The following is a 57,671-nucleotide window of genomic DNA, read 5'->3' as shown; positions in this document are numbered from 1 at the left end:
TGGGCTATACGCATGGTGTTGCTGATCGCCGTGCCATCGGCGGTAGCCTTATTGATTTTGGCTGAGCCCATACTCATCACCTTGTTCCAGCGCGGTGAAATGACCCCCGCCGATGTGGCCATGGCTACCCTAAGCCTGCGCGCTTATAGCTTGGGTTTGTTGGCTTTTATGATGATTAAGGTGTTGGCGCCGGGTTATTACTCGCGGCAGGATACCAAAACCCCAGTGGCCATAGGTATTAAGGCCATGGTGGCCAATATGCTGCTGAATATCGCCTTTGTGGTGCCACTGCATATGTACTGGCAGTTGGGTCATGTGGGCCTAGCCTTGGCCACCTCGTTAGCGGCTTTTTTAAACGCGGCTCTGTTGTATCGCGGCCTGCGTAAAGCGGGTGTGTACCAGCCTTTAGCGGGCATGGTGGCTACGGTGTTACGTATCAGCATAGCGGCGCTGGTAATGGCGGCGGCGCTGTATTATTTATTACCCGCAACCAGCCAGTGGCTGGCTTGGGATTGGTGGCAGCGCACGCTAAACATATTGCCGCTGTGTGCCGCCGGTGCCGCCGCTTACTTTGTCGCCTTGCTATTGATGGGCGCACGCCCCCAGCATTTTAAGGTGCAGCACTAGCGCTAGCTGATTACTTGTAGCTTACCACTTGCGGCTTGCAGCTGCGCTAACCCTAAGCGCTATGCCCTGCGCCCTATGCGTAGGGCGTTCCCTGCTATATAATCTGCCGTTTATTTTATCCAGCTAAGGTCTACCCCCTACAGTAATGGAGCTAATTCGCGGCATACATAATTTGCGCCCTCGACACCGAGCTTGCGTCGCCACGATAGGGGCTTTTGATGGCGTACATCGCGGCCATCAGGCGGTGTTAAATGCGCTGATTGCCAAGGGCCGGGATATGGGTTTGCCCACTACGGTGGTGGTATTTGAGCCTTTGCCCCGCGAGTTTTTTGCCCCCAGACAGGCGCCGCCGCGCTTAATGAGTTTTAGGGAGAAGTTTTTAGCTCTAAAGCAGTTAGGCATAGATAGAATATTACGGGTGCGCTTTGATGCCCATTGTCGCGATATGGATGCTGGCGAGTTTGTACAGCAAGTCTTTGTCGATGGCTTGGCGGTTAAGTACATAGTGGTAGGCGATGATTTACATTTTGGCCATAACCGTGAAGGCGATTTTGCTTTTTTAAAGGAGTATGGCGAGCGCGTAGGTTTTAAGGTGAGTGATACGCAAACCTTGGTGGCCGATGCGCAGCGTATTAGCAGCTCCCGTATACGGGAGGCACTGCAAGCCTCCGACTTTGCTCTAGCAGAACAGTTACTGAGCCGGCCTTATAGCATTACTGGCCGGGTAATTTTGGGCCAGCAATTGGGCCGCACCTTGGGCTCGCCCACGGCCAATGTGCAGCTGCGCCGTATACAAACCGCCATGAGTGGTGTTTATGCTGCGCAGGTGCGCTTGCGCGATGGCCGTTTATGCAATGCGGTGGCCAATGTAGGCACTAGGCCCACGGTAGGCGATTTAATTAAGGCTATATTAGAAGTGCATCTATTAGCATTTGATGAACTTTTATACGGCCAAAACATAGAAGTTATATTTCGTCATAAAATCCGTGATGAGCAAAAGTTTGCCTCATTGGAGGCGTTAAAAACGCAAATACATAGCGATATACACGCTGCGCAGGCCTTTTTTGATAAGGCATAAACGCTGTACATTTTTAGCACTAATAGACAGAAGTCGAGTGACCCCAACGCCATGAGCGATTACAAACAAACCTTAAACCTACCCAAAACAAAGTTTGCCATGAAGGCTAACTTGGCTCAGCGTGAGCCGCAAATGTTAAAAGCTTGGCAAGAGAAAAATCTCTACCAAAAAATTCGCGAGGCGCGGGCGGGTAAGCCGCAATTTATTTTGCATGACGGCCCTCCGTACGCGAACGGCAATATACACATAGGCCACGCGGTTAATAAAATCCTTAAAGATATTATTGTTAAGTCTAAAACCCTTAGCGGTTTTGATGCCCCCTATGTGCCAGGTTGGGATTGTCACGGCCTGCCTATAGAGCTAAACGTAGAGAAAAAAGTCGGCAAGGCTGGGGTTAAGGTTGATGCTTCAGTATTTCGCAAAAAATGCCGTGAGTACGCGCAAAAACAAGTCGAAGGGCAAAAGAAAGACTTTATACGCCTAGGTGTTTTTGGCGAATGGGATAACCCCTACCTCACCATGAACTTTACTAACGAGGCCGATATTATTCGCGCCTTGGGAAAAATCGCCAACAACGGCCATTTGCAAAAAGGCTTTAAGCCCGTGCACTGGTGCATGGACTGTGGCTCGGCGCTGGCCGAAGCGGAAGTGGAGTATAAAGATAAGCAGTCACCGGCTATCGATGTCGCCTATGAAGTGGTGGATAAAGCTGCGCTGTTAAACGCCTGTGGTGTACAGGGTGATGTCAACGGTAGTGTGGCGGTGGCTATTTGGACCACCACGCCTTGGACCTTGCCTGCCTCGTTAGCGGTTAGCCTGCATGCCGAATTAGATTATGTGTTAGTAGCCTTTGAGTTGGACGGCACACCGCGTGCGGTATTAATGGCTGACGCCTTACATGAAGCAGTGATGCAGCGTTATGGCGTAGACAGCTTTGAAGTGCTGGGCAGCTGTAAAGGTCAGGCCTTAGAAAAGCAGTTAGTACAACATCCTTTTTACGATAAGCAATTACCTTTATTGCTAGGCGAACACGTGACTACTGATGCCGGTACCGGTGCGGTACATACTGCCCCCGGCCACGGTGTAGACGATTTTAATGTCTGCCAACACTACGGCATAGCCGTATACAACCCGGTAGGTTCTAACGGTGTGTACTTACCGGAAACGGAATTGTTTGCTGGCCAGCATGTGTTTAAAGCTAACGACAAGGTGATAGAGCTGTTGCGCGACAATAATGTATTGCTGCACTACGTAGCTATTGAACACAGCTACCCACATTGCTGGCGTCATAAATCCCCCATAATTTTTCGCGCCACACCGCAGTGGTTTATTAACATGCAGCAAAACGGTTTGTTGAAGCAGGCGTTATCTGAAGTTGAAAATGTCGAGTGGATACCCGGCTGGGGTAAGGCGCGCATACAATCTATGCTGAATGGCCGTCCGGATTGGTGTGTGTCACGTCAGCGTACTTGGGGCGTGCCTATCACCTTGTTTATACACAAAGAAACCGCCGAGTTACATCCCGATTCGCAACGCCTAGTAGAAGAAGTGGCGCTGCGAGTGGAAGAGAAGGGTATAGATGCGTGGTTTGATTTAGAGCCGGAAGAATTACTCGGTGCTGACGCCGCCAACTACGAAAAAGTTACCGATACTTTAGATGTGTGGTTTGATTCAGGCGTAACCCACTCCAGCGTGTGCGATAGACGAGAATACTTAAATAATCCTGCCGATTTATATTTGGAAGGTTCGGATCAGCATAGAGGCTGGTTTCAATCGTCTTTATTAACCTCAGTGGCCATGAACGGTGTTGCGCCTTATAAGGCGGTATTAACTCACGGTTTTACCGTGGATGCCGAAGGCCGCAAAATGTCTAAATCGGTGGGCAATGTGGTAGCGCCACAAACGGTAATGAATAGCCTAGGTGCCGATATATTACGCTTGTGGGTGGCGGCGGCAGATTACCGCAATGAGATGACGGTCAGTGATGAGATTTTTAATCGCACCGCCGACTCGTATAGACGTATGCGTAACACCGCACGCTTTTTGCTTTCTAACCTAGACAGCTTTGAGCCTACCCAGCACAAAGTTGATGTCGACCAGTTGTTGGTATTGGACCGCTGGGTGATAGATGCTGCCGCATGTCTGCAAGACGAAATTGTGGAAGCCTACGACAGCTATCAATTTCATGTGGTGTATCAAAAATTACATAACTTCTGTGTTAATGAGTTGGGTGGCTTTTATCTGGACGTGATTAAAGATCGCCAGTACACCACCCAATCCGACAGCTTGGCGCGACGCTCGGCGCAAACCGCCATGCATTATATTATTGAAGCCTTCACCCGTTGGATAGCGCCTATCTTAAGCTTTACCGCTGATGAATTATGGGCGCATATACCCGGCGAGCGCGAAGAGTTTGTGTTTATTAGCGAGTGGGCCGCGTTACCTAAGATGGCCGACAGCGCCGAGATGGGCCGCACATACTGGCGCGATATTATGGCGGTAAAAAATGCCGTTAATAAACAGCTGGAAGCCGCCCGCAAAGAAGGCATAGTCGGTGCATCACTAGCCGCTGATATTACCCTTTACTGCGACGGCAGCCTGGCCGAAAAACTTAGTGCCTTGGGTGATGAGCTGCGCTTTGTGTTGATGACGTCGACTACCACCATCAAACCTCTGGAGGCATCTAACAATGCCACTAGCACTGAGCTAGAAGGTTTGGATGTGGCGGTAAGCGCCAGTGCTTACGAGAAGTGTGATCGCTGCTGGCATCACAGTGACGATGTGGGTAGCTCAGAACCCCACCCTTTGTTGTGTGGCCGCTGTGAGTCTAACGTAGACGGCGAGGGCGAAAAGCGTTTATACGCTTAAGACTACCATGAGTCATACCCTACGTTTTACCTGTTATATGTTGCTGGCGCTGGTACTGGTATCAGTGGACCAGTGGACTAAAACACTGGCCGACAGCCAACTGCAATATGGTAATCCCATAGCAATATTGCCGGTGTTTAATTTAATGCTGCAATATAATCAGGGTGCAGCCTTTAGTTTTTTAAGTGATGCCGGCGGCTGGCAGCGCTGGTTTTTTACCGCCATCTCAGCGGTGGTGAGTGTTGCTTTGGTGGTGTGGATTTATAAATTAAAGCCACAAGAAAAAATGCTGGCCGTGGCGTTGACGTTTATTTTAGGCGGCGCCATAGGTAATTTATGGGACAGAGTGATGTTAGGCCACGTGATTGATTTTATTTCAGTGCACTGGCAAAGCAGTTACTTTCCCGCATTTAATATCGCCGATTCTGCCATCACTATAGGTGCGATATTAATGATTTTAGATATGATTGTTAATCCTGAGCACCATAAAGGCAGTAAGGGTTAAGTTTTACTGACTACGAAGCACCCAATTTCTCCTTGGGAGTCGCCGAGCAACGGAGATATTTAACGGTACGCAGTAGCGAGCACTGTTTGAGCATTTTTTGATTAAATATCAAAAAATGTGAGTTGCGCAGCGGCCGTTAAATATTGAGTAGCGCAGGGCAGCCACAAGGTGGCCGACGTACTAGGAGTGTGCTTTCTTTTGGTTCGGTTTTCTTTGCACAAGCAAAGAAAATGAACTCGCTCAGGAGAGCGAAACAAAAGGCTGGCTTGGGTAACTAATAATTTTCAAACCTATGTTTGAATGGCATGAAAGAAAGAATAGAAGAGCGATATGACTACATTGATAGGCCCAGAAACCAGCGTCACCCTGCACTTTGAACTCAAGTTCGAAAATGGTGACATTATCGACAGCAACTTTGAAAAATCACCGGCCACTTTTGTGATCGGTGATGGCAGCCTGCTGCCCGGTTTTGAAAAAAAACTATTCGGCCTAAGCTCGGCAGAAAAAGCGACCTTCACAGTGCTACCTGAAGATGCTTTTGGCCAGCCCAACCCCAACAATATACAGAGCTTCAAGCGCGATACCTTTGCTGAAGATATGGATTTGCAAGAAGGCTTGATCATTTCCTTTGCCGATGCCAGCCAGTCGGAATTACCCGGCGTGATTAAATCTGTAGATGATGAGGTGGTTATTGTCGACTTTAACCACCCTTTGGCGGGCGAGTACATTATCTTTGACGTAGAAATTATTGCGGTAGCAGCCGCCTGAGAATAGCTATGAGTACCTCCAGCGCGATACAGATTAAATTAGCCAACCCGCGCGGTTTTTGTGCCGGTGTTGATAGAGCCATAGAAATCGTCAACCGCGCATTGTCGATTTTCGGTGCGCCTATTTATGTGCGTCATGAAGTGGTGCACAACAAATTTGTGGTGGATGATTTACGTAATCGCGGGGCGATTTTTGTCGATGAGCTACACGAGGTCCCCGATGACAGCATAGTGATATTCAGTGCCCACGGCGTGTCACTAAAAGTGCAGGAAGAAGCCCGGCAGCGTGGCCTGCGAGTATTTGATGCCACTTGCCCCTTAGTGACCAAGGTGCATATGGAAGTGGCTAAATTTTCTCGCGATGGCCACGAGTGCATATTGATCGGCCACAAAGGCCACCCCGAGGTAGAAGGCACCATGGGCCAGTATGATCACGCCAAAGGCGGCGATATATACCTAGTGGAAGATGTAGAGCAGGTGCAGCAATTAGCTGTGCATAATGCGGACGCACTCTCCTATGTGACTCAAACCACCCTCTCTATGGACGACACCGCCCAGGTTATCGACGCCCTGCGAGCGAAATTTCCCAAAATCGCCGGCCCCCGTAAAAACGATATATGCTACGCCACCCAAAACCGCCAAGATGCGGTGAAGCAGCTGGCTGCTGAATGTGACCTTATGCTGGTAGTGGGCTCGCCTAATAGCTCCAACTCCAACCGCCTGCGAGAGCTGGCCCAGCGCATGGGTACTGAGTCCTATCTTATCGACACCGCCGACGATATAGAGTCCAGTTGGCTACATAATAAAAAAACCATAGGCATTACTGCCGGCGCCTCAGCCCCTGATGTGCTGATTAAGCAGGTTATAGAGCATCTTTGTGAAATGGGAGCTGAGAGCCCCATAGAAATGGAGGGTGTAGAGGAGAATATTACCTTTTCGCTGCCTAAAGAGTTAAGGCTCTACCCTGTCGAATAAATTTGCACTTAATGTTTTTTTTTAATCTTTTTTATTAAATATATTATATATTTCAGTTGGTTATCGTTCTTGGCTTATATTTTGCAAGTTTTTAATGAGGATCAATCACACTATGGAAATAAAATGAAAAAATTAATATTAGGTAAAATTTCAATAGCATTGTCTGCTTTGCTAGCGAGTAATGCTGTGTTGGCTGTCACCACAGCTCCGCCAGTCTCTGTTTCTGAGCCAGGTACATTTGCTTTGTTGGCAGCGGCTATTACCGTTATGGCCATTGTTCATAAAAAGCGTAAGTAATATACTTTTATTGTTGTTCCTTGCATGATTTGAACAAGTGATAATGTTCAGATCATGTGAGGCATTCCCCCTCCATTTGCCGCGGATGATGAGAGTTATTAAGCCAAAATTATTCATCTATTACGCTCCTGATTAAATACTTAATTCCCAGCTTTCCTGAATGTTGTACGATGGACTGGCTCCATGCGACAACCCGTTATCTGCCCTATGAGCAAGCAATTTAGCCCAAGCCTCGCTATTGCAAATGGCTTTACCCTATATTCCTTATAGTTGAGCCATTCTTCGGTATGCGGATATTTTCATATTCAGCTCTTTGATTCAATTCATTGTTAATGATATGCGCCATGCTTAGCCCTGTAATCGTTAGGTGCTGGCAATTGATATTGCCAAAAGCCGTTTAATGGCGATTATATTTGTTGTTAATTAATGTAGTGCTTAGCCGTTATCCCGTATGTATCGAGCATGATGTGAGGTGTTTGGGTAAGTGTCCTTCATCTCTAATTATCCCCGTTTGTCCGGACGACATTGTGTTATAAAAGTATTTAATTATTATCTAGCATGTTGAAGTTGAGAGTGTCTATGAACAAAATTAATCGAAAAGCATCAGGGTTTACGCTGATTGAGCTGATGATAACAATCTCTATTGTGGCTATTTTGGTGGCGATAGCGGTACCGTCTATGCAGAATACGCTTGAGAAAAATAGCGTTTCGACGTCATTGAGCGAGTTTTCGTCGTCTTTGCGTTTGGCTAGGGCTGAGGCAATAAAACGTAGTCGATTTGTGGTGGTGTGCCCGAGTTCCGATCAGGCTACATGTACGGGTACATGGGCAGAGGGTTGGTTGGTTTTTGAAGATGTCAGTGGCAATAATGCCTTAGATGTCGGCACTGATGACATTATTCGTGTTCATACGGCGCTTAGCTCTGATAACACTTTGTTGTGGAGCACTAAAGGATCCCTTGCATGGAGTAATGGTGTGGCGTCTAGCGTTCAATATAATAGCCGAGGTTTGATTACTAGTGCTGAAGGTACATTCAAGATATGTAGCCGAAGTGGCAGGGCTGAGTATGCGCGAGCGCTGGTGTTAACGCTGATTGGTAGCCTTAGGTATGGTATAGACGGCGATAATAATAATATTTATGAAGATGAATCAGGAGGCGATTTATCGTGTTAGTAATAAGGTGGGCATTATGAGAAAGGCTAATTTAGGCGTTGGCTTAATTGAAGTCATGGTATCGGTGTTGGTGTTGTCCGTGGGGCTGCTGGGGTTGCTGGGCCTACAATCGTCAGTGATGCGCTTCAATCAAGGGGCGCTTTATCAAACCCGGGCCACCATTTTAGCCCAAGATATTATGGATAGAATGAGGTCGAACCGTAGTAAGGCTAGCCTTTATATTAGCGATCTTGGCAGTGCCGCGCCTTCGTATACTAACTGCGCTACTTCAACGGCGAATTGCACCCTGTCTGACTTGGCTTTATACGATTTAGCAACCTGGAAAAATGATGTGGCAAGAGTCTTGCCCGATGGTAAAGGGCAGGTGGTGATTGCTCTAGGCACGCCTGATGTCGTTGTAGTTACCTTACAGTACGATGCCAGCCACAGCGAGGGCGCCACTAAGTTTTCGCAAGACAACCCTATTCCGCCCAAACAACACAGTTTCAGGACGGTTTTATGATGAGTGTAAGCGCTGCAACGGCTAAGGGTTTTAGCCTCGTTGAATTACTGGTGGCTATGGCATTAAGTTCGGTGCTATTGGGCGGTATTATCCAGGTTTTTATAGGGAGTAAGCAGGCTTACTCCTTTAATGAAGAGCTAGGTTGGATTCAAGAAAATAGCCGTTTTGCTGTTGAGTTTATGAGCCGCGATTTACGTATGGCGGGGTACTGGGGCTGTAATAAAGATATTCCGGTGGTGGATACTCTTAACCCAATAGGGGGCACGGGGTGGCAGGGGGCTTTTGGTAATGGCCTAGGCGGCTTTAATGGCGATGACACCGGCAATGCGGCGTTTACTACCAGTGAGTTTCCGCAACCGACACCGCCAGTGGTAGCGTCGGGTACCGTGCCTAGAAGTGATGTACTAACGTTATCGCGCTTAGATAGTAGCCAGTCTTTTAGTGTTACGGCCCATAATCCTGCTTCAGCTGTCATGACAATCGGTAGCCACCCTTTCAACGATGGGGATATATTAGTTGTGTCTGACTGCGGGCATTCAGCCATCTTTCAACATGCGGGTAGTAACCCCGGTAAGGTGGTGCATAACACGGGTACTGGCACCCCAGGTAACAGTACTAACGCTTTAGGTACGCCTCTTGGGACATCCTATACCTATGGCAATAACGGCCCCGCCTCTGTGATGCGGGCAATGTCCTCGGCTTATTATGTTGATGTTGCCAGCAATGGCCTGCCGGCATTATTTGTGCGGTCGTTGGCAAATAATGCTGCAACAACCTCCAGTGAATTGATTCAGGGTATTGAAAACTTACAAGTATTATACGGCGAAGACCTGACCGCCGATGGCAGCCCGAATAGGTATGTTGATGCGAGTAATGTTGGGGTGTGGACGAATGTAACTGCCGTTAAAATTCACTTGCTGGCGCGCTCACTTCAAACCGTCGCATCCGAGCCGCAAGACTTTAGTTTTATGGGTGTCACGTATACCCCCACTGACCGTTTTCTCCGCCAGGAGTTTGTATCAACGGTTAAAATTCGTAATAGGTAGGAGCGGGTAATGAAGCATAGGCAATCTGGCAGCGTATTATTATTTAGCCTTATGATTTTATTTATACTTTCTTTGGTTGGCGTGGCCTCTATGGACAACGTTACCTTGAATGAGCGTATGGCCAGTAATTATCGCGAGCATGATTTTGTGTTTCAAGCGGCCGAGGCCGCCTTGGCTGAAGGCGAAAATGCGGCCTCAAACTACACGCTGGCTTTTAATGCCGCTGATATTCAAACCGGCTGTAGTGGCGCAAGCTGTTTTACAAGTACCTGCGCTAATGGCTTTTGTTTTAATGGCAGTTATCCTTCCGGCGGTGTATGCACAGAAACACAATTAGCGACTCCGCTGTGGCTGCAGAGTGTCACGTGGACAACGGCGGGCAGGGCTAGGGAATCTATAGCGAACTTCCCAACACTGCCGACCAAGCCCAAATATATTATTGAGTTTGTATGTTATGTAGTGGCTGATCCAAATGCAGGTACCCCAACTGCGGCCCCTACATATGATTCGAGCTGGGCAAAAATGTATCGAATCACAGCCTACGCAGAGGGGCCTACGGGCGGGTCAAGAGCAATGGTGCAATCTACATTTAAACAATAGAGCCAGTTAGGTTATTAAAAACAGTTAGGTTGAGGGTGGTCAGCATGAAAAAGCAAGTAACGATATATTTAATCTGCATCTGGATGTTAGCGGTTGCTGCACCGGCTTATGCGGTTACTCTGGTTAATGAAACTGCTCCAATAGCGAGTGGTAGCCAGGTAAATAACAGTTTTCTTAATGGGCGGCTTATTGCCCGCCATGAAAATGGACGGCTTGATACCTCGGTAGGCCAATATCAAATTACTGCAGGGGTTGATGTTGATGATCGCAGGCCAGCAGCTCAATGGTATAAGGCATCTACGAAGGCCAATATTCAAATCGAACTAAAAGCAGGTCGCTTAGTTCGAGTGGTAATTTATTAACGGTAGTTTTTACGGCGTGTTTTGTAACAAGGTGAACTCATGAATATTTTAACCAAGGCAGTTGTCGTTGCCATCAACACAACCACTGCGCGTTTGTGCCACTTGCTTATGTTGGCGCTGGCCATTTCCTCACTCAATACTGCACAGGCTGCAACGACGATTGGAACAGCACCGCACTATGCGGCGGTGCCTCCTCTTATTGACTTGAGCGGCTCGGGGGACAAACCCAATGTATTAATTATTCTTGATAATTCTAATAGTATGGATGAGGCCCCAAATGGCTCGGCGGTGGGTAGTGATAATGCGGGCAGTAAATCCGAAATTGCTAGGAATGCGGTTAAAACCGTTATTAATAGTTTTGGTGATGTTTCTCGATTGGGGTTAATGTCTTATCAACAGAGCAGTGTAAATGCCAACCATATACATAACTCTCCCTACGATGTGAGTTTTGACCCCGCTAATTACGATCCTAATTATAATGGCTCTAGAGATTCTTTAACGAAGAAGTACCGTACCCCCAATTCAAGTAATCCAGGCGCCTATCTTTACTATAATATAGCGCTACCTTTTTATTCTAGCTCTAATCAGGGTAGCGCTTTCTGTCGTTCAGCTACCGCTGATTTTGATAATGGTGCCGAAGTGTACCCAGCTGGCCCTTGGGATACCCATGAGTGTTTTAGTGATAAAACAGACGCTAGTGATACTTTTAATTCTGGTTTTTCATCGTCAATCGGTAATTATAGTTTTGTACCTTCTGATAGTGATTTGGCACAGGGGATATTGGATTTCGGCAGGTTTTTTACTTGGAATTATGTTGGCAAAACCTGGTTTTCTAATGTATCACCCGGCAAGGGTATGCTGCATGTAGGTATTAATGATGTTGATGCGGCGCATAAAACGAAATTATTGAATAAGCTGGCAACCTCGCAATTTACTACAGCCACAGACACCCCGCTTCGCAATGCTGGCTTAACACCTATTCAAGGGACGCTGCAAAGTGCTGCGTCCTATTTTAATAGTAGCTTGACGCCTGCAGAAACTGCTGCCGGCGCAAGCACTGCCTTACCTACGGCCAATGTGTGTAGTGCCAATAGTAACTTTGTTGTTTTAGTAACTGACGGCCTTCCTTCGGTGGACGCGTCTGGTACTGAAGTTACTAATACGGCTACGGCGGTAGCGGCTGCCGCCACTGAAGCGGCAAATTTGCTCAGTGCGGAAGGTGTTAAAACCTATGTGGTGGCTTTTGCATTGCCTAATGGGGTTGATCCATTACTCTTTGATCAAATTGCTAGTGCTGGTGGCACCACAAATGCGTATATAGCGGGTGATTCTGCAGCATTAAATACGGCATTAGGCAGTATTTTTCTTAATATTTCTAATCGCCTGTCATCGGCTACTGGTGCGGCGGTATTGGCGAATAGTAGCCAGGGTGGCGGCGCTATATTCCAGGCGAACTATACGCCGAAAGTTATTGATGCTGGCAATAGAGAAGTTAATTGGGTAGGTGGCCTTTCAGGATTATTTATTGATGAGAAAGGCTATTTGCGGGAAGACAGTAACGGCAATAAAACATTGGATGGTTATGATACCGATGCTGTTGTTGTGTATTTTTATGACACATCGGTAGCGCCAAATCGAACTCGTATTCGCAGCTACCTCAGTGGAGCTGCTGACACTGTACCAAACTTTGCTACCGTGACGCCCAGCATTAAAGAAATTGAGGACTTGGACGTACTATGGCAAGCTCGCGATAAGTTGGCTGCGTTGACAAATGTCACTGCGCAGCGAGCTTATGATGATAGTGCTGCCGGTGGCCGCCATATACTAACATCCGTTGATGGCGCGAATTTAACTGATTTCATCACCTTGAGCCCGACTGACTTGGCCGCATTAGCTGCAGCTGAGAGTAGTGCCCTCTCGGTACTTAATGCGGCTCAAGCTGATGTTATTGCTGCCGTTGGTTCGACCCAAGTAATTATTGATGCGGCAGATGCCGCTTTGATAGCGGCCCAAGCAGCGTTTAATCAAGCTAGTTTGGCAGCATTAAATTCTACTTTCCTTAATTATTTAATGGAGTCTAGTGGTACCAATGCGAATCAATTGGTTAATTATATTCGTGGTGAAGAGCAAGTTGGATCACGTTCAAGAACGATTGATATAGATGGTGATGGGACCCCCGAGGTGTGGAGGTTGGGTGATATTATTCATTCAACTCCAGCGTTGGTTGCGGCACCGAGTGAAAACTATGATGCGCTGTATAACGATAAAACCTATGCCGCCTTTAGGGAGCTGTATAAAAATCGTCGTCATATGGTTTATGTGGGCGCTAATGACGGCATGTTGCATGGCTTTAATGCTGGGTTTTGGGACAAAAATCAGAAAAAGTATGAGCTTGATGATGCGTTTGTGAATGGCACTAGTAGCCTTACTGCTCATCCACTGGGTACTGAGCTATGGAGCTATATTCCTCGCAGTGGGTTGCCGCATTTGCGGTGGCTAAAAGATGCTGGATACGCGCATTCGTATTATGTTGATGGTGAACCAAAAACCTTTGATGCCAATATTTTCCCTGCCGATGCTGTCCACCCTTATGGTTGGGGCACTGTATTAGTGGTTGGTATGAGGCTGGGCGGGGGAGAAATTGCCGTAGATAGTGATGGTGATGGCACAACCGATACTACGACTTACTCATCGTATATTATTATGGATGTGACAAATCCCGAAGCGCCACCAACATTAATTGCAGAAGTTTCACATAGTTCGCTGGGCTTTACCACGAGTGAGGTTGGTGTAGTTAAAAAACGCATAGCACTAAGTGGAACCGATTATGTGTCAACGTCTACAAATGATTGGCATTTGGTATTTGGTTCTGGCCCCGATACTTTGTCGGATGTAACGTCAACGGCAACGGCTAAAGTGTTTGTATATGACCTCATTACTAAGGCTTTTATAACAGACTTTGCGCCCAAGGATTTAGGTATTGCTGCAAGTTTTGTGGGCAATGTGGAAGTGGCAAACTGGGATGGCAATTTTATTGATGATACCGCTTATTTTGGTGTCATCGGCGGCACGCCAAGCGCACCAGTAGGCAAACTGATGCGGTATCAGTTGGATGCACCGTCGTCGTCGGCTATCTCTACGTTACTAGATACTAGCAGGGCTACTGTAGGGCAACCCCTTCCTACTATTGATGGCAACGGCCGTAAGTGGGTTTATTTTGGCACGGGCAGGCTATTTGATGAAGGTGATAACCTTAGTGTGCCATTGCAGCGTTTTTACGGTGTGATGGAGCCTGTTGATAGTGCTGGGGCAGAAACTTGGACTGAAGTGACATTGTCTACAGTCGAAGATGTTACTGATATCCGGGTATTTGAAGATGGTTATATCGATAAAGTTGGTGGCGGAGCAGTTGAAATACCTTCGGGTACCGCTCTGACAACATTTGATGAATTAAAATATGCACTGCCTAAAAATAAAGGAGGGTGGTTTCGAGATTTGAACCCATCATCGGGGGCTAGCGATCCTAGTGGCCGCAATGTGAACTACGCGGTGAAGGCTAGATCTATTATCTTATTTGTTGAGTACACCCCTTCCGGCCTTAGCTGCCAGCCAGAAGGGACCAGTGTTTTGTACGGTGTTGATTTTCAAACGGGAACGGCTACGCCGTTCACTGTATTTGGCTCTAATTCAAGCACGCAGCATAATACGGCCAATCTTTCAGAGTTGTATACGGTGTTAGGGCAGGGTCTAGCTGGGCATCTAAGCCCCACTAGTGGTGATGGTGACGGCGTACGTTATTCAGATTCGACCGGTAAAACGGGGAACGTAGGGCTTGATCTTGGCGGCTCGGCGGGAGGACGTCAATCTTGGCTAGAGATTGAGTTAAAGTAAATGGTGTACTGCCTTGATGACTTATTTCAAGGCAGCCTTTTTATGAATATGTTGTTGTTATAATGATCGAATTTAAATATAAAGTGAGCAGTTAAGGAGTAAGGGCGCAGTGTATCGAAATAAAGGTTTTACATTAATTGAAATAATGATTGTGCTGGCTATTATTGCCATCTTAGCAACAATAGCCAATTCGTCTTATCAGAGTAGCGTTATAAAATCTTGTAGAGCAGACGGGCGTATAGCGTTAACTGAAGCTGCGGCTAGGCAAGAGCGACTTTATTCTGAAACGCTATCATATGTAGATAATAGCGGTCTTAGCCGCCTAGTAATCAATGCTAATGGGTCAAGTTCACCGGAAGGTTGTTATACCATGTCTGTTACCAACCCTTCTTGCGGCGGGCCTCCCTATACTTGCTTTACTGTTACAGCAACTGCGGCAGGAAAGCAGGTAGGCGATACGGAGTGTGCGACATTATCGATTAATAATTTGGGGCAAAAAACGTCTACTGGCGGAGGGACAAGATGTTGGTAGCTAGGGCGACCATCGGTTGCCTATCCGCAACTGTATGAACGCGTTTTAGATGTCTCAGTGAGTGAATGGAATACTGCAAGCAGGTCTGAGTTGCTCATATTTATACCGACTTAGCCAACAGTTCGATATAGGTAAGTAAATCAATATCTGCTTGCAACACTGGAGCACGCTGAGGTGGCTTGGTTGCAATTACCTACAGCCACACAAACTCAATGCCGAAAGATTGTAGAGGTTTAATCTCTACTTATAAAAGGCTTTTTAACAGTTTGTGTGAGTCTACTTCCATGTTTTTCAATTTCATGTGTTGGCTTTTAATTACACAAAAGTGGCGTGCTTGTGTCTATTATGCCGTCACCATTAATGTCTTTTTCATGACGTATGCGACCTGTTCTATTGATTACAATCCTGCGTGCTAAGGTTAGGTCTCGGTTGGATGGGCAGTAGGTTATATTTCCCCACTTTCCATTTGTGTATCCTCTGGCGTTAAATTGCAGATATTTGTTACCAGAAGTTCGTAAGTTTAAGTTTCCAAAGCCATCGGGTATCAGGTCTGAAACTCTAAATATAGTATCGTCTCCATTAACCTTTTCGTTTTTATCGTAGTCGGTAAATAGGATTAGTTGTTGGTTCCAGTCATCCACGCACGTTACTAAATCAATTGATGGGCAAATAGTTGTGTAGGCATTGGCTGAAATAGCTTGTTGTCGAGTAAGGTAGATGAGCTTGCTTAGCTTATTAATTACTACAGTGGAGCGTTGTTTATCTAGCATATGGCTTAGTGACGGCGCTGTTACCATTAATAAAATAGATAGAACTGCTAAGCTAAATAATATGTTAGAAAGCGTGAACCCTAAAGAAATGCTTTTCATAGCGACCATCCTTGGTTGCGTTGATTATTGTTATGTCAGCCGATTTTACCTAAAAGTCACAGCTGTGCAAATTTTAATCATCATCCAGCCCCAACTTCTTAACCCTATGCCGCATTTGTCTAAAGGATATACCCAGCAGCTCGGCGGCGGCAGTTTTATTCCAGCGGCAATGCTCTAGAGCTTTTTTAAGAGCGGCAGTTTCTATTTGTTCTAGGTAGCCATCCAGGTCGCCAAAGGCAGCCTCAGCGGATGGGATATCGCTGGCGGCTTCTGTAGGATTACTATTGTTAGTGCTACCGCTAGCGGGGATGATGAGTTGTAAGTCGTGGGCTTCAATCCTATTGCCTTCGCACAGGGTGGCGGCTCGCTCTAAGGTGTTTTCTAATTCTCTCACATTGCCGGGGAAGCTGTGCTGGTTGAGGGCGGTGATGGCGCTAGCGCTGAGTGTGGGCTTTTCGGTTTGCCACTCTTGGGCCAGTTTACTGAGACTAAAGTCGGCGAGTAGAGGAATGTCTTCTCTGCGCTCGCGCAGTGGCGGTACGTTCAGCTCTATCACATTGATGCGATAAAATAAGTCATTGCGAAAGCGCTCGCGTTCCACTTCGTGGTTTAAATCTTTATGGGTGGCGCTGAGTATACGCACGTCTATAGACACTTCCTCATTGCTGCCCACTTTGCGTACGGCCTTTTCTTGGATGGCTCGCAACAGTTTCACTTGCATGGGTAAGGGGAGATCGGCGACCTCATCAAGAAATAAGGTGCCACCATTGGCCGCTTCAAATAAACCGATTTTATTATCGATAGCGCCGCTAAAGCTGCCCTTAACATGGCCGAAAAATTCGCTTTCCATTAACTCCGAAGGAATGGCGCCGCAGTTAACGGGAATAAAGGCGTTGCTGCTGCGAGGGCCGTTGCTATGTATTAAGCGGGCCACTACTTCTTTACCGCTGCCCGACTCGCCGCTGATGTATACCGGTGCCTGGCTGCGAGCCAGTTTATTGATTTGGCCGCGAAGTTTTTGTATAGCAGGGGCATTGCCTAGTAGCTGCACTTGCCCAAACTGTGGGTTGCTGTCAGTGAGTTCTAGCTTTAGCGCGGTTTCGATGAGTTGTCTGAGTCTTTCCAAATCTATAGGCTTATTAACAAAATCAAAAGCGCCGGCTTTGAGTGCGCTAATGGCGGTTTCTACGCTGCCAAAAGCGGTGATCATGGCGACGGGCAGCTCGGGCAGCTGATGTTGTATGTGCTCGATAATATCTAGGCCTTGGCCATCGGGCAGTTTCATGTCGGTTAGGCAGAGGTGAAACTTGGTGTCGCTGTTGAGCAGGGTCAGCGCCTCCGCTACGGTGGCGGCGCTACTAGTGTTAATCCCCATGCGGCTAATGGTGATTTCTAGTAGCTCGCGTATATCGGGCTCATCATCAATAATTAAAATATGTGCTTTAGTCATAAGTCTATTTTTTACTTTAGGGGCGTATTTTGGGATAGGCGCTTTTCGTGATGAGCAAAGCTAAGCCTAAAAGTACTTTTGCCATTATTGATGAGATAGTCCAAACGTATCTGGTTAGCTTCGCACATTTCGCGGGCAATAAACAAACCCAAGCCTGTGCCTGAGGTTTCGGTAGTGAAAAAAGGTTCAAATAAATGTGCCTGCTGCTCAGGGGCTATGCCATCACCGTCGTCTACTATATCTAAGTAGGGCAGTTTTTTAGTGTTATCAAGATTAGCTATCAGTTGTAAGCTACCTTGGCCCGTTTTCTTTTTGCTATAGCGTATGCCGTTTTCCATCAGATTGCCTAATACTTGCTGTAATTGGCTGCTATCTACCGTGGCTAGGCAATTGCTTTGTAGCGATAGCAATCGAATAATGGCGTCGGGGTGGTGTTGGGTGAAATCGGTAATAAATTGTTCCAGCCATTCATTGAGATTAATCGTTTCTATCTTGGGCGCTTTGCGGCGCGATAGTTGTAAAATATTTTCTATCACCTGATTCATGCGTTGGCAGTGGCTTTGAATAATGCCGCTAAGGCGTAAGTCGGCGGCATCTAAGTGGGTGGACTCTTTTAGTAACTGTGCCGCATGGCTGATGGCACCTAAGGGGTTGCGTATTTCGTGGGCGATGCTGGCGGTGAGCCTACCTAGCGAGGCCAGTTTAATATCTTGGGCGCGCTGGGTAATTTGGCGATTGTCTTCCAGAAAAATTAAGCTTTCTTTTTCATTGTCTAAGCCTGAAAAGTTGGCCTGCACTTCGGGGCTGAATTCAGAAATTTGAAAAGGGTTGTGGCGTATGCTGGGGTTCGCACGCCATTGCGAGAGTTGTTTGAATAAAATCGGCGGTAGCATAGTGCTATTGTTGTTGGCTAATAAATCTTTAGCGGCTTGATTGCAGGTAGTGATATGTCCGTTGTTATCGCTAACAATAATACCGGTTTGCATGCGCTGCACAATCAGCTGATTGAGCCGTTCCTGTCGCTGAGCTTCGGCGGCGCTATGCTCGGCTTCTAGTTGCGATTTTCGCATGCGTCGCGATAGCGATTGAATGAAAAAGCTAGTGGCAAATAAGACTAAGCCTAAAACTCCACTAGGGAATATGTTGGATTGGCTAATGTAATCCTGTGAAATGAGATGGAAGGTGTCTGCTAGTAAAAAAATGCTGGCTATGGCGGCAATCAGTGTGGCTACTTGCCCGGTAATGACTATGCTGCTGGCGGCAATAATCACCACCAGTAATATGCCTAGGCCACTTTTAATACCGCCGGCACTGTCAGCAATTAATATAATGGCGATTATGTCTATAAAAAATGTGAGAAATAAGCGCTGTTTACCTAAGGGCTTGAGCCGTGGCAGTATAAAAGCGCAGCTCATAAGATTAACAATCAGGTAGCTGTAACCTGCGTATAAAAAAAGACCCGGTTTAACATTACCTACTAAGCGGTTTTCATCAAAAAAATAAAAACTGAATAACAGCGCTGCAGCCAGAATTAACCGGTAAACACTGTAGACCTTGAGTAAGGTAAGGTTTTGTACCTGTGTTTTTTGTTCGGCTAATTCTAGGCTGGAGTTTTTCAACGTAGGGCCACTGAGTGATTATTGTGTGTGTAAGCCGCTAGTGATGGTAAATCGTGGGTATAGGGGCGCGTTTGTGTTGGGTTTTAGTATAGATGCTTATTATTTTTTCTAGTATCGCTGGTTCTACGGTTTTGCCCTCTAAAAAGTCATCCAGTTGTTGGTAGCTCATGCCTAGGGCATCTTCATCGGTTTTTTGCGGGCTTAGGCATTCTAAGTCGGCAGTAGGGGCTTTGTTAACCAGTTGTTCGGGCGCGCCTAGGTGCTGCGCTAATTGCTTTACCTGGCGCTTGTTAAGGCCAAATAGCGGCGCTAAGTCACAGGCGCCGTCGCCCCATTTGGTAAAAAATCCGGTGATGTTTTCGGCGGAGTGGTCGGTGCCTAACACTAAACCGCCGACTATGCCGGCTATATGATATTGCCCCACCATACGCGTGCGGGCTTTGACATTACCTTTAGAAAAGTCTATCGCGGCCTGCGGGGCGTTAAGCAATTGGCTTTGCTGTAGGGCGAGCAAAGTTTGTTCGTGTATGCCCTCGGCGCCCAGTTTGATGTTTAGGCTTAGCCTATGGCTGGGTTGAATAAAACCCACCGCCGCTTGCGCATCTTCTTCATCGGCTTGCACGCCAAAGGGTAAGCGTACGGCTATAAACTGATAGTCATTGCCGCCCATTTCTTCATTAAGCCCATTAACGGCCAGCTGCGCCAAGCGGCCACAGGTGGTGGAGTCTATGCCGCCGCTAATGCCCAGTACCAGTTTTTTTAAGCCAGAGTTGACTAGCTGCTTTTTGATGAAAGCTACACGGCGTTGAATTTCAAAACCCACATCTATATGCGGAAGTACCCGCATTTCTTCAATAATTTGTTGCGCAATATCAGTGTTAGTCATATTAGTGTTAACGAATCATGTAATCGGGGCGGTTATCAAATTTAGGCGGATCCGCTCTATCAAACAGCCCTAGGGTTAGCTTGTTAATAGTAGAGCCTTCTTCATCCTGTAAGGTGAACTTGGCGATAAAGCGGCCTTTTTTATCTAAAGAGGGGTGCTTGGGATGATTATGCGCCAGTACTTTTAGCGAATTTTCAGCTAGGTCATCCATACCCAAAAGCATATAAGCCTGAATCATAACCGCTAAGCCATCGGCCACGGCGGGGGTTTGGCTGTAATTCTCAACCACATAGCGGCCACGGTTAGCGGCGGCGACATAGGCTTTGCGCTTAAAATAGTAGTTGGCAACGTTGATCTCGTAGCGTGCCAGACGGTTGCGCAGGTAGACCATACGCGCTCTGGCGTCGGGGGCATAGCTGCTGTCGGGGTAGCGGTACAGCAGCTGGCGAAAGTCTTCAAAGGCTTTTAATGCCGAGCCGGGGTCGCGCTCAGTCATGTCGGTGGGCATAAACTGGTCTAGAAAGCCGTCGCCCTCGGTGTAGTTGGCCAAGCCTTTCATATAATAGGCATAGTCAACGTTGGGGCTTTGTGGGTGCAGGCGTATAAAACGATCGGCTGAGGCTATGGCGGCTTCTGGCTCTAGGCTGCGTAAATGGGCATAGATAATTTCCAGCTGGGACTGCTCGGCATAGGGGCCAAAGGGGAACCTAGCCTCTAATAGCTGAAAGCGCTTTACCGCAGTATCAAAGCGCATATCATCCAGACTTTGTTGGGCTCGGTCGTATAACTCCCGCTCTGTCATATCCTGCGGGGAGACATCGTCAGTGGCGCAGGCGCTTAAGCCTAGCGCCGCGCTCAGAAAAATGGCCTTAACTACTCTGTTCATTCAACGATATCCCCAAAATTCATATACAATGCGGCTTATTGTTCCCGCAAGGTCTTGCTAGATGCAAGCCCGGTATTTAACCACAGCCACCGTTTCGCATAAAGTGCGCTGCTTATAAATAAAGGCCCCTAATGGCAGAAACTATCCAATTGCACGCACAAGTCCCTGAAGACTTGCGCGGCGCTCGCTTAGATCAAGTAGCAGCGCAGTTGTTCCCCGATTACTCCCGCGCTCGCTTACAGTTGTGGATAAAGGAGGGCGTGCTTACTGTAGACGGCGAAGTAAAGAAAACCAGGGATAAGCTAATAGGCGGCGAACAGCTGGCGCTAGCGGTAGAAGTGGAAAACGAAGAGCGTTGGGAAGCTGAGCCTATAGCTCTAGATATTATCTATGAAGATGATGCCGTATTAGTGATTAACAAGCCTGCCGGCCTAGTGGTACACCCCGGGGCAGGCAATGGCAGCGGCACCTTATTAAATGCCATACTCTACCACTATCCCGATTCAGCCAGCGTGCCCAGAGCGGGCATAGTGCATAGGTTAGATAAGGACACTTCGGGCTTGATGGTCGTGGCCAAAACCCTAGCAGCACAAAATCATTTGGTTAACCAGTTACAGGAGCGCACCGTACATAGAGAGTACGAGGCCGTATGCATGGGTCGTATGACCGGCGGCGGTACCGTTGATGCCCCCTTGGCTAGGCACCCCAAGCAGCGTAAAAAAATGGCCGTCTCCACCATAGCGGGCAAAGAGGCGATTACCCATTACCGGGTGATTAAGCGCTATGTGCACCATACCCATGTGCGCTGCATGCTGGAAACAGGCCGCACTCACCAAATTCGCGTACACATGGGGCATATTAAATACCCGCTAGTGGGCGACCCTATGTATGCCGGCAGGCCGCGTATACCCAAAGGGGCCAGTACCGAGCTTATCGAAACGCTGCGCAGTTTTGGTCGTCAGGCCCTGCACGCTAGGCGTTTAGAGTTGATGCACCCTGATAGCAACGAGTTGGTATCTTGGGAAGTCGACCTGCCTGCCGATATGCAACATTTATTGAGCGTATTGAGTGAGCACGACAGCTAAGCTCCAGCATTTTATCAAGCCAGACTGGCCCGCCCCCGACAACGTAGTGGCTTGGGCCAGCACCCGCCAGGGCGGTGTTAGCCTACCGCCTTATAGCAGCTTAAACCCCGCCGCCCATGTGGGGGATGCGGCTGCTAGCGTGCAGCGCAACCGGCAAATTATTAGCCAACAGTGTCGACTACCCGCAGAGCCAGCATGGCTTAAGCAAACTCACAGCACGGATATCGTCGAGCTGCCGTCAGCGCAGTTAGATGCCGATGGCGCTACCACCACTGCGGCTAACTGCGTGTGCGTAGTGCAAACCGCCGACTGCTTACCACTATTACTCTGTGATCAGGCGGGGCAGCAAGTGGCGGCCATTCATGCCGGCTGGCGAGGCTTGGCGGCTGGCATAGTCGAACAAGCAGTATCCCGCATGCAGGCGCCACCGCAGCAGTTATTGGTGTGGCTGGGGCCAGCTATTAGCGGCCAGCATTTTGAGGTGGGGGCTGAGGTTTACGCGCAGTTTGTCGCGCGCCATAGTCAAAATCGCTACGCCTTTGTGGCCAGCGAGCGACCACAATATTATATGGCCGATCTCTATCAATTGGCGCGTAATCATTTACAAGCTGTTGGGGTGACAGCCATATACGGTGGCCAGTACTGTAGCTATGCCGACCCTCAGCGTTTTTATTCCTACCGTCGCGATGGCGTCACCGGCCGCATGGCTAGTTTGATCTATCGCAAGGCTTAGGCTTTTCTTTTGACTGCTAGCTTGATATTGGCCAATATGCCCACACTACACTGTTATAAGTCACTATTATTAATAAGCTATGGCTTACAGAGTTTATTACACTTTTATAGAGGTGAGTAATGCGAGTTGATCGTTTAACTAATCAGTTACAAACAGCGCTGTCCGATGCCCAATCATTAGCGATAGGTAAAGATCAGCAGTTTATAGAACCCATACATTTGTTATCGGCTATGGTAGAGCAGCGTGGTGGCTCGGTGCGGCCTTTGTTGTCACAGGCCGGTGCTAGCATTACTCGCTTGCGCGAAGCCATTAATGACGCGCTAAATGCATTGTCTTCGGTGCAGGGCGGCTCTGGTGACATACTCATGTCTAATGACTTAGCGCGCTTAATGAATATTGCCGATAAGTTATCCCAGCAAAAAAAAGATAGCTACATATCCTGCGAAACGGTATTGCTGGCGTTGTTTGAAACTAAAAATGCGCTTGCTACCTTATTGGAAGATGTGGGTGTTGATAAAAAATCCTTGCATGACGCTATTGAAGAAGTGCGGGGTGGTGAGAGCATAGACGACCCGGATGCAGAGGAGTCGCGTCAGGCCTTAGCAAAGTACACCATAGATTTAACCGAACGTGCCGAGCAGGGCAAGTTAGACCCGGTAATAGGTCGCGACGAAGAGATACGCCGCACCATACAAGTGTTGCAGCGCCGTACTAAAAATAACCCCGTATTAATTGGGGAACCCGGCGTGGGTAAAACCGCTATTGTTGAGGGTTTGGCCCAGCGCATAGTCAATGGCGAAGTGCCTGAAGGTTTAAAAAACAAACGCTTATTATCATTGGACTTAGGCTCTTTATTGGCGGGCGCAAAATTTCGCGGTGAGTTTGAGGAGCGTTTAAAATCACTGCTCAACGAATTGTCCAAACAAGAAGGCCAGGTCATTTTATTTATTGATGAGGTGCACACCATGGTGGGGGCCGGTAAGGCCGAAGGCGCTATGGATGCGGGCAATATGCTCAAACCCGCCTTGGCCCGTGGTGAGCTACATTGTGTGGGTGCCACCACGTTGAATGAATACCGCCAATATATAGAGAAAGATGCGGCACTAGAGCGCCGCTTTCAAAAAGTATTAGTAGACGAGCCCAGTGAAGAAGACACCATTGCGATACTGCGCGGTTTAAAAGAACGCTACGAAGTGCATCACGGTGTCGACATTACCGATTCGGCCATTATTGCCGCCGCAAAACTATCCCAGCGTTATATCACCGACCGGCAGCTGCCCGACAAAGCCATAGACTTAATTGACGAGGCCGGCAGCCGCATACGCATGGAGATAGACTCTAAGCCTGAAGATTTAGATCGATTAGAGCGCCGCCTAATTCAATTAAAAATTCAACGCGAAGCGGTTAAGAAAGACACCGATAGCGCCGCCTTAAAGCAGTTGGATATTTTAAATAAAGACATCGTCGAAGCCGAGCGTAAATTTGCCGATTTAGACGAAATTTGGAAGGCAGAAAAAGCCGCGCTATACGGTTCGCAAAAAATTAAAGAGGCCTTGGAGTTGGCCCGTGTGGAACTGGAGGCGGCACAAAGGGCCAGCGATTTAACCCGCATGTCTGAGCTGCAATACGGCAAAATTCCTGAATTGGAAAAGCAGCTGGATATGGCTGGACAGGCCGAGATGATGGAAATGACTTTATTGCGTAATAAAGTCACCGAGGAAGAAGTGGCCGAAGTGGTGTCGCGCTGGACTGGCATACCGGTATCCAAAATGTTGGAAGGCGAGCGTGACAAATTACTACGTATGGAAAGCTTTTTGCATGAGCGCGTAGTCGGCCAAGATGAGGCGGTAACCGCCGTTGCCAATGCCGTGCGTCGTTCGCGGGCGGGGCTGTCTGACCCCAATCGCCCCAATGGTTCGTTTATCTTTTTGGGCCCTACTGGGGTGGGTAAAACGGAGTTGTGTAAAGCCTTGGCTAGCTTTTTGTTCGATACCGAAGACTCCATGGTACGCATTGATATGTCGGAGTTTATGGAGAAACATTCGGTGGCTAGGTTGGTGGGTGCACCTCCCGGCTATGTGGGCTATGAAGAGGGTGGCTATCTAACTGAGGCGGTAAGGCGCAGGCCTTACTCGGTATTGCTGCTGGATGAGGTAGAGAAAGCACACCCCGATGTGTTTAATATTTTATTGCAGGTATTAGATGATGGTCGTCTCACCGATGGTCAGGGCCGCACCGTGGATTTTCGTAATACCGTGATAGTGATGACCTCTAATCTAGGCTCCGACATAATACAGGAGTTGTCTGGCAGTGAAGGTGGCTACCAGCAAATGAAAGACGCAGTGATGGAGGTGGTAGGTACCCATTTTCGCCCTGAGTTTATTAACCGCATAGATGAAACTGTGGTATTTCACCCCTTAGACAGGGCGCAAATTCGTGGCATAGCCGAAAGGCAGTTGGCGATTTTACGCAAGCGCTTACAGGATAAAAGCTTAGGGCTGGAGCTTAGCGATGCGGTAATGGATAAAATTGTCAGCATAGGCTTTGATCCGGTTTACGGTGCCCGGCCGCTAAAACGTGCCATACAGCAATATATAGAAAACCCCTTGGCGCAAGAACTACTGCAAGGTAAGTTTGATCCAGGCGCTACGATTAATGCTGATTTGGTAGGGGAACAGGTAAGTTTTAGTTAAGTTGGCTTAGTTGTGAAAGATTATGACAAGGCATAAAAAAACGGCATGGAGTACATGCCGTTTTTTTTTGTCTGCTATTTTTTGCCGCTAAGCCCTACGGCTTAATTGCAGTTTTCGCGTATGGCTTTTTGCGCGCGTTCGACTTGTACCTGTTTTTCTTCTTCGGTGATTAGGCGTTGAGTGCCATCGGCATCGGTAATGCGAATTCTGGCGGCACCTTCAAAGGCTTGCATATTGGCTTTCGCCTGCTTGCAGCGCGCGGGATCTTTGGGTGGCATTATTTCCATTTTTAAAGGCTGCTCAGGTTTGGTGGCAGCGGCTTCTTGCTCGGCGCTGCTACTGGCTACGGGCTCGCTGCTACCGCGGCTTTTTTTGGAGCCTGGGGTTTCTACAAACTCCGCTTTAATGCCGGCTTCGGGCGGGCGGTCAGAGAGCTTTAAGTTGCCTTCGCTATCTTTCCAGCGGTAATAGCCAGAGGGGTCGGCGACTAACGTAGCGCTAAAGCTCAGTGCAATAGCGAAAAATGAAACTAGGTGCAAAATTTTGTTATTCATTGTTAGGGCCTGTCCATTCCATTTAAGGTTACGCTGCTTTAAAAACAATCGCTTAGCGTGGTAATGATATTGAGAGTGATTATGACAAATCATAGCCGTTTTGACAGGGTTTGAGCACATTCCGTTTAAATTTCTTTGGCGTAGAACAGGTTTTTCATAGATTTACGGTTTTTTAAGCGCTGCCATGTTGACTTTGTCTGACTATGCTGCAAAATTGGCCGTTGAAAATTAGCCAATATCGTCCACTTACCGGTGTCGATATTAGCGTCGTGTCGTTGCTTACCGGCCTCGACAGCGGGACGCTCCCTAATTCTGCAAGCACATAGCCGTGTTGCGGGGTTGCCTAGCCTCAGTGTTAGTTACCTCGTGCGGTGTGTTCCCAGTAGGGAGACACCCTGGTTGTGAGTTTGCGCCAGCCTTTATAAGCTTCCTAGCTTGTCAGTTGCCGTACTCTCTCATTGTTTTTTATTATTACACGAGGAAACCTCCGTGGAGATGTTATCAGGCGGCGAAATGGTCGCACGTGCCCTGCAAGATGAAGGCGTTGAGTTTATATTTGGTTATCCTGGCGGCTCTGTGCTGCATATTTATGATGCCCTGTTCCAAACCTCGAAAGTGCCACATATTTTAGTGCGCCACGAGCAGGCGGCTACCCATGCCGCTGATGGCTACGCCCGCGCCACCGGTAAAACCGGTGTGGTGTTGGTGACCTCTGGCCCCGGTGCTACCAATGCTATTACGGGTATCGCTACCGCATATATGGATTCCATCCCTATGGTGGTTATTTCTGGTCAGGTGCCTTCCGATAAGATCGGTGAAGATGCCTTCCAGGAAACAGACATGATCGGTGTATCGCGTCCCATTGTTAAACACAGCTTTTTGGTAAGAAAAGCCAGTGATATCCCCGTGACTATCAAAAAGGCTTTTTATCTGGCTTCTACTGGTAGGCCCGGCCCTGTGGTTATTGATATCCCTAAGGATATTACCAACCCGGCTGAGAAATTTGAGTATCACTACCCCGACAAAATCAAGCTGCGTTCCTATACCCCTACGGTGAAAGGGCACTCCGGCCAAATTAAAAAGGCGGTGAAGTTATTGATGTCAGGCAAGCGCCCGGTAATCTATTCGGGTGGGGGTGTTATTCAGGGTAATGCCAGCGATTACCTTACCGCTTTGGCTCGCGCCTTAAACGTGCCGGTGACGAATACCTTAATGGGCTTAGGGGGCTTTCCTTCCGACGATCCGCAGTATGTGGGTATGTTAGGCATGCATGGCACTTACGAGGCTAATACCGTTATGCATCACAGCGATGTGATTTTGGCAGCGGGTGCGCGTTTTGATGACCGCGTCACTAACACGGTCAGTAAGTTTTGCCCCACCGCCAAGATTATTCATATAGACATAGACCCCGCGGCTATCTCCAAAACCATTATGGCGGATATCCCTATTGTTGGGCCTGTAGATGTGGTGTTAAAAGACATGCTGGCGCAGGTAAAAGAGTACAACCGCAGTGGTGAAGTGGTGTTGGATGAGGATGCTATAGAGGCTTGGTGGAAGCAGATTAACGAGTGGCGCGACACCCATGGTTTGTGGACCGCGCCCCGTTATGACACCAGCACCGGCTTAATTAAGCCCCAGCAGGTTATAGAGTCTTTATATAACACCACCAAGGGTGATGCCTATGTAACCTCTGATGTAGGCCAGCACCAAATGTTTGCCGCGCAATACTATCGTTTTAACAAGCCACGCCGTTGGATCAACTCCGGTGGCTTGGGCACTATGGGCTTTGGCCTGCCTGCCGCCATGGGGGTGAAGTTGGCTTACCCTGAGGCCGATGTGGCCTGTGTTACCGGTGAAGGCAGCATACAAATGAACATACAGGAGCTGTCCACCTGTACCCAGTACAAACTGCCGGTGAAAATTATCAACTTGAATAATGGTTATTTAGGCATGGTTAAGCAGTGGCAGGATATGCAATACAGCAGCCGCTACTCGCAGAGCGAGTATGAAGACTCGTTGCCCGATTTCATCAAACTGGCCGAAGCTTATGGCCATGTGGGTATGAAAGTAGATAAATTATCAGACTTAGATGACGCCATGAAAGAAGCCTTTAGCTTAAAAGATAAGCTGGTGTTTATGGATATCTATGTGGATAGACATGAACATGTATACCCCATGCAAATAGCCCCTAATGGCTCTATGCGCGATATGTGGTTAAGCAAAGGGGAGAGAAGTTAATGAGACATATTATTTCCGTTTTGCTAGAGAACGAGCCCGGCGCGCTAAGCCGTGTGGTTGGCCTATTTTCGCAACGCGCCTATAACATTGAAACCTTAAACGTGGCCCCCACGGAAGACCCAACGCTATCGCGGCTGACCCTCACCACCGTTGGTGATGACAGCAAAATAGAACAGATTATTAAGCACTTAAACCGCTTAATCGATGTGGTAAAGCTGGTTGACCTTAGCGAGGGCTCCCACGTAGAACGCGAGCTGATGCTAATCAAGGTCAAGGCCACCGGTGCTCAGCGTGCTGAAATCAAGCGCACTACCGATATCTTCCGCGGCCAAATCGTGGATGTAGGCTCAACCCTGTATACCATCCAGATTTTAGGTACGTCCGACAAGCTGGACGCCTTTATTGAGGCGCTGGGTGAAGCCACTATTATTGAGGTGGTACGCAGCGGTGTGTCGGGCATAGCCCGTGGTGATAAGGCATTGACCCTATAAACGGATCCTGTAAAGGGAGTCACTGGCTGATAAATGAAAGGAGTGGCGTGAGCTGCTCCTTTTTTTTTGTGCTAGGCTGAAGCTGTGGCAGGGTTTATGGTAACGGAGATATAAGCAGTGACATAGGGGCTAATAGCGATATAAACCCCGGCACTTTTTTGCTACCATAACCGGCCTTAGCGTATCCCCGTTAGTTTTTACCAGAGCTATAAATATCCTATGAAGTTGTCAGACTCCTTACAGACACTTAATGTCGAAGAGCGTGTTCAGCGTATAGTGACGACCATCCGTGCCGAAGAGGCCCGTCTGCGCGCAAAATATACCATCCTCCAGTATCAAGACTGGATAGGTTTGGGGATTATGCTGTTCTCTTTAGTGGGCATGATGGGTTCGGCAGCGCTGTATTATGTTGATGTTATTCCCGCCTGGGCGGCCATAGTGGCGGCTGCTATTTTCGCCTCCCTCTCCCATGAGTTAGAGCATGACTTAATTCATAGGCAGTATTTTAAGAAAAACGCCTTTATGCACAACCTAATGATGTGGCTAGTGTGGATTATGCGCCCCAACACCATTAACCCCTGGTATAGGCGCAAGATGCATTTTTTACATCACAAAACCTCAGGTACGCAACAGGATTTAGAAGAGCGCTTAGTGGGCAATGGCATAGGCAATCAATTACTGCGTTATCTGGTGATGTTCGACGGCTTACTGGGTATGTTGGTACGCCGCAAAGTATTAAGCAAAGAAGTGGATGAGTTTGATGTAGAGAAAATGCTGTCATCCGCCTTTCCTATTGCGGTGCTGTATTTTACCGCTTGGTATGCATTTTTAGTGTTTCACGGCGTAGATTTTTTATGGGGTACGGCGCTGGCCTATCCCGCTTGGATGCTAAACATAGTCTCTGGCCTTAACTTCTTAGTGGTGGTATTAATTGCCCCCAACTTCTTGCGCTCAGGCTGTTTGAATTTTGTCACCTCGCACATGCATTACTACGGCGGTGTAGACAATATTCTGCAACAAACCCAAGTGTTAAAAGGTTGGTTTATGCTGCCTTTTCACTTGTTCTGCTTTAATTTTGGCAGCACCCACGGCATCCATCACTTCGTAGTCGGCCAGCCTTTTTACATACGGCAAATGGTGGCCAAGGTGGCTCATAAGGTGATGAAAGAAAACGGCGTACGCTTTAACGACTTTAAATCCTTTGTGCATGCCAATCGCTATATTGTTGAACCTAGCCGTTAATACGCCGCGCTAAGCTAGATTGTTAGATCAAAAGGCCGCCTCTAAAGAGGCGGCCTTTTTTGTTACTGGCGTTTAGCTTATCGTTGGCTGTCATCCCTCTGTCATGAAATTGTATTAATTTATTGTGCGATGTCCTTTTTAAGCTGTAGAGGTTTAGCGCAATGAAAATCCGTCACATAAATTTTTTAATGGTCGGCGGTTTAATACTGCTTACGGTGAGTTTGGCCATTACCGTTTTTTGGGGGTTAAAGCAGTTACATCTTACCGCCCAGTCTACCGAGCGCTATTACCAGCTCAGCAGTAAAGTGAATAAAGATATATTCTCAGCCATAGAGGGCTATTTATTGACCGGGGATAGCCAGCGCTTAGTGGAGGCTGAGGCTTTAGTGGATGAGCTAATCACTCAGGATTTACCTGCCATCAATACGGAGTTGCGCGCTGAACTACTGCCTATGGCGCAGCAGTTGCAACAACGTTTAGCAACTGATTTAAGAGCGGTGGGTAAGCTGTCGGCTAATTACGGAGTGTTATTAGAGCAGGCCGAATCGGAAATATTGGCGACTTTAACGGCGCTGGCGGATTACGCCAAGCAAAGCCCGCAAGCGGAGTCTAGAGAGCGCTACTTAGCGTTGCTGGGGCAACTAAGCCGCGAGCTAGTTGCGTTGGCTGCATACCGCAGCAAGTTGTTTAGCCTAGGGCAGGGCCAAGCGTCTACCGATAGCATTACCGCAACCTTGCAGCAGCTTAGTCAGTTATCACGCAGCCTGGCCGAGCAGCCTAGCTTGGGTGTTTATGTGCAAGACAGCAGTGATGATATGGAAGCGCTGCTATGGGGTGAAGACGATAGCGTTGCGCCTGTAGAGGAAAAGGGCGACCTGTTAAAGCAGGAGTTGCAAAGTTTGGTCAAACGCTACCCGCAAGAGTTACAGCGCAGCCAAGCGTTATTGTCAGCAGGACAGAAAGCGCAGGTCAGTGTTAAACAGCAACTGGCTTTATTGCAGCAGCAATTATCCTCCTTGGAAAGCGAGGTGCAGGCACAGCGCGTGCGTATAGAGCAGCAAGTACATACCGTGATGGTAGTCGTGAGTTTGGCGATGATTAGTTTAGCCTTTACAGTATTTGTTTTTCAGCACTGGCTGGCAGGTTTGTTGAGTGCGGTGAATAAGGATATAGCGGCGCTGGCTAAGGGCGATTTTCGACCGCGTAGTATAAATCGCAGCCGCATTAAAGAGTTAGCAGGTTTGCTTAACTCCTACCAAGTCTTGCAGCAATCGCTACAACATTTGGTGGCCGATATTAGTGGTCGCAGCCGTGAGATACAGCAGGCCAGCCATAGTGTTACCGATAGTGCCGGCGCTATCTGCCAGTTTAGTGCCGAGCAGCGCCAGCAAACAGAGCAGGCCGAAGTACTGGTGAGCGAGGTGGCCAAATCCGTGCAGCATGTGGCTGAGCAAACCCTGAATATATCCACCGTCACCCAACAGGCCAGTGATATTTTATTGCAGGGCCAGCAAAAAATTGCCCTGTCTTTGCAGCACATAGAGTCCCTACATCAAGGCATACAGCAATCCGGTTTAGCATTGGCCTCATTGCAGACGCACGCCCAAAGCATTAATAGTTTTGTTGAGGTAATACAAAGTATTGCCGAGCAAACCAATTTGCTAGCATTAAATGCGGCCATAGAAGCGGCTAGGGCAGGCGAACAGGGGCGAGGGTTTTCAGTGGTGGCTGACGAAGTACGAAACCTCGCAGGCAAAACCAATGAGGCCACCCATGAAATTCAACGACTGATTAGCCAGGTGTCGCAATCCACTACCAGCTTAAGCGTAGTGATGCAGGGGCAGCTAAACAGCAGCGAAGACACAGCGAAAATTTCTCAAGACGCAGGTCAGGTTTATCAGTTATTAATGACTAAGGTGGACGATATTAACGGCCTGATGGCCACCATAGTGGTGCAGGCTGAGCAACAGGCCCATACCATTAACGATGTTAGCCGCGGCATAGAGCAAGTGGCGGAAAAGGCACAGGTGGCCAGCCATAAAAGTGAGCAGTCGCTCAATGTCAGTGAAGACTTGCTGGGTATTAGCAATGCCTTTGTGCAATTAACGCAGGCTTATAGGGTTTAGTTGTAGAAATTTAAATCACTATTTTGCTCTTATTCAATGTGCTGATTAGTGAGCAAATAATGTGAATATCTGTAATCAACCCAGCAGTTAGTAGCTCAGCTACTACGGGCTAAAAACAATCCGGTAATCATTAATATCACCCCTGCGCTGCGTTGAAAATCGATGGTAGTGACTGCCGTACCTAATACACCAAAATGATCTATTAGTACCGCGATAACAATCTGGCCAGTGACAATAAAACAAATGGCATTACCTACGCCCATACGCGGAGCGAGGTAGGTAATAGACAGTACGTAGCTGGCTACAATTAAGCCGCCTATATAGCTGTAAGCAGGAGCCTTGGCAAAGTCCGCGATGCTGGGCATAGGTACGCGGTTAATCAGCACGTAACTGCTAATAAACAGCAAACCGACGACAAACAACAATAATGCTGAGTACACAACACTGCCTATGGATTTGCTGAGGCTTGCGTTTGCGGCAGCTTGCACGGGGATGAGTGCGCCTGCACAAATCGCCATGCAAGGTAATATTAGCCAAGCTTTCATAGTGTGACGCCTATTTTTTTTTTCGTAAGGCGGTAACTTGGTCGTAGCCTATGCCCCAGTTATCGGTGTTCACTTCATCGATAACCACAAAGGTGGTTGCCGGGTTTTTATTAAGCACATCGACTAGCAGTTGAGTAGTACCTGCTATGAGGGCTTGCTTCTGTTCTTTGGTGACGTTTTCATCGGTGACTTTAATATTGACGTAGGGCATCGTTTTTCTCGCTTAAGGTTTTGGAAAGTTAATAAGCTAGTTTGCAACATGAAAACTGGCTTGGTTTGTTGTTAGGTCTTTGATTGTTTGTTCAAAATAGTCCACAGAGTTTGAACCGGTGACTAAGCTATGTTCATTAAAAATAAAAGCCGGCACGCTGCTTAATTCAAACTCTTGAACGCGGCTCTTTTTAATCAGTAGTTGCTGCTTGATGTCATTTGAGCTCAGCGCCTGTGCTGCTTGGGGCCTATCCAAACCCAATGATTCAGCCAAATCCAACAAGACCTGCGCGTTACTAATATCCAGGCCGTGCTTAAAATAGGCGTCAATTAGCAGCTTGTTCATGGCTTGTTGTTTGCATTGGCTTTCACACCAGTGCAGCAACCGGTGTGCCTTGTTGCTGTTGTAGTAATGGCTGCGCTTAGCAAAGTCTATGCAAACGCCGGCCTGTTTAGCCGCCGTTAATAAGTGGCTGCGATAACTCTGTCGCCTTACCTCGTTCCATTGGTAGCGCCGTTCTAGGTGATAGTCTATCTCCTCACCCATAGTCCCCATGTCGGGATTCAGTTCATAGGGTAAAAAATAAATGTCGGCTGCAATCGCCAGATTGCGCAGCGCCTGCTGCAGGTTGGAATAAGCTATGGGGCACCAAGAGCAAACAATATCGTGTATTACCTCTACTTTTATTGCGCTCATGAATTGCGGACCTGCAAATCGCTATACATTTTATTGACGATTAACCAGCGTCCGTTTTCTTTTAGCAGTCCCAAAAAATCGACATAGTCGTGATCAAATAACGGGCACTGCAGTTTCACCATGGCCTGATCTTTAATGATTTCTATAGCCAGTAATTGGTAGTCATAGGGCTTGCCCTGTTGGGCTGGTACTGGCCGAGTAGCAACCGCATCTAGCCACTGCTTAAGGCTGCGCCGTAAGCCGGGGGCTTTTAGAAACGCATCCTGATGGAATATGGCTGCCAACTTAGCGACATCGCCAAAGTGCAGGCCATCAAAATAATCCCGTATTATGGCCATCACTAAGCCAAACTCATGGGCGCCAAAATCCGTGTCACAGGAATTGCTAGATGCGGTATTACTCATATTCATCTCCGCTATGGTTACTGAGCTAAGCGGCTGATTGCTGTTGTTCAGCATTCACGGCGCGTTGAAAACTGGGCATAGCTTGTACCGCAGCGACCATTTTTTGGCTGTTATGCCCCAATAGGATTTCTACTGGGAAGCTGGCGCTCCAACGTGAATACACCGCGAGCAAAATATCGGCGGCCGAAGGCTGGTCCCCACCCAGAAAAGCGTGTGCTGTTAGCTGCTGCTCTATCACTTGCCATAGCTGATTAATCGCCAGAGCTGCTGCTTTGAAGGCCGATTGTTTGGCGTCGTTATCGCTAATGTGCTGGGCGATAAAAAATAAGCGACCATAGGCGGGATGCATGGTGGCATTGGCAAACATAAGGTCTTGTATGGCTTGTTCGCGCGCCGCGCCAGAGGTTGGCAGCATGCTGTTTGGGTGTTTATTGAGTAAGTAGATCATCAGGGCGGCTCCTTCGCGTAAGGTTTTGTCACCATCAACCAACACGGGCACCGTGCCTATGGGGTTGATGGCAGGGAAATTTTCCACTTGTTGTTTGTCGATGATCGTTACGTCTTGCTTAAGTTCGTGTAATACCACTTGGGTTGCCAAAGAACATGCGCCGGGTAGGTAATAAAGTGTGTACATGGTGCTCTCCAATCAGTTTGTTAGGCATCTCATCTCTCAATGCGATGTAGGGCAGTCTAAGGGCTTGCTAACAATGCATATATAGTTACAATTAGAACCAAATGTTTCCAAAGTGAGAACAGTGTGACTGTGATGTCGAAAGACGAGGATGGTAGGGGGGTGACAGAAATGGATAACAGGGATGGATAAATTACGCGCTATTCAGTTGTTTGTGCGGCTGGCTGACTTGGGGAGCTTTACCCGAGTGGCTGAGCAAATCAATGTCTCGAAATCGATGATCAGCAAAGAGATTGGCCGCTTAGAGGATGATCTAGGCGCCCGCCTATTGCATAGGTCTACCCGCAACGTGCAGCTCACCCACGTGGGCGAAGGCTATTTGCAGCGGGCGCGAGAGATTCTAGAAAAAATAGACGATGCCGACAGCTTTGTGAGCGACCTGCAGCATAACCCCCGCGGCAAACTTAAAATCAACGCGCCTATGGTTTTAGGTATTACCGAGCTGTCAAAAATGTTCGCCGATTTTATGCGTGCCTATCCCGATATAGCGCTGGATATACACTTGGGCGATGAAGATGTCGACTTAGTTGAGCAGGGTTTTGATTTGGGTTTTCGCGCCTCTAGCCGCCCCTTTGACTCCAGTTATGTAGGGAGGCCCCTGACCGAGTTTAGCTACCATGTCTGTGCATCGCCGGGTTATCTAGCATCCCATGCACCGATCTCCTTGCCGCGAGATTTACAGTCGCATAACTGTTTTGTGTACAGCTATTTTAAGGGCAAAAATGTTTGGCCTATAGAAGATGGCGTGGTGATAGACGGCGCGTTGCGGGTGAACAGCGTACTGTTTATGATGGAGGCGATAAAGGCTGACTTAGGCTTAGGATTTTTACCCGACTTTGTTTGCCGCAGTGCCTTGGATAATGGCGAACTAGTGGAGGTGTTAGCGGGCGCAAAGAAGCCGAAGCTAACACTGTATGCCTTATACCCCGCACGGCATTTTGTGCCGGCCAAGATTGTGCAGTGTATAGACTTTTTAGAGCGTTGGTTTGATGAGGTGCACTGAATTTAGGTGTGTGGTATGTCCCATAAAAAAGGCCGAATCTCATAGAGACTCGGCCTTTTTTTTTACAGCTTAAAGCTCGTAGCTTAGCGCTGATTGTTTAACTCAGCAGCGCTGCGTTAAACAATCTTCTTCATAGCCGTCATATAATCACGCAGCTCTTCACCGATGATTTCTACAGGGTGGTAGCGTATCTCAGCGTTGATGGCGATGAGCTCAGCGTTGTCTACGCCATTGTCGTCTTGGGCTAAGCCTTTGCCGATAATGTCGGTAGATACGTTCTTCATGAAGTCAGCCAATAGTGGCTTACAAGCGTGGTCGAACAAGTAACAGCCGTACTCAGCGGTATCAGAGATAACCACGTTCATTTCGTACAGTTTCTTACGGGCGATAGTGTTGGCGATTAATGGCGTCTCATGCAGTGACTCGTAGTATGCTGACTCTTCTTTGATGCCGGCAGCAACCATCGTTTCGAAAGCTAATTCAACACCGGCCTTAACCATAGCAACCATTAAGATGCCTTTATCGTAAAACTCTTGCTCGCTGATTTCTACATCGGCGTTAGTGGCTTTTTCGAATTTGGTTTCAGCAGTGGCCGCACGCCAGCCTAGTAGGTTAACGTCGTCGTTAGCCCAGTCAGCCATCATGGTAGTAGAGAAGTGACCAGACATAATGTCGTCTTGGTGCTTCTCGTATAAAGGACGCATGATGTCTTTTAGTTCGTCAGCAATTTCAAAACACTTTACTTTAGCGGGGTTGCTTAAGCGATCCATCATGTTGGTGATGCCGCCGTGTTTTAAGCCTTCAGTTATAGCTTCCCAACCGTACTGAATAAACTTAGAGGCGTAACCGGCGTCTATACCTTGCTCAACCATTTTGTCGAAGCACAAGATAGAACCGGTTTGCAGCATGCCGCAAAGAATGGTTTGCTCACCCATTAAGTCAGACTTAACTTCAGCAATAGGAGACGACTCAAGTACGCCGGCGCGATCGCCGCCAGTGGCAGACGCTAAGGCTTTTGCGATGTCTAGGCCGTCGCCTTTAGGGTCGTTTTCGCGGTGTACTGCGATCAAGGTTGGAACACCAAAACCGCGCTTATATTCTTCGCGTACTTCAGTACCTGGGCATTTAGGGCAGCACATAACAACAGTGATGTCTTTACGGATTTGCATGCCTTCTTCAACAAGGTTGAAGCCGTGCGCGTAATCCAAGCAAGCACCTTCTTTCATTAAGGGCATGATCGCAGTAACAACAGCTGTGTGTTGCTTGTCTGGCGTTAGGTTCATCACGATGTCAGCAGTAGGAATTAATTCCTCGTAAGTGCCCACAGTAAAACCGTTTTCAGAGGCGTTTTTGAAAGACTGACGCTTTTCAGCAATAGCTTCAGCACGCAAGGTGTAAGAAACATCACAGCCGCTGTCGCGCATGTTTAAACCTTGGTTAAGGCCCTGTGCGCCACAACCAACAATAACAATCTTCTTACCTTTGATGTATTCGCAGCCGTCAGCAAATTCTGATTGCTCCATAAAGCGGCATTTTGCTAATTCTTGTAGCTGCACACGTAGTGGCAGGGTATTAAAGTAGTTCTGGCCCATAATCTATTCTCCTGAAAAGTCGGGGGATGGACCGCGCAGCGCTCCGTCCCCCTTTCTGATGGTAGCAGTCAGCCCGCCTAGCGCTCTGACCCCTTTACTAATAATGCCGGGCACTATATAGAAAAACGTATGTTGCGTAAAATGATATGTTTGGCATACTGTATTGCGTAAATCGCAACACAGTATGCGGGGACAGACCGCGTAGCGCTCTGTCCCCTGGTTCTCTGAATAGAGTTTTTATGGACACCAAACAACTACAACTCTTCGCCAATCTAGCCGAAACCTTACATTTCGCCAAAACTGCCGAGTATATGCACATGAGCGCCTCGGCAGTCAGCCGCGCCATCGTGCGCATGGAAGATGAGCTGGGCCAACGTTTGCTAGAGCGCGATAACCGCAGTGTGCGCTTAACAGCGGCGGGTAGGCAGTTTCACGACTATGCCAAGCAAAGCTTATCCCAGTGGCAGCGTTTCAATGCCGCCATGGCACAAGATGCCGAGCATATTAGCGGCGAGGTCAGCGTATTTTGCTCGGTCACGGCGGTTTACAGCGTGTTGGCCGGCATCTTAGAGCCTTTTCGGCATCGCTACCCAGGTATAGATATCAAGTTACACACGGGTGATCATGCCGAGGCGGTCAGTCGCATACAAGCCGGCCATGAAGATGTGGCCATAGCCGCCAGGCCAGACAAGTTGTCGACAAAACTGCAGTTTCAAACCTTATTGCATTCACCGCTGCTATTTATCTATCCCGCCATGCCTTGCCAGTTGCAGCAAACTATAAGGGATTGCTTGGCGCAGGGGCAGAAGCTGCCCTGGGATAAGTTGCCGTTTATCTTTTCTGAACACGGGGTTGCGCGGGCTAGGCTGGATCAGTGGTTTCGCCAGCAAGAACTAAAACCCAATATTTACGCGCAGGTGAGTGGTAACGAAGCGATAGTGAGCATGGTAGGGCTGGGTTTTGGTATGGGGCTGGTGCCAGAGTTGGTGTTACTCAATAGCCCCTTGCGCGACCAAGTGCAGGTGCTGGATGTGCAGCCCCCGCTGACGCCCTTTGCGGTGGGGGTGTGTGCTTTGACGCAACGCATGGACAATCCGCAGCTGCGTGCCTTTTGGGAATGTGCAAAGGCATCGTATCAAATCGATTTTTAATTTATCATGGGGGTTTTCCATCATGGCTAAAGACTATTTTATGACTGATAACAGTAAAGATCCGATAGATTTAAAGGCGATCAATGATGGCGATAAGTCGCCCAGTAAAGATAAAGCCGAGTCTGCCAGTGCCGCCGTTGACCCCTTAAACCTTGTTGATGAGCATGAGGAGGAAGTAAAAGTGGATGGTAAAACAGAGCGCCATAAAGGTATTTATCTACTACCTAACCTGTTTACCTCAGCGGCATTGTTCTCAGGGTTTTATGCCATAGTTTCAAGCATGAACGGTCGTTTTGAGGCCGCCGCCATCGCCATCTTTGTGTCCATGGTGCTAGATGGCCTAGACGGCCGCGTGGCCCGTATGACCAATACTCAAAGTAAGTTTGGTGCCGAATACGATAGCTTGGCCGATATGGTGTCCTTTGGTGTGGCGCCGGCATTGGTGATGTTTAGCTGGGCCTTAAGTGATTTGGGCAAGTTGGGCTGGGCCATGTCGTTTATCTACGTAGCCTGCGCCGCTTTGCGTTTAGCTAGGTTTAACACCCAAATTGATACCGCCGATAAAAACTTTTTTACCGGTTTGGCCAGTCCTGCCGCAGCGGCGGTGGTAGCGGGTGTTGTGTGGGTGTGCTTTGAATGGGGTTATGTGGCGTCTGATCTACCGACTTGGCTGGCAGTTTTTGCGGGCCTTATCACTGCGGCCATGGGTATATTAATGGTCTCCAATGTGCCTTATCACAGTTTCAAGGGTTTTGATTTGAAAGGGCGTGTGCCTTTTGTGATGATCATAGCGGTTATTCTGTTGTTTGGTGTTGTTATGCTGGACCCCGCGCGTATTTTGTTGATAGGCTTTTTTGCCTATGCCTTATCTGGGCCGGTTATGTCCGTGTTTTCAAGATTTAAAGGCTAATACTTATCCCCTAGCCTTATTAGCCGCAATTAAATTAGTCGATATTCTACGACTATAGTCCAGTAGCAGCTTCGGTCACATGGTATAGAATGCAGGTAGCGGTGAGGGTTACTCACCGCTGCTATGCCATTAACAATAATACCTAAAGGCCCGCTCTTTTTATGGATAGCCAGCTGTTATTACTTTGTGCGTTTATTTACGCTGCCATTTTGTTTTATATCGCTTGGCGATCTGAGTTTTGGCAGTTCAAACAGGCATGGGTACAACCGGTTTTATACAGCCTTTCACTGGCCGTATATTGTAGCTCTTGGACATTTTTAGGGGCGGTAGGCCAGGCGGTTGATAATGGCTGGAGCTTCTTGCCTATTTATCTGGGGCCTATTCTTTTATTTCTGCTGGGCTGGCGTTTCTTGCGTCGGTTATTGGTCATCTCATCTCGTAATAAAGTCACCTCAATCGCCGATTTCATTGGCTCACGCTATGGTAAAAGTCAGGGCTTAGCAGCTATCGTTACCTTGGTGGCTGTGCTGGGCTCATTGCCTTATATTGCCTTACAGTTAAAAGCGGTGTCGTTGGTTTGGTCAACGATTCAACTACCCATCGTCGATGGGGTTATAGAGTTGAGCACTGAAGTTAATAAGCATGGTAGTAGCTTTGTTACCGCTTTAGTGATGGCTTGTTTTGCTATCTTATTTGGTACCCGTGTAATTGATGGCCCCCATAGACATCAAGGGATGATTACCACTATTGCATTTGAATCCTTAGTAAAAATAATTGTGTTTTTTATTATCGGCTTATTAGCTATACAATTACTTGTGGGGGAAGGGGTGGAGCGATCTTTTTCTATAGCGCCACTCATTGAAAATAGCAGCTTCGATTTAAATTTTGTCACCCAGTCTTTTCTGGCTATGGTGGCTGTTGTTTGTTTACCTAGACAGTTCCATGTCATGGTTGTTGAGTATCATAGTAGAAAAGATATACGAACCGCGCGTTGGTTATTTCCATTGTATTTGGCCCTTATTTCTTTAATTATTGTACCCATTGCTATTGCCAGCCAACAGCTGCTAAGTCATCAACAATATTCTAGTGATGCCTATGTTTTATTATTGCCGATGATGCAAGGCAGCCAATGGTTGACGAGCTTGGCCTTTATCGGTGCTATCTCAGCGGCAACCGGTATGGTTGTTGTTGCTGCTGTTACCCTATCAATTATGATTTCTAATGAACTAGTCGTGCCGTTATGGTTATGGCTTAGTTCCCGGTCAGATATGGCGGCAGGTAATTTAGGTGAACGTCTACGTTTAGTGCGGCGTATCTCTATTGTTGTTGTTTTGTTATTGGCTTGGTTGTTGGAATTAAATTTTAGTCAAAGTCAGGCGTTAGCGTCTATAGGTTTAATATCCTTTGCCGCCGCCGCTCAGTTAATGCCTGCGATAATAGGCGCTTTATACTGGCAGCGTGGCCATAGAAACGGAGTGCTAACGGGGTTGATGTTAGGCGTCTTTTTTTGGTTTTATTGCTTTTTACTTCCCTCCGTATTAGGTCAGGGCCATTCCTTAGTGCTTAACGGCCCTTGGCATATAGCTTGGTTGTCGCCAATAAATTTGTTGGGTACAGGGGGGATGGGGCAGCTAAGCCACGGTGTTTTTTGGAGCCTGCTATTTAATTTCGCAGGTTTCATTATGGTTTCAAAGTATTCTCGCTTTAATAGTTTAGATTTACGGCAGGCAAATAGTTTTACCCAGCTGCGTCGTCGTTATAGCTTTCAACAATATGACTTTGATCTGACAGGGATAGAAGTTAGACAGCTACAAACATTACTTCAACCATTGTTGGAACCATTTAAGTACTCAGAGTTGTGGCGTGAATTTGAGGTTAAGATTGGCCGTCGCTTGTTGCCTTTGGATAAAGCACCTCGTTTTGTTGTGAAAGTCGTTGAAGATAACCTAGCAGCGATCATTGGCGCGGTGTCGGCGCATAAGGCTGTAGAGCTATTGCGAAAGCAAAAACCTGTGCAAATTGAAGACTTTGTTTCGTTAATGGGAGGGCGGTCTAGGCAATTACAGTTTGACCAAAATTTGTTGCAGGTCACTTTAGAAACAATACCTCAAGGTGTGAGTGTTGTTGATGGTAATTTAAATCTGGTGGCTTGGAATGAACGTTATCAAGCTATGTTCGATTACCCGCCTCGCTTGTTATACGTGGGCTGCCCAATTGCTAAAGTTTATTATTTTAATGCTGAGCGTGGTTATCTCGGTGAAGGCGATCATGATGATATAGATGGCGTAGTAGAAAAAAGATTAAATTTTTTACGTCAGGCTGAGATTTATAAAACCGAGAGAGAACTTCCCAATGGTATGGTGGTAGAGATTAGTGGCATACCCATTGAAAATGGCGGCTATGTAACAACCTATATGGATGTTACTAAACGTTCCGCCTTAGTGGATGAGTTAATTCAGACAAAATTAAGTTTAGAGAGCCGAGTTATTGAAAGAACAGCTGAATTGTCATTGGCTAACCAATCTTTGAAGAATGAAAATAAAATACGGGCAAAAATTGAAAAAGAATTAAGCTCTGTACATCGTAGCAAGAGTAATTTTTTGGCCGCATCAAGCCATGATTTATTGCAACCTATTAATGCCGCACGTTTATTTGTGGCGACCATGCAGCAAAAAACGGCAGCTATGGCACAGGGTGATAAAAACATTCAATCTATAAAGATTGACGTCGATCATATTGACAGTGCTTTGTCTGGGGCTGAAAATTTGATTGAATCAATGCGAGAGGTGGCCCGCTTAGATTCGGGTAAGCTGGTGCCTAAGCGTGAGAATTTTGCTATAGCAGATGTTTTGGAGATGTTAGCCCGCGAATTTGGTCTGTTGGCACAAAAGACACAATTAGATTTACATTGGGTGCCTTGTAAGCAATGGGTATATAGCGATAAACACTTACTGCGAAGAATAGTACAAAATTTTTTGTCAAATGCTCTGCGCTATACCCGGCGCGGAAAAGTATTGCTAGGCTGTCGTATTCATAAAGATTCACTTGATATAGAAGTGTGGGATACCGGAGCAGGCATTGCTGAGAAAGACAGAAAAAAAATATTCGAAGAATTTGAGCGCCTAGGTGATGGCGCCGGTATCGACGGCCAAAAAGGTTTAGGCTTGGGTTTATCTATCGCTAATAGAATGGCCAAGCTATTAGGTTATCGTTTAAGCTTTGAGTCTGAGTTGGGCAAAGGCTCTGTGTTTAGAATTAATGTGCCTTTAGGGGTTGTTGAAAGTAAGCAGAAAGTTAATAGGCAAATAGCTATCTCTGATTTAAGGGGTTTACGGGTTTTATGTGTCGATAACGAACAGCAAATTCTTAACGGTATGCGATCATTGCTTGAGCAGTGGGGCTGTTTTGTTTGTTGCGCGTTTAGCTTAGGTAGCGTGTTAGAACTCTGGAAATTTGATGGCGCGCCTGATGTTATTTTGGCTGATTATCATTTGGACGACGGCGAGACAGGCTTACAAGTTTTAGAGGCTTTAGGCCTGCACTGGGGTGTTAGCCAGAAAGCAATTGTGATCAGTGCCGATAACTCTGATGATTTACGTGAAGAGGTGCACACTGCCGGCTATTTGTTTTTACCCAAGCCGGTTCAGCCAGCTGCGTTGAGAGGTTTAGTGCGAAAGCTATCGCGTAAAAAATCTTAGCGGGGTATAGCGTTTGGGTGTACGTCTAGCTGGCTGATCGCTAATACCGCTTGGGTGCGGGAGTTGACCCCCAGCTTTCTAAAAATTTCAGTGACGTGAGCCTTGACGGTTGCCTCTGTAATATTCAGTTCATAGGCAATTTGTTTATTCAGCAAGCCTTGAGCTAGCATGGTGGCAACGCGAAATTGTTTTGGGGTTAATGTTGAAATAACACTTGCGACTTTTAGCTCTTCATCGCACTGGCTTAATACCGACTCATCAAAATTATCAGGTAACCATAATTGCCCTTCTAAAACAGCATGAATGGCATCGCCAATGCTTTCCAGTGGGCTACTTTTGGGTAGAAATCCTGCAGCACCATGGCTCATCGCACGGGCGATGATTTCTGGGGTTTCATGAGCAGAGACCACGATCACAGGGGTAGTTGGGTGGTAAGCACTGAGGTGAATTAAACCGCTAAAGCCATGTGCGCCCGGCATTTGTATATCCAGTAAGATAAGTACTACATCGGGCGTCGTTTCTACGCTAGCTTGTAGCGAGTCTATATCCTGTGCTTCGACAATGTTGTACAGAGGTAGTTGGCCGGTAATGGCCGTTTTTAACGCACTCCTAAATAGCGGGTGATCATCCGCGATAATAATGGTAGATGTTTCGCTCACAGGCTGCGCTCTTTTATTGTTATTAGCATTAAGGCCTTTATTGTTTAAGTAATATTGTAGATGATTTTAGGGATACCTGTAGTTAAAACTAAAATACCCCATTGTACAAAGTATGCAATGGGGTATTTTGGTGTTTGCGCTGGTAACGCTTAATTAAACAACTATTAAGTTGCGGCAGCGTTAATCATTTGGTGGTCGCTGATAAGTTTCTCCACCACGCTTGGGTCGGCTAAGGTTGAGATATCTCCCAAACTATCGTACTCATCGGTGGCAATTTTACGCAGAATACGTCGCATGATTTTGCCTGAACGCGTTTTCGGTAAATCCTGCGACCACTGAATAATATCAGGGGTTGCAATTGGGCCTATCTCTTTACGCAGCCATTGTTTTAGCTCTTGCTCCATGGCGGGGTCGCCTTGGTGACCTTTGTTAAGGGTGATGTAGATGTAGATGCTCTGACCTTTAATGCTATGAGGTACACCGACTACAGCGGCTTCTGCAACACTGGCATGGGCAACTAAAGCACTTTCAACTTCTGCTGTGCCCATACGGTGGCCGGACACGTTCAATACATCATCTACCCGACCAGTAATCCAGTAGTAGCCATCTTCATCGCGCATGGCTCCATCGCTGGTAAAGTAGCAACCCTCGAAGGTTGAAAAGTAAGTGTCGAAAAAGCGTTGATGGTCGCCATAGATGGTGCGCATTTGTCCTGGCCAGCTATCAAGGATGACCAAATTACCACTGTTTTTCCCTTCGAGCAGGTTACCGTCGTTGTCCATTAATGCGGGCTGAATACCAAAGAATGGGCGCGTGGCTGAGCCTGGTTTTAACGCCGTTGCACCTGGCAGTGGGGTAATCATTACGCCGCCCGTTTCAGTTTGCCACCAAGTATCTAAGATAGGGCTTTGCTTGCTGCCAAACTTATCGTAAAACCAACGCCAAGCTTCTGGGTTGATTGGCTCACCGGCAGTTGCCAAAATATTGATACAAGATAAGTCGACGCCTTTAGTTGCAGCATCCCCTTCAGCCATTAACGCGCGAATAGCGGTAGGCGAGGTATAAACGGTGGTGACATGATGTTTTTCTATAATCCGTGCCATTCTGCCCGCATCGGGTGAGTTGGGTACACCTTCATACATAACAATGGAGGCGCCGTTAGAGAGGGGGCCATACACCGCATAGGTATGGCCGGTGATCCAACCTATATCAGCCATACACCAATAATTTTCACCCGGTTGATAATTAAAAATAACTTCATGGGTGAGTGAGGCGTAAACCAAATAGCCGCCGTTGGTATGTAGAACACCCTTGGCTTTGCCGGTAGACCCAGAGGTGTAAAGAATGAATAAGGGGTCTTCTGCATTCACTGCTAGCGGTGGACAATTTGCGTTTTGTTGATCGGTTAAGGTTTTGTAACAAATATCTCTTTCATTATGCCAAGTGATCTCGCCTTGAGTGTGTTTAAACACCACTACATTTTTGACTTCAGTGCTGTGGCAGTGTTGAACGGCGAGGTCGACATTATCTTTTAACGAAACGGCCTTGCCGCCTCGTAAACCTTCATCGGCGGTGATGACATAAGAAGAATGGCAATCTTCAATGCGGCCGGCTAATGCTTCCGGAGAAAAACCAGCAAATACCACAGAGTGCACGGCGCCAATGCGAGCGCAGGCCAGCATGCTAAAAATAGCTTCGGGAATCATAGGCATATATAGGGTGACAACATCGCCTTTGCTAACGCCAATTGCTTTCAATCCGTTAGCTAAGCGGCATACTTCATCGTGCAGCTGCTGATAGGTGTAGGTTTTAACCGCGTCAGTTTCGCTATCGGGCTCCCAGGTAATGGCTATTTGTTGTGCGTTTTTTACTAAATGCCTATCGATACAATTAGCACTGGTGTTGAGTTCACCATCGGCAAACCAGCGGATATGAAAATCTTCTTTTTTAAAGGAGGTGCTTTTAACTTCGGTGAAGGGCTTGCTCCAATCCAAGCGCATTGCTTGTTGTTTCCAAAACTGGCTGGGGTCTTCTACCGACTGTTTATAGAGTTGCTGATATGTTTCATCATTAATGTGAGCGGAGTCAGCTAATTCAGGGTTGACGGGGTATAGGGATTGCGCGCTCATGATTTTATCCTACTTATGTTTGATGCGGAAAGTTTGGTCATAGCCAAGAACAGTTATCGGGCGGAGTATTAACAACTTTGGTCTTAAGCGATATTAGACATTGGTCGTATAGGGGTAATGAAGAGAGTTAATATATGGCGTGTTCATAGCAGGCATTAGACTTTAGTCGATATACGACTAATAGCTAATAGTCAGTTGGTTAAAAAAGTAGCAGTCTGCGCTTGTCAAATAACAAATGATGGGGAAGGGCTGAGCATGAATACAAAACAAACATCGATAAAGCTACTGGCTGCTGTTGCAGCGATGTCGTCAACACAGGCGTTTTCGGCACTTGAAATTGATCTACAAAACGGCGATAAGATTTCATTTGGCGGTTATGTAAAATTAGATGTGCGCCATGTTGACGGAGATGTGGCTTATCAAGATTATTGGCGTGGTAATAATCCAGGCGCTATAGACACTTCCCATACCGGTTTTAATGCTAGGGAAACCCGTTTTAATACCACTTATACACACGGTGATGTGACCGCTTTTATAGAAATGGATTTTTACGGCGGCGATGGTAATGAGGTTGCCACCAATTCTACCAATCCTCGTTTGCGTCATGCGATTATAAAATATAAAAATTGGATAGCGGGTCAGTACTGGACAACGTTCCTGCCGGTTAATGCCTTTCCTGAGGCACTGGACTTTGCTGGTGCTATTGTCGCTGAATCATTTGTTCGCCAACCTCAAATCCGCTATACCCAAGGTAACTTTAGTGTGGCGGTTGAAAACCCTGAAACTTGGGGGGACGGCACTATTGATGCACCAAGTACGGGTGGTGGTTTGAGTGGCGCTGCGGCTGATTCCGATGAAACTAGCCCTGATTTAATTGCCAGTTATAAATTTAAAGGTGATTGGGGCGAGGTGCAGGTTGCCGGCTTATTACGTCAGCTTGATGAAGGTGATGCGGGTATCGATGAAACGGCTTTTGCGGCTAATGTAGGTGGCCGAATCAAGGTTGGGCAAGAAGATGACATCCGTTTTCAAATTAATGTGGGTGAATCAGGCCGCTATGTAGGTGCGGGCATGGTAACCGATATTGTTATTGACCCAGAAACAGGCAAGGTTGAAGTTGAAGAAACCACCGCCTATACCGTTGCCTATAGGCATATATGGAATAGTGAGTGGCGCAGCACGGCTTATTACGGTTACGCCGAAACAGATGTGCTGGAATATGAACGTAGCCACTGGGGGGTTAATTTAATTAAGCAGCTCACACCCAGCTTATCGGTAGGTGTTGAATTGGGTAATTTTGAGGTTGACGATAACTCTGCCAGCGAAGCCATAGACTCTAATTATCTGCAATTGTCGTGGAAATTTACTATCTAGGGCTCTACCTGTGTGGATAGCTTCATAGACTAAAGTCCAATACCGGTTTTGGTCGCAATGTTTTCTAATTAAACCTAACAATAAAACGTTTAGGTTCAGGAGGATGCTGACATGGCATTTAAAAGCGAGGCTGACGCAAAAGCCTATTGGAAAGAAAACGTAGGGATAATGTATAAGTTATTGATTGTTTGGTTTTTCGTGTCATTTGGTTGCGGAATTCTATTCGTCGATGTATTGAACGAATTTCGCCTAGGTGGCTATAAATTGGGGTTTTGGTTTGCTCAGCAAGGTTCAATTTATACCTTTGTCATTTTAACATTCGTATATGCCAGGCTGATGGGTAAGCTTGATCGCAAATACGGCGTACACGAAGAGTAGGGGCAAGGTTATGGAACTTCAAACACTCACCTATATTGTTGTAGGCTGTACATTTTCGCTTTATATCGGTATTGCCATCTGGGCGCGAGCCGGATCAACCAAAGAGTTTTATGTGGCTGGTGGCGGTATTCATCCTATAGCTAACGGTATGGCGACAGCCGCTGACTGGATGTCGGCAGCTTCCTTTATTGGTATGGCCGGTTTAATTGCTTTTCTCGGTTATGGTGGCTCAGTCTTTCTAATGGGTTGGACAGGTGGCTTTGTATTACTAGCTATGTTGTTAGCACCCTATTTGAGGAAGTACGGCAAATTTACCGTGCCTGAATTTATCGGCGACCGCTTTTATTCCAAAACGGCACGAATCGTGGCGGTTATCTGTTTAATTGTGGCTTCAGTAACGTATGTTATTGGCCAGATGAAAGGCATAGGCGTTGCGTTCTCTCGTTTCCTTGAGGTGGATTACAATACTGGCTTAATCGTAGGGATGATCATCGTGTTTTTCTACGCCGTGCTCGGTGGTATGAAAGGCATAACCTATACCCAAATTGCACAATACTGCGTGTTAATTTTTGCCTACACGATACCTGCTGTTTTTATCTCCCTTAATTTAACCGGCAACCCCATTCCGCAATTGGGCTTGGGTAGTACGATGACGGGCTCGGAAACCTTTTTATTGGACCGGCTCGATCAGGTGGTAATGGATTTGGGCTTTGCCCAGTACACGACATCCGCACGGCTTAGTACCTTAAATATGTTTGTCTACACCATGTCGTTAATGATTGGTACGGCTGGTTTACCGCATGTAATCATTCGCTTCTTCACGGTACCTACCGTAAAAGATGCGCGCACCTCGGCAGGCTGGGCTTTAATCTTTATTGCGGTGTTATACACAACGGCACCAGCAGTTGCAGCCATGGCTAGATTAAACTTGATGAACACCATTAACCCGCCTACAAGTTCAGAGAACCTGGTTTACGAAGATCGCCCGGTTTGGTTTAAAAACTGGGAAAAAACAGGCTTACTGGAATTTGAAGATAAAAATGGTGATGGCCGTATTCAATACACTTCAGATGCCAAAACCAACGAAATGGTGAAAATTGATAGAGATATCATGGTGTTGGCTAACCCCGAGATTGCTAAATTACCTAACTGGGTGATTGCCTTAGTGGCTGCTGGCGGCTTGGCTGCGGCGTTATCAACAGCGGCTGGTTTGTTGTTGGCTATTTCTTCAGCAATATCCCATGATTTGTTGAAGGGGGTGTTTATGCCTCACATCACAGATAAGCAGGAGTTACGAGCAAGCCGGGTGGCAATGGCAGGTGCTATCGCATTTGCCGGTTACTTAGGGTTCAACCCGCCTGATTTTGCTGCAGGTACGGTTGCCTTGGCTTTTGGTTTGGCTGCTTCCTCTATATTCCCTGTGCTGATGATGGGTATCTTCAATAAACGTATTAATAAAGAAGGCGCCATTGCGGGTATGTTAGTAGGTTTGACGGTGACGCTGCTGTATGTGTTCCAGCACAAAGGTATTATGTTTGTGGAGAGCACTGCCTTCTTGGGTGACTTGCCGCCTAACTGGTTTTTCGGTATTGAGCCTAACGCCTTTGGTGCCATCGGTGCAGTGTGTAACTTTGCCACGGCCTTTGCAGTATCAGCAGTGACTAAAGCACCACCCCAATATGTCCAAGATCTTGTTGAGCATATTCGCATGCCTAAAGGTGTGGAAACTGCGCAAGACCACTAAGATGTCGTTATTATTAAATTAGGTCTCAACCGTTCAGGGCTCTAGAAGAGCCCTTTTTTATTGTAAAGGTTAGCTATGTTTAAGAACAAGCATGTAATTATGGCGTTAATCGTGACGCCTATTTTGGCCGTATTGGGCTACTTCGCGACAGATTATCTAGTCTCTGAGCAACCACACAAGGCGGTAAAAGGGGGGAGCTATGAATTGGTGCAATTACCTAATTGTCGGTATGCCAGTGGCCAGTGCGAATTAAAAAACGGTAATTTCCATATTCGCGTGAGGGGCAGTGCTGAGGAGGGGGCTTCATTATTGCTACACATAGAATCAGAGTTTCCATTAACTGAGGCAATGGTTTCTGTGGTTCATAATACCAGTGACGAGGGTGAGCCAAAACTGATGCAGTTAGATTCTGATGATGGCAAGGCTTGGCTTATTCGTTTGCATGTTGATCAACCTGAAAGCCAGATTTTGCGCATTGTGGTCTCCTCTGAGGGTAGTGTTTATTATGCCGAAACAGCTATGCCTTTTCTAAAGTACGAAACAAGCTTCAGAAAAGATTTTCGTTCGTAAATCCTGCGATGTGTGTGTTTAGCGGGTAGTGACAATAGGAGTATCAAGCTTGGTACAACTTACGGATCAGCCAGAAATTTTACCCATCATAGAATTTATGCAAGATTGTTTGCCTTTTAATAGCTTGAGTGCGCCAGCGTTAAATGACATTGCCAGGCAGCTACATATTATTTATTACCGTAAAGGGCAAGTGTTAACGGTAGATGTGAATCAAGCCAGTGGCTTAAGAATATTGCGTAGTGGTGCGGTAGAAATTCGTAGCCACGATGGTCAGCTGTTAGATCGCTTAGCTGAAACTGAAAGCTTCAACCTCGATGGTTTAAATGCCGATAACGATGGCGTAAAAGCCGTTATTATCGAAGACTGTTTGCTTTACTGCTTACCCGCCGATGATTATCAGCTTTTACGTGAACAGCATCGTTTTTTTGATCGCTATTTTCACAGTCAGCGCAGCCGCCGTTTGCGTCGTGCTGTTCGTTACGAAGCCCATAGCCATATTATGATGCAGCCGGTGTCGTCTCTAATGTGTGAGAATGTGCTCACTGTGGCGGTGCACACCACAATACAAGAAACGGCCAAAATCATGACCTCTGCTAGGGTGTCTTCCGCGATGGTGATGGATGGAAAAATGCTGCTAGGCATAGTGACCGATAGAGATTTACGCTCTCGGGTGCTCAGCCAAGGTGTCAGTGTTGATGCACCTATAGAGCAGGTTATGACGGCCGACCCTTATTCGATTGCCAGTACTGATACTGTGTTTGATGCCACACTGCAAATGACTCAGCGTGGTTGTCATCATTTACCGGTTATCAATAAGGGCGAATTAGTTGGCGTGATTACTACCTCAGATTTAATGCTGGCTAAGCGAGATGATCCGGTTTATTTGGTGCAGCATATCTCGCGCCAGCAAGATGTAGAGGGCTTAAAAAATATTGCCTCCGCGTTGCCTTCAGTGCTGCAAAGTTGGGTGGCAAGTGATGGTAGGCCGCATCAGCTAAGTAAGGTGTTAACCGCTGTAAGCGATGCGATTACGCAACGTTTAATTGCGTTAGCTATTGAGCAACTTGGTGAGCCACCCGTGCCGTTTGCCTGGCTAGGGTTCGGTTCGCAGGCCAGGGTTGAGCAAATTTTAGGTGCAGATCAGGATAATGGGCTGATTGTTGATAATGCCATGCTGGCTGAGCACGATGTTTGGTTTAAGCGCTTAGCGAATTTTGTTTGCGATGGGCTGGATCAGTGTGGCTACCCTTATTGTAATGGCAAGATCATGGCAACCACTGGTCAGTGGCGTCAAACCTTGTCGGGCTGGAAAAAAACGGTCAATACTTGGGCTTATGAGCCTGATGATGATGCAGTAATGCGCGTGAGTATCTTTTTTGATGTGCGGGTGATCTATGGCGATAAGGCTTTAGCTGATGAGTTACAGCAGCATATGCTGTCAATCACGCAAAAAGATACGATTTTTTTAGCGGCATTAGCCGCCAATGTGTTAAGCCAAACACCTCCGCTAGGTGTTTTTAGGCGTTTTCTGGTTGAACGTAGTGGTGAACACCGCGATAGTTTTAATTTAAAAAAGCGCGGTGTCATGCCCATTGTCGATATGGTGCGCATTCATGCCTTGGCTAATGGTGTTGAGGCGGTGAATACCCGTGAACGCATTGCCGCGTTGATCGATAAAAAAGTAATGACTCTGGTAGATGGTCGTAATTTGCAGGATGCCTTCGACTTTATTATGCAGCTGCGTGTGCAACATCAGGCCGAGCAACTGGCTGCGGGAACCTCGCCTAATAATTATTGTAACCCCCGTGATCTGCCGGACCTAAGCCGTCATCATTTACGCGATGCGTTCAAGGTGGTTCATGAGGCTCAAGATGTTATTCGTTTGAAATACCGTGGTGGCATGGGGTGATTCTGAAGTACTTACAGCGTTGGTGGTATAGCCGTCAGTGCCGGGATCAGGCTATTAAGCGTTATTATGACGCACCGTGGCCTCGTTTATCTACAGGTTTTTCTGAGTGCCGTTTTTTAGTGGTAGATTTAGAAACTACAGACCTGAGCGCTCAGCAGGGTGAGGTGGCTAGCATAGCTTGGGTTGCGGTGGCGCGGGGGGAGATTCAGATGTCCTCCTCCGAATACCACTTAGTGCAGCTTGAAAACAACGTGGGGCAAAGTGCGGTCTATCATCAGCTACATGATCAGGATTTAATAGAGGCTAGCAAAGTAACGTCTATTCTTGAGCGCTTCCTTGAGGCTGCGGCAGGTAGTGTTTTGGTTTTTCATCATGCCAGCTTAGACATGGCTTTTTTAAATAAACTATCTAGCGCTATATACGGTGTGCCACTATGCGCCATCGTGGCTGATACATTGGAATTGGAAAAAAGGAAGCTCACGCGACAAGGTAGGATGATTGAACAGGGTGCGCTTCGGTTGTTTAGCTGCAGGGAACGTTATCATTTGCCAGTCTATCCTGCACACAATGCTTTTATGGATGCGCTGGCGACAGCTGAATTGTTTTTGGCCTACGCGGCAAATCAAGGAGCGGAGCCTGTGTTAGGTGATTTTGTTTAATTAAGGAATCTTTTTATAGTTTCGGGTCTAATCTTCAGAGTCTATTGGAGCTAAAGGGTGTCTAAATTGTTTAAAAGTAATATTCCTAGTTCAGAAATCACGCCAGAGCCGGTGTTTCTAAGGCGTCGTGATTTTATGAAAGGCACTCTATTGTCCGCCGCGGGTCTGCTGTCATCGTCGGCCGTATTAGCCAGTAGCAGCCAAGCGCCTCTTCAATATCGGAAAAGCAAGCCTGCTGCGCAGTCGGGTTTTTATACGGATGAGGCCTTAACACCCTATGAGGATGTTAAGCGCTATAACAACTTCTATGAATTTGGTATGGATAAGACCGATCCCGCACGCTATGCCGAGGCGATGACGACTGATCCTTGGTCTATCTCTATAGAGGGGGAGGTGGCTAAACCGGCACGTTATCATTTAGAGGATATTTTAAGCTGGGTAGATTTAGAAGAGCGCATCTATAGGCTGCGCTGTGTTGAGGCGTGGTCTATGGTCATTCCCTGGGTGGGTTTTCCCTTGGCGGACTTAATCAAAAAAGTGCAGCCCACCGCTAAAGCTAACTATATCCAATTTGAAACCTTAGAGCGGCGCTCGGAAATGCGGGGCCTGCGCTCAGTTACCTCGACTATAGACTGGCCCTATAGAGAGGGGTTGCGCATGGATGAAGCTATGAATCCCTTAGCCTTTTTGGCTACCGGTTTATATGGCCGCGAATTGCCCAAGCAAAATGGCGCGCCTATACGTTTGGTGTTGCCTTGGAAATATGGCTTTAAAAGCATCAAATCCATAGTCAAAATCCGCTTTCTTGAAAAACAGCCCTATACCACTTGGCAGAGCCTGGCCTCTGATGAGTACGGCTTTTATGCCAATGTTAACCCCGAGGTGGATCATCCGCGCTGGAGCCAAAAGTTTGAACGGCGCCTGCCTTCCGCGTTCTTTACCCCTAATCGCATAGCAACCCAAAAGTTTAATGGTTATGGCGAGCAGGTGGCTCATCTCTATAAAGACATGAATCTGAAAAAGTTCTACTAACGGTGGCTGTCCGTAAGTTTGTTGTTTTTGTCGTTTGCCTGTTGCCCTTGCTCTGGTTGCTGACGAGGTTAGTGACCGGGCAGTTGGGGCCGGACCCAGTAAAGGTTCTAATATTATCCTTAGGTTTTTGGGCTATAACATTTCTATGGTTAACTCTGGCGGTGTCGCCACTTAAACGTTTAACGACTGTCACTGAGCTGTTGCGCTACCGGCGCATGCTAGGGTTGTATTGCTGGTTTTATGCTAGCTTGCATATGTTGGCGGTAGTGCATTTTATCGTAGCTTGGGATGTGGCGATATTTGTCGAAGAGTTTAGCGAGCGGCCTTATATGGCCTTGGGCATTATTGCCTGGTTGTTGTTGCTGCCGCTGGGGTTAAGCTCTAATCGCTGGGCCATTAAAAAACTGGGCCGGCATTGGAAGCGCTTGCATCAGCTGGTTTATATCATTGCTGCGTGCGTGCTGTTACATTTTTGGTGGCTGGTGCGCTCGGACTACGCCGAGCTATTACTCTATGCATCGGTGTTGTTTGTGCTGTTTGCTGAGCGCTTGTGGTTGTTTTTTAAACGTAACCAAAGGTTTTCAAATTAATTCGTAGTTTCTCCAAGTAATTCATTGACTCTCACTCTTATCTCCCTATAATGCGCCGCTCTCTGGTTGAGGCAAGTCCTTAGCAAGAGGTTGAAAAGACAGTCTTTTGATGGTTTTTTCGACAGGCAAAACGGCTTTGGAAATTAATTTTAAAAAGCCCTTGCCACGGCGGATTAGATGTCTATAATGCGCCGCTCTCTACAAGGCTGCGGTCGAGTAGAGAGGGTGGAAAACGCAGTTATTTGTTTTCTCACCGCCGGTAAGTTCTTTTGGAAATAGGTTTAGCGAGACGCTAAAAAATACTTTCAAAAAGAGGTTGCCAAACAGGATGCGGCGTGTATAATTCGCATCCCTTGTTGAGGCAAGCGCTAAGCGCTGCGCAGCAAGAATTAGTCGGGAATCCTAGCGATTCAGACGCTCTTTAACAAATTGATCAAGTAATTCGTGTGGGTGCTTACTGGATGATAATTGCGACAAAGATTATCAAAAGTTAAGTTACTTACACAACATGCAGTAATGTATATTTTGAATGTAATGATTCTTTTGAGCCGAGATTTTGGAAGGTAAAGCAGGTGCTTCGGCTATTTGCGTAACCTTTCCCTCTTGTTACTTTCCTTCGGGTAAGGTGACAGAGGTAAAAGATTAAACTGAAGAGTTTGATCATGGCTCAGATTGAACGCTGGCGGCAGGCCTTACACATGCAAGTCGAGCGTGAAAGCCCTTCGGGGTGAGTAGAGCGGCGGACGGGTGAGTAACGCGTAGGAATCTACCAAGTAGTGGGGGACAACATGTGGAAACGCATGCTAATACCGCATACGCCCTACGGGGGAAAGGGGGGGATCTTCGGACCTCTCGCTATTTGATGAGCCTGCGTAAGATTAGCTAGTTGGTGGGGTAATGGCCTACCAAGGCGACGATCTTTAGCTGGTCTGAGAGGATGATCAGCCACACTGGAACTGAGACACGGTCCAGACTCCTACGGGAGGCAGCAGTGGGGAATATTGCACAATGGGCGAAAGCCTGATGCAGCCATGCCGCGTGTGTGAAGAAGGCTCTAGGGTTGTAAAGCACTTTCAGTGGGGAGGAAAAGTTAGTTGTTAATAGCAACTAGCCGTGACGTTACCCACAGAAGAAGGACCGGCTAACTCCGTGCCAGCAGCCGCGGTAATACGGAGGGTCCAAGCGTTAATCGGAATTACTGGGCGTAAAGCGCGCGTAGGCGGCTATTTAAGTCGGATGTGAAAGCCCTGGGCTCAACCTGGGAACTGCATTCGATACTGGATAGCTAGAGTATGGGAGAGGGCTGTGGAATTCCACGTGTAGCGGTGAAATGCGTAGATATGTGGAGGAACATCAGTGGCGAAGGCGGCAGCCTGGCCCAATACTGACGCTGAGGTGCGAAAGCGTGGGGAGCAAACAGGATTAGATACCCTGGTAGTCCACGCCGTAAACGATGTCAACTAGCCGTTGGGAGACTTGATCTCTTAGTGGCGCAGCTAACGCACTAAGTTGACCGCCTGGGGAGTACGGTCGCAAGATTAAAACTCAAATGAATTGACGGGGGCCCGCACAAGCGGTGGAGCATGTGGTTTAATTCGATGCAACGCGAAGAACCTTACCAGGTCTTGACATCCTCTGAACTCGCTAGAGATAGCTTGGTGCCTTCGGGAGCAGAGTGACAGGTGCTGCATGGCTGTCGTCAGCTCGTGTCGTGAGATGTTGGGTTAAGTCCCGTAACGAGCGCAACCCTTGTCCTTAGTTGCCAGCACGTAATGGTGGGAACTCTAAGGAGACTGCCGGTGACAAACCGGAGGAAGGTGGGGACGACGTCAAGTCATCATGGCCCTTACGACCTGGGCTACACACGTGCTACAATGGGCAGTACAAACGGTCGCCAAGCCGCGAGGTGGAGCTAATCCGATAAAACTGCTCGTAGTCCGGATTGGAGTCTGCAACTCGACTCCATGAAGTCGGAATCGCTAGTAATCGTGAATCAGAATGTCACGGTGAATACGTTCCCGGGCCTTGTACACACCGCCCGTCACACCATGGGAGTGGGCTGCAAAAGAAGTGGGTAGTCTAACCTTCGGGAGGACGCTCACCACTTTGTGGTTCATGACTGGGGTGAAGTCGTAACAAGGTAGCCCTAGGGGAACCTGGGGCTGGATCACCTCCTTAAAAAGTGCGCAAGCATTGTTCTTTAAGTACCTACACGAATTACTTGATCAAATTGGTTGATGTAGTGATACCCAGATAGGGTCTACTGGCCGGGGTATGTTTTAGGCCTGTAGCTCAGCTGGTTAGAGCGCACCCCTGATAAGGGTGAGGTCGGCAGTTCAAGTCTGCCCAGGCCTACCAAATTTGCGTTTCTCTTCGTTGAATGTCCGCTTGCGTATTGTTAATACGCGGCGCGAACCTTCGCCTCGATAAGCACAAATTACACACTTATCCCTAGCGACTATTGACTAGTTACTAGAGACTTAGATGGGGCTATAGCTCAGCTGGGAGAGCGCCTGGTTTGCATCCAGGAGGTCTGCGGTTCGATCCCGCATAGCTCCACCATTTTAAATGGTGCACACACTACATTAAGAGATTAGAAAAAAGTGTTCTTTAACAAGAATATTTGTTTCTGGTTTTTACAACCTGATGTTCTTTAACAAGATAAATAAGCTGATAACGATGATTATTGTCCTAGTCGACAATAGTCATCACGAATGGGCGCTGTTTGTTGTGATGACAAATAGCGACTTGTTCAACACTGAATTCTCAAGTGTAAAATTTATATCTACGATCCGGCGATCGTAGTCATACCAAGTGAAGTCGTAATGGTGTGGCAAAGTTCTTGGCAATCACTTTTAAGTAAGTGCATGTAGTAACTGGCCGGTTGAAAGCGCGCTTCGGTATACAAAACGAAGTGAGCGGAAGGCCACTAGGCTGTTTAATTATATGGTCAAGCGACTAAGCGCACACGGTGGATGCCTTGGCAGTTAGAGGCGATGAAGGACGTTGGAGCCTGCGAAAAGCTCTGGTTAGGTGGCAACCAACCGTTATTACCCAGAGATGTCCGAATGGGGGAACCCAGCAGCATAAGCTGTTATCCCACACTGAATACATAGGTGTGTGGAAGCGAACCCGGGGAACTGAAACATCTAAGTACCCGGAGGAAAAGAAATCAAACGAGATTCCCCTAGTAGCGGCGAGCGAACGGGGATTAGCCGAGCAACTTTAGCTAGTGGAACAGTCTGGAAAGTCTGGCGATACAGGGTGATAGCCCCGTACACGAAAGCGATAGTTGACGCATTAAGTAGGTCGGGACACGTGATATCCTGATTGAAGATAGGGGGACCATCCTCTAAGGCTAAATACTACTAACTGACCGATAGTGAACCAGTACCGTGAGGGAAAGGCGAAAAGAACCCCGGAGAGGGGAGTGAAATAGNTCCTGAAACCGTGTGCGTACAAGCAGTGGGAGCAGACTTGTTCTGTGACTGCGTACCTTTTGTATAATGGGTCAGCGACTTAATGTCTGTAGCAAGCTTAACCGTATAGGGGAGGCGTAGGGAAACCGAGTCTTAATAGGGCGTCATAGTTGCAGGCATTAGACCCGAAACCCGGCGATCTACCCATGGCC

General features: G+C 47.4%; 47 protein-coding genes, 2 tRNA genes and 2 rRNA genes (1 of these 51 running past the window's edge). 37 read left to right on the top strand and 14 right to left on the bottom strand.

What is annotated here, in order from left to right:
• From murJ to B067_RS21700, 14 genes are all read left to right on the top strand, one after another.
• On the top strand, positions 1–627 hold the 3' end of the coding sequence (gene murJ / locus B067_RS0116405) for a murein biosynthesis integral membrane protein MurJ (RefSeq protein ID WP_019531173.1). Its footprint begins 978 nt before the window's first position; 627 of the gene's 1,605 nt are visible here — the last part of the coding sequence; its start codon lies off the left edge, out of view; the stop codon is at positions 625–627.
• Between the two features lie 145 nt (positions 628–772).
• Positions 773–1,705 carry a bifunctional riboflavin kinase/FAD synthetase gene (ribF, locus tag B067_RS0116400; protein ID WP_019531172.1) on the top strand — a complete coding sequence of 311 codons (933 nt, stop codon included), beginning with the start codon at positions 773–775 and terminating at the stop codon, positions 1,703–1,705.
• A 51-nt stretch (positions 1,706–1,756) separates the two neighbouring features.
• On the top strand, positions 1,757–4,573 hold the full coding sequence (ileS, locus tag B067_RS0116395; RefSeq protein ID WP_019531171.1) for an isoleucine--tRNA ligase: 2,817 nt from the start codon (positions 1,757–1,759) through the stop codon (positions 4,571–4,573).
• A 7-nt stretch (positions 4,574–4,580) separates the two neighbouring features.
• Positions 4,581–5,078, top strand: a complete 498-nt coding sequence (gene lspA, locus B067_RS0116390) for a signal peptidase II (RefSeq protein WP_019531170.1) — start codon at positions 4,581–4,583, stop codon at positions 5,076–5,078.
• Between the two features lie 330 nt (positions 5,079–5,408).
• Positions 5,409–5,846, top strand: coding sequence for an FKBP-type peptidyl-prolyl cis-trans isomerase (gene fkpB / locus B067_RS0116385; RefSeq protein WP_019531169.1), 438 nt, complete (start codon positions 5,409–5,411; stop codon positions 5,844–5,846).
• A gap of 8 nt (positions 5,847–5,854) precedes the next feature.
• Positions 5,855–6,820 carry a 4-hydroxy-3-methylbut-2-enyl diphosphate reductase gene (ispH, locus tag B067_RS0116380; RefSeq protein WP_019531168.1) on the top strand — a complete coding sequence of 322 codons (966 nt, stop codon included), beginning with the start codon at positions 5,855–5,857 and terminating at the stop codon, positions 6,818–6,820.
• Positions 6,821–6,943: 123 nt separating this feature from the next.
• Positions 6,944–7,117 (top strand): PEP-CTERM sorting domain-containing protein, encoded by a 174-nt coding sequence (locus B067_RS21885; RefSeq protein ID WP_156820870.1) that lies wholly within the window; start codon positions 6,944–6,946, stop codon positions 7,115–7,117.
• A gap of 579 nt (positions 7,118–7,696) precedes the next feature.
• A complete protein-coding gene (locus tag B067_RS22185; protein WP_019531166.1) occupies positions 7,697–8,290 on the top strand; it encodes a GspH/FimT family pseudopilin in 594 nt (197 codons plus the stop codon).
• Positions 8,291–8,306: 16 nt separating this feature from the next.
• On the top strand, positions 8,307–8,792 hold the full coding sequence (gene pilV / locus B067_RS0116365) for a type IV pilus modification protein PilV (protein ID WP_019531165.1): 486 nt from the start codon (positions 8,307–8,309) through the stop codon (positions 8,790–8,792).
• On the top strand, positions 8,789–9,838 hold the full coding sequence (locus tag B067_RS0116360; protein ID WP_019531164.1) for a PilW family protein: 1,050 nt from the start codon (positions 8,789–8,791) through the stop codon (positions 9,836–9,838). The genes pilV and B067_RS0116360 overlap by 4 nt, the downstream gene beginning before the upstream one ends.
• Positions 9,839–9,847: 9 nt before the next feature.
• Positions 9,848–10,438, top strand: a complete 591-nt coding sequence (locus B067_RS0116355; protein WP_019531163.1) for a pilus assembly PilX family protein — start codon at positions 9,848–9,850, stop codon at positions 10,436–10,438.
• Between the two features lie 44 nt (positions 10,439–10,482).
• The gene (locus B067_RS0116350; protein ID WP_019531162.1) at positions 10,483–10,800 is read left to right on the top strand and encodes a hypothetical protein; all 318 of its coding nucleotides are present in this window, start codon (positions 10,483–10,485) and stop codon (positions 10,798–10,800) included.
• A gap of 39 nt (positions 10,801–10,839) precedes the next feature.
• The gene (locus tag B067_RS0116345) at positions 10,840–14,691 is read left to right on the top strand and encodes a pilus assembly protein (RefSeq protein WP_019531161.1); all 3,852 of its coding nucleotides are present in this window, start codon (positions 10,840–10,842) and stop codon (positions 14,689–14,691) included.
• Positions 14,692–14,800: 109 nt separating this feature from the next.
• Positions 14,801–15,223, top strand: a complete 423-nt coding sequence (locus B067_RS21700; protein ID WP_019531160.1) for a type IV pilin protein — start codon at positions 14,801–14,803, stop codon at positions 15,221–15,223.
• A gap of 311 nt (positions 15,224–15,534) precedes the next feature.
• On the opposite strand, the gene B067_RS0116335 is transcribed toward B067_RS21700, so the two are convergent.
• The 5 genes from B067_RS0116335 to B067_RS0116315 all read right to left on the bottom strand — a co-directional run bounded on the left by B067_RS0116335 (position 15,535) and on the right by B067_RS0116315 (position 20,933).
• Entirely contained in the window at positions 15,535–16,092 is a 558-nt protein-coding gene (locus B067_RS0116335) for a GspH/FimT family pseudopilin (RefSeq protein WP_169335589.1), read from the bottom strand.
• 73 nt (positions 16,093–16,165) lie between these two features.
• Positions 16,166–17,542, bottom strand: coding sequence for a sigma-54-dependent transcriptional regulator (locus B067_RS0116330; RefSeq protein WP_019531158.1), 1,377 nt, complete (start codon positions 17,540–17,542; stop codon positions 16,166–16,168).
• A gap of 11 nt (positions 17,543–17,553) precedes the next feature.
• On the bottom strand, positions 17,554–19,161 hold the full coding sequence (locus B067_RS20735; RefSeq protein ID WP_019531157.1) for a sensor histidine kinase: 1,608 nt from the start codon (positions 19,159–19,161) through the stop codon (positions 17,554–17,556).
• 37 nt (positions 19,162–19,198) lie between these two features.
• On the bottom strand, positions 19,199–20,047 hold the full coding sequence (gene nadE / locus B067_RS0116320) for an ammonia-dependent NAD(+) synthetase (RefSeq protein ID WP_019531156.1): 849 nt from the start codon (positions 20,045–20,047) through the stop codon (positions 19,199–19,201).
• Positions 20,048–20,054: 7 nt separating this feature from the next.
• Complete coding sequence (locus B067_RS0116315) at positions 20,055–20,933, bottom strand: outer membrane protein assembly factor BamD (protein WP_019531155.1); 879 nt, start codon at positions 20,931–20,933, stop codon at positions 20,055–20,057.
• A 131-nt stretch (positions 20,934–21,064) separates the two neighbouring features.
• Between B067_RS0116315 and rluD the strand changes: the two genes are divergently transcribed.
• From rluD to clpB, 3 genes are all read left to right on the top strand, one after another.
• Positions 21,065–22,018, top strand: coding sequence for a 23S rRNA pseudouridine(1911/1915/1917) synthase RluD (gene rluD / locus B067_RS0116310; RefSeq protein ID WP_019531154.1), 954 nt, complete (start codon positions 21,065–21,067; stop codon positions 22,016–22,018).
• A complete protein-coding gene (gene pgeF / locus B067_RS0116305; protein ID WP_019531153.1) occupies positions 22,002–22,751 on the top strand; it encodes a peptidoglycan editing factor PgeF in 750 nt (249 codons plus the stop codon). Before rluD ends, pgeF begins: the two co-directional genes overlap by 17 nt.
• 119 nt (positions 22,752–22,870) lie before the next feature.
• Positions 22,871–25,444 (top strand): ATP-dependent chaperone ClpB, encoded by a 2,574-nt coding sequence (gene clpB / locus B067_RS0116295; RefSeq protein ID WP_019531151.1) that lies wholly within the window; start codon positions 22,871–22,873, stop codon positions 25,442–25,444.
• A gap of 101 nt (positions 25,445–25,545) precedes the next feature.
• Here clpB and B067_RS0116290 read toward each other — a convergent pair whose 3' ends face one another.
• Positions 25,546–25,998: a DUF4124 domain-containing protein gene (locus B067_RS0116290; RefSeq protein WP_019531150.1), complete on the bottom strand. Its 453-nt coding sequence runs from the start codon at positions 25,996–25,998 to the stop codon at positions 25,546–25,548.
• 489 nt (positions 25,999–26,487) lie between these two features.
• Between B067_RS0116290 and B067_RS0116285 the strand changes: the two genes are divergently transcribed.
• The 4 genes from B067_RS0116285 to B067_RS0116270 all read left to right on the top strand — a co-directional run bounded on the left by B067_RS0116285 (position 26,488) and on the right by B067_RS0116270 (position 32,095).
• Positions 26,488–28,236: an acetolactate synthase 3 large subunit gene (locus B067_RS0116285; protein ID WP_026244730.1), complete on the top strand. Its 1,749-nt coding sequence runs from the start codon at positions 26,488–26,490 to the stop codon at positions 28,234–28,236.
• Positions 28,236–28,727, top strand: a complete 492-nt coding sequence (gene ilvN, locus B067_RS0116280) for an acetolactate synthase small subunit (RefSeq protein ID WP_019531148.1) — start codon at positions 28,236–28,238, stop codon at positions 28,725–28,727. The genes B067_RS0116285 and ilvN overlap by 1 nt, the downstream gene beginning before the upstream one ends.
• A 219-nt stretch (positions 28,728–28,946) precedes the next feature.
• On the top strand, positions 28,947–29,969 hold the full coding sequence (locus tag B067_RS0116275; RefSeq protein WP_019531147.1) for a fatty acid desaturase: 1,023 nt from the start codon (positions 28,947–28,949) through the stop codon (positions 29,967–29,969).
• Positions 29,970–30,130: 161 nt separating this feature from the next.
• Entirely contained in the window at positions 30,131–32,095 is a 1,965-nt protein-coding gene (locus B067_RS0116270) for a methyl-accepting chemotaxis protein (RefSeq protein WP_019531146.1), read from the top strand.
• A 95-nt stretch (positions 32,096–32,190) separates the two neighbouring features.
• Here the strand turns inward: B067_RS0116270 and B067_RS0116265 are convergent, their stop codons facing one another.
• From B067_RS0116265 to B067_RS0116245, 5 genes are read right to left on the bottom strand one after another with little or no spacing between them, the layout of a single operon-like run.
• The gene (locus tag B067_RS0116265) at positions 32,191–32,640 is read right to left on the bottom strand and encodes a DMT family transporter (protein WP_019531145.1); all 450 of its coding nucleotides are present in this window, start codon (positions 32,638–32,640) and stop codon (positions 32,191–32,193) included.
• A 10-nt stretch (positions 32,641–32,650) separates the two neighbouring features.
• Positions 32,651–32,851 (bottom strand): tautomerase family protein, encoded by a 201-nt coding sequence (locus B067_RS0116260; RefSeq protein ID WP_019531144.1) that lies wholly within the window; start codon positions 32,849–32,851, stop codon positions 32,651–32,653.
• A 36-nt stretch (positions 32,852–32,887) separates the two neighbouring features.
• Positions 32,888–33,547 carry a DsbA family oxidoreductase gene (locus B067_RS0116255; RefSeq protein ID WP_019531143.1) on the bottom strand — a complete coding sequence of 220 codons (660 nt, stop codon included), beginning with the start codon at positions 33,545–33,547 and terminating at the stop codon, positions 32,888–32,890.
• Positions 33,544–33,951 carry a nuclear transport factor 2 family protein gene (locus B067_RS0116250; RefSeq protein ID WP_019531142.1) on the bottom strand — a complete coding sequence of 136 codons (408 nt, stop codon included), beginning with the start codon at positions 33,949–33,951 and terminating at the stop codon, positions 33,544–33,546. Before B067_RS0116250 ends, B067_RS0116255 begins: the two co-directional genes overlap by 4 nt.
• 25 nt (positions 33,952–33,976) lie before the next feature.
• Complete coding sequence (locus B067_RS0116245) at positions 33,977–34,585, bottom strand: glutathione S-transferase family protein (protein WP_019531141.1); 609 nt, start codon at positions 34,583–34,585, stop codon at positions 33,977–33,979.
• Between the two features lie 181 nt (positions 34,586–34,766).
• Here B067_RS0116245 and B067_RS0116240 point away from each other — a divergent pair, with 181 nt between their 5' ends.
• On the top strand, positions 34,767–35,645 hold the full coding sequence (locus B067_RS0116240) for a LysR family transcriptional regulator (protein ID WP_019531140.1): 879 nt from the start codon (positions 34,767–34,769) through the stop codon (positions 35,643–35,645).
• A 116-nt stretch (positions 35,646–35,761) separates the two neighbouring features.
• Here the strand turns inward: B067_RS0116240 and ilvC are convergent, their stop codons facing one another.
• Positions 35,762–37,237 (bottom strand): ketol-acid reductoisomerase, encoded by a 1,476-nt coding sequence (gene ilvC / locus B067_RS0116235; protein WP_019531139.1) that lies wholly within the window; start codon positions 37,235–37,237, stop codon positions 35,762–35,764.
• 239 nt (positions 37,238–37,476) lie between these two features.
• On the opposite strand from ilvC, the gene ilvY reads away from it, so the two are divergent.
• The 3 genes from ilvY to B067_RS0116220 all read left to right on the top strand — a co-directional run bounded on the left by ilvY (position 37,477) and on the right by B067_RS0116220 (position 42,996).
• On the top strand, positions 37,477–38,388 hold the full coding sequence (gene ilvY / locus B067_RS0116230; RefSeq protein ID WP_019531138.1) for an HTH-type transcriptional activator IlvY: 912 nt from the start codon (positions 37,477–37,479) through the stop codon (positions 38,386–38,388).
• 40 nt (positions 38,389–38,428) lie between these two features.
• Complete coding sequence (gene pssA / locus B067_RS0116225; RefSeq protein ID WP_156820867.1) at positions 38,429–39,298, top strand: CDP-diacylglycerol--serine O-phosphatidyltransferase; 870 nt, start codon at positions 38,429–38,431, stop codon at positions 39,296–39,298.
• Between the two features lie 161 nt (positions 39,299–39,459).
• Positions 39,460–42,996: a PAS domain-containing hybrid sensor histidine kinase/response regulator gene (locus B067_RS0116220; RefSeq protein ID WP_019531136.1), complete on the top strand. Its 3,537-nt coding sequence runs from the start codon at positions 39,460–39,462 to the stop codon at positions 42,994–42,996.
• Here B067_RS0116220 and B067_RS0116215 read toward each other — a convergent pair.
• Together B067_RS0116215 and acs are read right to left on the bottom strand one after the other, a co-directional pair.
• Positions 42,993–43,655, bottom strand: coding sequence for a response regulator (locus tag B067_RS0116215; protein ID WP_019531135.1), 663 nt, complete (start codon positions 43,653–43,655; stop codon positions 42,993–42,995). The genes B067_RS0116220 and B067_RS0116215 overlap by 4 nt on opposite strands.
• A gap of 164 nt (positions 43,656–43,819) precedes the next feature.
• On the bottom strand, positions 43,820–45,784 hold the full coding sequence (gene acs, locus B067_RS0116210; protein ID WP_019531134.1) for an acetate--CoA ligase: 1,965 nt from the start codon (positions 45,782–45,784) through the stop codon (positions 43,820–43,822).
• Between the two features lie 255 nt (positions 45,785–46,039).
• On the opposite strand from acs, the gene B067_RS0116205 reads away from it, so the two are divergent.
• From B067_RS0116205 to B067_RS0116150, 12 genes are all read left to right on the top strand, one after another.
• Entirely contained in the window at positions 46,040–47,158 is a 1,119-nt protein-coding gene (locus tag B067_RS0116205; protein ID WP_019531133.1) for a DcaP family trimeric outer membrane transporter, read from the top strand.
• Positions 47,159–47,269: 111 nt separating this feature from the next.
• Entirely contained in the window at positions 47,270–47,536 is a 267-nt protein-coding gene (locus tag B067_RS0116200) for a DUF4212 domain-containing protein (RefSeq protein WP_019531132.1), read from the top strand.
• Positions 47,537–47,546: 10 nt separating this feature from the next.
• Complete coding sequence (locus tag B067_RS0116195) at positions 47,547–49,280, top strand: sodium:solute symporter family protein (RefSeq protein ID WP_019531131.1); 1,734 nt, start codon at positions 47,547–47,549, stop codon at positions 49,278–49,280.
• Positions 49,281–49,355: 75 nt separating this feature from the next.
• Positions 49,356–49,850 (top strand): hypothetical protein, encoded by a 495-nt coding sequence (locus B067_RS0116190; RefSeq protein WP_019531130.1) that lies wholly within the window; start codon positions 49,356–49,358, stop codon positions 49,848–49,850.
• A 49-nt stretch (positions 49,851–49,899) separates the two neighbouring features.
• Positions 49,900–51,759, top strand: coding sequence for a putative nucleotidyltransferase substrate binding domain-containing protein (locus B067_RS0116185; RefSeq protein ID WP_019531129.1), 1,860 nt, complete (start codon positions 49,900–49,902; stop codon positions 51,757–51,759).
• Entirely contained in the window at positions 51,756–52,418 is a 663-nt protein-coding gene (locus B067_RS0116180) for an exonuclease domain-containing protein (RefSeq protein WP_019531128.1), read from the top strand. The genes B067_RS0116185 and B067_RS0116180 overlap by 4 nt, the downstream gene beginning before the upstream one ends.
• Before the next feature lie 81 nt (positions 52,419–52,499).
• Positions 52,500–53,450: a protein-methionine-sulfoxide reductase catalytic subunit MsrP gene (gene msrP, locus B067_RS0116175; RefSeq protein ID WP_276201907.1), complete on the top strand. Its 951-nt coding sequence runs from the start codon at positions 52,500–52,502 to the stop codon at positions 53,448–53,450.
• A 71-nt stretch (positions 53,451–53,521) separates the two neighbouring features.
• Complete coding sequence (locus tag B067_RS20730) at positions 53,522–54,040, top strand: protein-methionine-sulfoxide reductase heme-binding subunit MsrQ (protein ID WP_019531126.1); 519 nt, start codon at positions 53,522–53,524, stop codon at positions 54,038–54,040.
• A gap of 644 nt (positions 54,041–54,684) precedes the next feature.
• A 16S ribosomal RNA gene (locus tag B067_RS0116165) occupies positions 54,685–56,218 on the top strand.
• 103 nt (positions 56,219–56,321) lie between these two features.
• A tRNA-Ile gene (locus tag B067_RS0116160) sits at positions 56,322–56,398 on the top strand.
• Between the two features lie 128 nt (positions 56,399–56,526).
• Positions 56,527–56,602, top strand: a tRNA-Ala gene (locus tag B067_RS0116155).
• A gap of 386 nt (positions 56,603–56,988) precedes the next feature.
• Positions 56,989–57,671 (top strand): 23S ribosomal RNA (locus tag B067_RS0116150); the annotation flags it as partial.

Source organism: Dasania marina DSM 21967, from assembly GCF_000373485.1.
In the GTDB taxonomy this organism is placed as follows: domain Bacteria; phylum Pseudomonadota; class Gammaproteobacteria; order Pseudomonadales; family Dasaniaceae; genus Dasania; species Dasania marina.
Note: the sequence above shows the minus strand (reverse complement) of the source record. Positions and strands in the feature narration are given on the sequence as shown.

What these genes read in the sequence shown, in the direction of transcription:
- ribF (WP_019531172.1), top strand. Translation starts at nt 773, where the DNA reads ATGGAGCTAATTCGCGGCATACATAATTTGCGCCCTCGACACCGAGCT.
- ileS (WP_019531171.1), top strand. Translation starts at nt 1,757, where the DNA reads ATGAGCGATTACAAACAAACCTTAAACCTACCCAAAACAAAGTTTGCC.
- lspA (WP_019531170.1), top strand. Translation starts at nt 4,581, where the DNA reads ATGAGTCATACCCTACGTTTTACCTGTTATATGTTGCTGGCGCTGGTA.
- fkpB (WP_019531169.1), top strand. Translation starts at nt 5,409, where the DNA reads ATGACTACATTGATAGGCCCAGAAACCAGCGTCACCCTGCACTTTGAA.
- ispH (WP_019531168.1), top strand. Translation starts at nt 5,855, where the DNA reads ATGAGTACCTCCAGCGCGATACAGATTAAATTAGCCAACCCGCGCGGT.
- B067_RS21885 (WP_156820870.1), top strand. Translation starts at nt 6,944, where the DNA reads ATGAAAAAATTAATATTAGGTAAAATTTCAATAGCATTGTCTGCTTTG.
- B067_RS22185 (WP_019531166.1), top strand. Translation starts at nt 7,697, where the DNA reads ATGAACAAAATTAATCGAAAAGCATCAGGGTTTACGCTGATTGAGCTG.
- pilV (WP_019531165.1), top strand. Translation starts at nt 8,307, where the DNA reads ATGAGAAAGGCTAATTTAGGCGTTGGCTTAATTGAAGTCATGGTATCG.
- B067_RS0116360 (WP_019531164.1), top strand. Translation starts at nt 8,789, where the DNA reads ATGATGAGTGTAAGCGCTGCAACGGCTAAGGGTTTTAGCCTCGTTGAA.
- B067_RS0116355 (WP_019531163.1), top strand. Translation starts at nt 9,848, where the DNA reads ATGAAGCATAGGCAATCTGGCAGCGTATTATTATTTAGCCTTATGATT.
- B067_RS0116350 (WP_019531162.1), top strand. Translation starts at nt 10,483, where the DNA reads ATGAAAAAGCAAGTAACGATATATTTAATCTGCATCTGGATGTTAGCG.
- B067_RS0116345 (WP_019531161.1), top strand. Translation starts at nt 10,840, where the DNA reads ATGAATATTTTAACCAAGGCAGTTGTCGTTGCCATCAACACAACCACT.
- B067_RS0116335 (WP_169335589.1), bottom strand. Translation starts at nt 16,092, where the DNA reads ATGAAAAGCATTTCTTTAGGGTTCACGCTTTCTAACATATTATTTAGC.
- B067_RS0116330 (WP_019531158.1), bottom strand. Translation starts at nt 17,542, where the DNA reads ATGACTAAAGCACATATTTTAATTATTGATGATGAGCCCGATATACGC.
- nadE (WP_019531156.1), bottom strand. Translation starts at nt 20,047, where the DNA reads ATGACTAACACTGATATTGCGCAACAAATTATTGAAGAAATGCGGGTA.
- B067_RS0116315 (WP_019531155.1), bottom strand. Translation starts at nt 20,933, where the DNA reads ATGAACAGAGTAGTTAAGGCCATTTTTCTGAGCGCGGCGCTAGGCTTA.
- rluD (WP_019531154.1), top strand. Translation starts at nt 21,065, where the DNA reads ATGGCAGAAACTATCCAATTGCACGCACAAGTCCCTGAAGACTTGCGC.
- clpB (WP_019531151.1), top strand. Translation starts at nt 22,871, where the DNA reads ATGCGAGTTGATCGTTTAACTAATCAGTTACAAACAGCGCTGTCCGAT.
- B067_RS0116290 (WP_019531150.1), bottom strand. Translation starts at nt 25,998, where the DNA reads ATGAATAACAAAATTTTGCACCTAGTTTCATTTTTCGCTATTGCACTG.
- ilvN (WP_019531148.1), top strand. Translation starts at nt 28,236, where the DNA reads ATGAGACATATTATTTCCGTTTTGCTAGAGAACGAGCCCGGCGCGCTA.
- B067_RS0116275 (WP_019531147.1), top strand. Translation starts at nt 28,947, where the DNA reads ATGAAGTTGTCAGACTCCTTACAGACACTTAATGTCGAAGAGCGTGTT.
- B067_RS0116270 (WP_019531146.1), top strand. Translation starts at nt 30,131, where the DNA reads ATGAAAATCCGTCACATAAATTTTTTAATGGTCGGCGGTTTAATACTG.
- B067_RS0116265 (WP_019531145.1), bottom strand. Translation starts at nt 32,640, where the DNA reads ATGAAAGCTTGGCTAATATTACCTTGCATGGCGATTTGTGCAGGCGCA.
- B067_RS0116260 (WP_019531144.1), bottom strand. Translation starts at nt 32,851, where the DNA reads ATGCCCTACGTCAATATTAAAGTCACCGATGAAAACGTCACCAAAGAA.
- B067_RS0116255 (WP_019531143.1), bottom strand. Translation starts at nt 33,547, where the DNA reads ATGAGCGCAATAAAAGTAGAGGTAATACACGATATTGTTTGCTCTTGG.
- B067_RS0116250 (WP_019531142.1), bottom strand. Translation starts at nt 33,951, where the DNA reads ATGAGTAATACCGCATCTAGCAATTCCTGTGACACGGATTTTGGCGCC.
- B067_RS0116245 (WP_019531141.1), bottom strand. Translation starts at nt 34,585, where the DNA reads ATGTACACACTTTATTACCTACCCGGCGCATGTTCTTTGGCAACCCAA.
- B067_RS0116240 (WP_019531140.1), top strand. Translation starts at nt 34,767, where the DNA reads ATGGATAAATTACGCGCTATTCAGTTGTTTGTGCGGCTGGCTGACTTG.
- ilvC (WP_019531139.1), bottom strand. Translation starts at nt 37,237, where the DNA reads ATGGGCCAGAACTACTTTAATACCCTGCCACTACGTGTGCAGCTACAA.
- ilvY (WP_019531138.1), top strand. Translation starts at nt 37,477, where the DNA reads ATGGACACCAAACAACTACAACTCTTCGCCAATCTAGCCGAAACCTTA.
- pssA (WP_156820867.1), top strand. Translation starts at nt 38,429, where the DNA reads ATGACTGATAACAGTAAAGATCCGATAGATTTAAAGGCGATCAATGAT.
- B067_RS0116220 (WP_019531136.1), top strand. Translation starts at nt 39,460, where the DNA reads ATGGATAGCCAGCTGTTATTACTTTGTGCGTTTATTTACGCTGCCATT.
- acs (WP_019531134.1), bottom strand. Translation starts at nt 45,784, where the DNA reads ATGAGCGCGCAATCCCTATACCCCGTCAACCCTGAATTAGCTGACTCC.
- B067_RS0116205 (WP_019531133.1), top strand. Translation starts at nt 46,040, where the DNA reads ATGAATACAAAACAAACATCGATAAAGCTACTGGCTGCTGTTGCAGCG.
- B067_RS0116200 (WP_019531132.1), top strand. Translation starts at nt 47,270, where the DNA reads ATGGCATTTAAAAGCGAGGCTGACGCAAAAGCCTATTGGAAAGAAAAC.
- B067_RS0116195 (WP_019531131.1), top strand. Translation starts at nt 47,547, where the DNA reads ATGGAACTTCAAACACTCACCTATATTGTTGTAGGCTGTACATTTTCG.
- B067_RS0116190 (WP_019531130.1), top strand. Translation starts at nt 49,356, where the DNA reads ATGTTTAAGAACAAGCATGTAATTATGGCGTTAATCGTGACGCCTATT.